At 69.8% G+C, this 51,878-nt stretch carries 44 protein-coding genes; 16 read left to right on the forward strand and 28 right to left on the reverse strand.

Going from position 1 to position 51,878, the window contains the following annotated elements; genetic code table 11:
• Positions 1-98 precede the first annotated feature (98 nt).
• From HMPREF3121_RS08720 to HMPREF3121_RS08730, 3 genes are all read left to right on the forward strand, one after another.
• Positions 99-665 (forward strand): TetR/AcrR family transcriptional regulator, encoded by a 567-nt coding sequence (locus tag HMPREF3121_RS08720; protein WP_070522300.1) that lies wholly within the window; start codon positions 99-101, stop codon positions 663-665.
• Positions 666-842: 177 nt separating this feature from the next.
• Positions 843-1,586 carry a glutamine amidotransferase gene (locus tag HMPREF3121_RS08725; RefSeq protein ID WP_070522302.1) on the forward strand — a complete coding sequence of 248 codons (744 nt, stop codon included), beginning with the start codon at positions 843-845 and terminating at the stop codon, positions 1,584-1,586.
• Between the two features lie 9 nt (positions 1,587-1,595).
• Entirely contained in the window at positions 1,596-2,348 is a 753-nt protein-coding gene (locus HMPREF3121_RS08730) for a glutamine amidotransferase (protein ID WP_083291533.1), read from the forward strand.
• 9 nt (positions 2,349-2,357) lie between these two features.
• Here HMPREF3121_RS08730 and HMPREF3121_RS08735 read toward each other — a convergent pair whose 3' ends face one another.
• The gene (locus tag HMPREF3121_RS08735; protein WP_070522304.1) at positions 2,358-2,843 is read right to left on the reverse strand and encodes an Lrp/AsnC family transcriptional regulator; all 486 of its coding nucleotides are present in this window, start codon (positions 2,841-2,843) and stop codon (positions 2,358-2,360) included.
• Positions 2,844-3,113: 270 nt separating this feature from the next.
• Here HMPREF3121_RS08735 and HMPREF3121_RS08740 point away from each other — a divergent pair, with 270 nt between their 5' ends.
• Positions 3,114-6,752 (forward strand): indolepyruvate ferredoxin oxidoreductase family protein, encoded by a 3,639-nt coding sequence (locus HMPREF3121_RS08740; RefSeq protein WP_246816120.1) that lies wholly within the window; start codon positions 3,114-3,116, stop codon positions 6,750-6,752.
• A 16-nt stretch (positions 6,753-6,768) separates the two neighbouring features.
• On the opposite strand, the gene HMPREF3121_RS08745 is transcribed toward HMPREF3121_RS08740, so the two are convergent.
• The gene (locus HMPREF3121_RS08745) at positions 6,769-8,400 is read right to left on the reverse strand and encodes an ABC-F family ATP-binding cassette domain-containing protein (RefSeq protein ID WP_070522307.1); all 1,632 of its coding nucleotides are present in this window, start codon (positions 8,398-8,400) and stop codon (positions 6,769-6,771) included.
• Between the two features lie 79 nt (positions 8,401-8,479).
• On the opposite strand from HMPREF3121_RS08745, the gene HMPREF3121_RS08750 reads away from it, so the two are divergent.
• On the forward strand, positions 8,480-10,000 hold the full coding sequence (locus HMPREF3121_RS08750; protein WP_141743045.1) for a lycopene cyclase family protein: 1,521 nt from the start codon (positions 8,480-8,482) through the stop codon (positions 9,998-10,000).
• 88 nt (positions 10,001-10,088) lie between these two features.
• Positions 10,089-11,555, forward strand: a complete 1,467-nt coding sequence (locus HMPREF3121_RS08755) for an amino acid permease (RefSeq protein ID WP_070522313.1) — start codon at positions 10,089-10,091, stop codon at positions 11,553-11,555.
• 113 nt (positions 11,556-11,668) lie between these two features.
• Here HMPREF3121_RS08755 and HMPREF3121_RS08760 read toward each other — a convergent pair whose 3' ends face one another.
• The 7 genes from HMPREF3121_RS08760 to HMPREF3121_RS08790 all read right to left on the reverse strand — a co-directional run bounded on the left by HMPREF3121_RS08760 (position 11,669) and on the right by HMPREF3121_RS08790 (position 18,076).
• A complete protein-coding gene (locus tag HMPREF3121_RS08760) occupies positions 11,669-12,112 on the reverse strand; it encodes a metal-sulfur cluster assembly factor (protein WP_070522316.1) in 444 nt (147 codons plus the stop codon).
• Positions 12,109-12,606, reverse strand: a complete 498-nt coding sequence (sufU, locus tag HMPREF3121_RS08765) for a Fe-S cluster assembly sulfur transfer protein SufU (protein ID WP_070522319.1) — start codon at positions 12,604-12,606, stop codon at positions 12,109-12,111. Before sufU ends, HMPREF3121_RS08760 begins: the two co-directional genes overlap by 4 nt.
• A gap of 72 nt (positions 12,607-12,678) precedes the next feature.
• Positions 12,679-13,911 (reverse strand): cysteine desulfurase, encoded by a 1,233-nt coding sequence (locus HMPREF3121_RS08770; RefSeq protein ID WP_070522322.1) that lies wholly within the window; start codon positions 13,909-13,911, stop codon positions 12,679-12,681.
• A complete protein-coding gene (gene sufC / locus HMPREF3121_RS08775; protein WP_070522325.1) occupies positions 13,904-14,665 on the reverse strand; it encodes a Fe-S cluster assembly ATPase SufC in 762 nt (253 codons plus the stop codon). The genes HMPREF3121_RS08770 and sufC overlap by 8 nt, the downstream gene beginning before the upstream one ends.
• A 78-nt stretch (positions 14,666-14,743) precedes the next feature.
• The gene (sufD, locus tag HMPREF3121_RS08780) at positions 14,744-15,934 is read right to left on the reverse strand and encodes a Fe-S cluster assembly protein SufD (protein ID WP_070522328.1); all 1,191 of its coding nucleotides are present in this window, start codon (positions 15,932-15,934) and stop codon (positions 14,744-14,746) included.
• 4 nt (positions 15,935-15,938) lie between these two features.
• On the reverse strand, positions 15,939-17,387 hold the full coding sequence (gene sufB, locus HMPREF3121_RS08785) for a Fe-S cluster assembly protein SufB (protein ID WP_070522331.1): 1,449 nt from the start codon (positions 17,385-17,387) through the stop codon (positions 15,939-15,941).
• Positions 17,384-18,076, reverse strand: a complete 693-nt coding sequence (locus HMPREF3121_RS08790; protein WP_070522335.1) for a helix-turn-helix transcriptional regulator — start codon at positions 18,074-18,076, stop codon at positions 17,384-17,386. Before HMPREF3121_RS08790 ends, sufB begins: the two co-directional genes overlap by 4 nt.
• 276 nt (positions 18,077-18,352) lie before the next feature.
• Here HMPREF3121_RS08790 and mptB point away from each other — a divergent pair, with 276 nt between their 5' ends.
• From mptB to HMPREF3121_RS08815, 5 genes are all read left to right on the forward strand, one after another.
• Positions 18,353-20,035 carry a polyprenol phosphomannose-dependent alpha 1,6 mannosyltransferase MptB gene (gene mptB / locus HMPREF3121_RS08795; RefSeq protein WP_070522456.1) on the forward strand — a complete coding sequence of 561 codons (1,683 nt, stop codon included), beginning with the start codon at positions 18,353-18,355 and terminating at the stop codon, positions 20,033-20,035.
• Between the two features lie 101 nt (positions 20,036-20,136).
• Entirely contained in the window at positions 20,137-21,093 is a 957-nt protein-coding gene (locus HMPREF3121_RS08800) for an ABC transporter ATP-binding protein (protein WP_070522338.1), read from the forward strand.
• Position 21,094: 1 nt separating this feature from the next.
• Positions 21,095-21,883: an ABC transporter permease gene (locus tag HMPREF3121_RS08805; protein ID WP_070522341.1), complete on the forward strand. Its 789-nt coding sequence runs from the start codon at positions 21,095-21,097 to the stop codon at positions 21,881-21,883.
• A gap of 28 nt (positions 21,884-21,911) precedes the next feature.
• Complete coding sequence (locus HMPREF3121_RS08810; RefSeq protein WP_070522458.1) at positions 21,912-22,913, forward strand: COX15/CtaA family protein; 1,002 nt, start codon at positions 21,912-21,914, stop codon at positions 22,911-22,913.
• A 26-nt stretch (positions 22,914-22,939) separates the two neighbouring features.
• Positions 22,940-23,926: a quinone oxidoreductase family protein gene (locus HMPREF3121_RS08815; protein ID WP_070522344.1), complete on the forward strand. Its 987-nt coding sequence runs from the start codon at positions 22,940-22,942 to the stop codon at positions 23,924-23,926.
• 83 nt (positions 23,927-24,009) lie between these two features.
• Here the strand turns inward: HMPREF3121_RS08815 and HMPREF3121_RS08820 are convergent, their stop codons facing one another.
• Complete coding sequence (locus tag HMPREF3121_RS08820) at positions 24,010-24,948, reverse strand: heme o synthase (RefSeq protein WP_256388241.1); 939 nt, start codon at positions 24,946-24,948, stop codon at positions 24,010-24,012.
• 296 nt (positions 24,949-25,244) lie between these two features.
• Here HMPREF3121_RS08820 and tkt point away from each other — a divergent pair, with 296 nt between their 5' ends.
• From tkt to pgl, 5 genes are all read left to right on the forward strand, one after another.
• Entirely contained in the window at positions 25,245-27,344 is a 2,100-nt protein-coding gene (tkt, locus tag HMPREF3121_RS08825) for a transketolase (protein WP_070522347.1), read from the forward strand.
• A 212-nt stretch (positions 27,345-27,556) separates the two neighbouring features.
• The gene (gene tal, locus HMPREF3121_RS08830) at positions 27,557-28,675 is read left to right on the forward strand and encodes a transaldolase (RefSeq protein ID WP_070522350.1); all 1,119 of its coding nucleotides are present in this window, start codon (positions 27,557-27,559) and stop codon (positions 28,673-28,675) included.
• A 33-nt stretch (positions 28,676-28,708) separates the two neighbouring features.
• Positions 28,709-30,262 (forward strand): glucose-6-phosphate dehydrogenase, encoded by a 1,554-nt coding sequence (gene zwf / locus HMPREF3121_RS08835; RefSeq protein WP_070522353.1) that lies wholly within the window; start codon positions 28,709-28,711, stop codon positions 30,260-30,262.
• Between the two features lie 47 nt (positions 30,263-30,309).
• A complete protein-coding gene (locus HMPREF3121_RS08840) occupies positions 30,310-31,386 on the forward strand; it encodes a glucose-6-phosphate dehydrogenase assembly protein OpcA (protein ID WP_070522356.1) in 1,077 nt (358 codons plus the stop codon).
• On the forward strand, positions 31,383-32,120 hold the full coding sequence (gene pgl / locus HMPREF3121_RS08845) for a 6-phosphogluconolactonase (protein WP_070522359.1): 738 nt from the start codon (positions 31,383-31,385) through the stop codon (positions 32,118-32,120). The genes HMPREF3121_RS08840 and pgl overlap by 4 nt, the downstream gene beginning before the upstream one ends.
• A gap of 132 nt (positions 32,121-32,252) precedes the next feature.
• On the opposite strand, the gene secG is transcribed toward pgl, so the two are convergent.
• The 18 genes from secG to def all read right to left on the reverse strand — a co-directional run bounded on the left by secG (position 32,253) and on the right by def (position 51,768).
• Entirely contained in the window at positions 32,253-32,489 is a 237-nt protein-coding gene (gene secG / locus HMPREF3121_RS08850) for a preprotein translocase subunit SecG (RefSeq protein ID WP_035124041.1), read from the reverse strand.
• Positions 32,490-32,648: 159 nt separating this feature from the next.
• Positions 32,649-35,426 carry a phosphoenolpyruvate carboxylase gene (gene ppc, locus HMPREF3121_RS08855; protein WP_070522364.1) on the reverse strand — a complete coding sequence of 926 codons (2,778 nt, stop codon included), beginning with the start codon at positions 35,424-35,426 and terminating at the stop codon, positions 32,649-32,651.
• A gap of 135 nt (positions 35,427-35,561) precedes the next feature.
• Positions 35,562-36,344, reverse strand: a complete 783-nt coding sequence (gene tpiA, locus HMPREF3121_RS08860; protein ID WP_070522367.1) for a triose-phosphate isomerase — start codon at positions 36,342-36,344, stop codon at positions 35,562-35,564.
• Positions 36,345-36,438: 94 nt separating this feature from the next.
• Positions 36,439-37,650, reverse strand: coding sequence for a phosphoglycerate kinase (gene pgk / locus HMPREF3121_RS08865; RefSeq protein WP_035124035.1), 1,212 nt, complete (start codon positions 37,648-37,650; stop codon positions 36,439-36,441).
• A 91-nt stretch (positions 37,651-37,741) separates the two neighbouring features.
• Positions 37,742-38,749, reverse strand: coding sequence for a type I glyceraldehyde-3-phosphate dehydrogenase (gene gap, locus HMPREF3121_RS08870; RefSeq protein ID WP_035124110.1), 1,008 nt, complete (start codon positions 38,747-38,749; stop codon positions 37,742-37,744).
• Between the two features lie 276 nt (positions 38,750-39,025).
• Positions 39,026-40,009, reverse strand: a complete 984-nt coding sequence (whiA, locus tag HMPREF3121_RS08875; protein ID WP_070522370.1) for a DNA-binding protein WhiA — start codon at positions 40,007-40,009, stop codon at positions 39,026-39,028.
• Between the two features lie 60 nt (positions 40,010-40,069).
• A complete protein-coding gene (gene yvcK, locus HMPREF3121_RS08880; protein WP_070522373.1) occupies positions 40,070-41,023 on the reverse strand; it encodes a gluconeogenesis factor YvcK family protein in 954 nt (317 codons plus the stop codon).
• A 62-nt stretch (positions 41,024-41,085) separates the two neighbouring features.
• Entirely contained in the window at positions 41,086-41,979 is an 894-nt protein-coding gene (gene rapZ, locus HMPREF3121_RS08885; RefSeq protein WP_070522376.1) for an RNase adapter RapZ, read from the reverse strand.
• Between the two features lie 9 nt (positions 41,980-41,988).
• Positions 41,989-44,022, reverse strand: coding sequence for an excinuclease ABC subunit UvrC (uvrC, locus tag HMPREF3121_RS08890; RefSeq protein WP_070522379.1), 2,034 nt, complete (start codon positions 44,020-44,022; stop codon positions 41,989-41,991).
• Positions 44,022-44,495 carry a PH domain-containing protein gene (locus HMPREF3121_RS08895; RefSeq protein WP_224369536.1) on the reverse strand — a complete coding sequence of 158 codons (474 nt, stop codon included), beginning with the start codon at positions 44,493-44,495 and terminating at the stop codon, positions 44,022-44,024. The genes uvrC and HMPREF3121_RS08895 overlap by 1 nt, the downstream gene beginning before the upstream one ends.
• Before the next feature lie 5 nt (positions 44,496-44,500).
• Entirely contained in the window at positions 44,501-44,974 is a 474-nt protein-coding gene (gene ribH / locus HMPREF3121_RS08900) for a 6,7-dimethyl-8-ribityllumazine synthase (RefSeq protein ID WP_070522382.1), read from the reverse strand.
• On the reverse strand, positions 44,971-46,230 hold the full coding sequence (locus HMPREF3121_RS08905; protein WP_371327338.1) for a bifunctional 3,4-dihydroxy-2-butanone-4-phosphate synthase/GTP cyclohydrolase II: 1,260 nt from the start codon (positions 46,228-46,230) through the stop codon (positions 44,971-44,973). Before HMPREF3121_RS08905 ends, ribH begins: the two co-directional genes overlap by 4 nt.
• Before the next feature lie 10 nt (positions 46,231-46,240).
• Positions 46,241-46,840: a riboflavin synthase gene (locus tag HMPREF3121_RS08910; RefSeq protein ID WP_070522388.1), complete on the reverse strand. Its 600-nt coding sequence runs from the start codon at positions 46,838-46,840 to the stop codon at positions 46,241-46,243.
• Positions 46,841-46,990: 150 nt separating this feature from the next.
• On the reverse strand, positions 46,991-48,076 hold the full coding sequence (gene ribD, locus HMPREF3121_RS08915; RefSeq protein ID WP_070522392.1) for a bifunctional diaminohydroxyphosphoribosylaminopyrimidine deaminase/5-amino-6-(5-phosphoribosylamino)uracil reductase RibD: 1,086 nt from the start codon (positions 48,074-48,076) through the stop codon (positions 46,991-46,993).
• 46 nt (positions 48,077-48,122) lie between these two features.
• Complete coding sequence (gene rpe / locus HMPREF3121_RS08920; RefSeq protein WP_070522395.1) at positions 48,123-48,803, reverse strand: ribulose-phosphate 3-epimerase; 681 nt, start codon at positions 48,801-48,803, stop codon at positions 48,123-48,125.
• A 32-nt stretch (positions 48,804-48,835) separates the two neighbouring features.
• The gene (locus HMPREF3121_RS08925; RefSeq protein WP_070522398.1) at positions 48,836-50,308 is read right to left on the reverse strand and encodes an RsmB/NOP family class I SAM-dependent RNA methyltransferase; all 1,473 of its coding nucleotides are present in this window, start codon (positions 50,306-50,308) and stop codon (positions 48,836-48,838) included.
• Entirely contained in the window at positions 50,309-51,259 is a 951-nt protein-coding gene (fmt, locus tag HMPREF3121_RS08930) for a methionyl-tRNA formyltransferase (RefSeq protein WP_070522401.1), read from the reverse strand.
• A gap of 5 nt (positions 51,260-51,264) precedes the next feature.
• Positions 51,265-51,768, reverse strand: coding sequence for a peptide deformylase (gene def / locus HMPREF3121_RS08935; RefSeq protein WP_070522404.1), 504 nt, complete (start codon positions 51,766-51,768; stop codon positions 51,265-51,267).
• Between the last annotated feature and the right edge of the window lie 110 nt (positions 51,769-51,878).

The following is a 51,878-nucleotide window of genomic DNA, read 5'->3' on the forward strand; positions in this document are numbered from 1 at the left end:
GGGGCGCCCCGCCGTGATCGGGCACCGGGGCCGGGCCGGTCGGTTCGCCGTCCGGCCCGGCCCCGGTGTTTGGTCGGAGAGGATTGCAGGTGGCCCCGATGCCGAGAGTCAGTGACGAGGCCCGTGCGTCGCGTAGGAGTGAAATCCTCGAGGGCGCGCGCGAGTGTTTCGCGAAGTTCGGTTATGACGGGGCGACCGTTTCCCGGTTGGAGGCCGCCACGGGCAAGTCCCGGGGCGCGATTTTCCACCATTTCGGTTCCAAGGAAGGCCTTTTCCTCGCTTTGGCGGAGGAGGATGCCGACCGGATGGCCGAGGTGACCGCCAGTTCCGGGTTGGTCGAGGTGATGCGTGACGTGGTCGCGCATCCGGATCAGCACAAGTGGTTGGGCACCCGGTTGGAGATCGTCGGGCGGTTGCGCACGGACGCCGAGTTTCGGCGTCAGTGGTTGGCCCATCAGGAGCATCTGGATGGTGCGCTGCAGTCGAGGTTGGCGGACAGCGCGAAGTCCGGGTCGCTGCGCGACGATTATTCCCCCGAGGCCCTGCGGCTGCTGTTGGAGCTCATGCTCGACGGCATCATCGCGCGGGTGGCCACGGGCCGGTCGACCGAGGGTATGGATGAGGTCCTCGATTTGATCGAGGAGTCGGTCCGCCGGCCGCGGTAGCCCGGTCGTAGGGCGCTTCGCTCTTCGGTTTTACGTGCGTTGCCCGTCCCCGCGTCGTGCGGGGGCGGGCTTTCGCGTGTCCGGGGGCGTGTGCTTGACGACGTCGCCGGGGTGCCGGAAATGGCCTCGGGGACCCGATTAACCTCCGCAAACGAGACTGAACTAAGCTGTCTATTCATGAACGCTGCGGGAGAAAATGGGCGCTTCCTGTTGGTGGCGCTGCGCGACGGTGATGATGTGGCCGTGGCGGAGTACGACGACTTTCTTCGGGGCACCGGGCTGCCGAAGGATCGGTTGGTGCATCACCCGATCACGTCGACTGCTGACGTGCTGCCCGACCTGTCGGATTTCGACGGGGTGTTCGTCGGCGGCAGTCCCTTCAACGTGACGGATCTGGTGCACTGCGAGCTCCAGAAGCACGTCCATGATCAGCTCTACGAGGTGCTGGTCTCCCCCATTCCGACGCTGATGCTGTGTTACGGCAACAGTTACGCGGCGTTCGCAGGCGGTGGCCGCGTCGATCGTTCGCACCCCGAGCGTGTGGGCGTCAGCGAAGTGAACCTCACGGCCGCCGCAGCCGAGGATCCGATCGTCGGCAAGCTGGCGAAGACCTTCACGGGCCTGACCGGCCACAAGGAGTCGGTGGCGGAGCTGCCGGAGGGGGCGGTGCTGCTGGCCACCGGCCCGACGTGCCCCGTGCAGGCCTACCGCGCCAACGATTCGACGTGGGTGACCCAGTTCCACCCGGAGATGGACGCCGAGGGCATCATCCGCCGCATGGGGTTCTACATGGACGCCGGGTACTTCAAGCCGGAGGAGGTCGAGGAGATCTCGGGCATCGTGCGGGCCACGGACCTCGGCCCGGCCGAGCTGATCCTCCACGAGTTCATCGATTACTGTTTGGCCCGGTCAGGGCGATAATCTGGGATCATGTCCGATTCCCCCGCCGCGAAGCCCTTCCTGCTGTTGTCGACGCGTTCGGAAGACGCCGCCGCCCATGCCGAGCAGCTGTCGTTCGCCCGCGCCGCCGGTCTGGCGCCGGCGATGCTGCACCAGATCCGCCTGGAGCGACAGCGGCCGCGTCCGCTGGACATGTCGCGGTACGCCGGCGTGATCGTCGGCGGTGGACCGTACAACGCGTCCGATGAGTCGAAGTCGGCGGTGCAGCTCGAGGTGGAGGCGTGGTTCGCCGATCACCTCGCCGAAGTGCTCGAGACCGGGTTTCCCTTCTTCGGCGCATGCTACGGCGTCGGCCTGTTGGGCACCGTGGGGCGTGGTCGGGTGTCGCGCAAGCACGGCGAGGAGGCCGCCGTCGTCGAAATCTCCGTCACCGTCGAAGGCGCCGAAGACCCGGTGCTGGCGGGGTTGCCGGAGCGTTTCCACGCGATGGTCGGGCACAAGGAGGCCATCGAGGAACTGCCGGCCGGGGCGACGCTGCTGGCCACCGGCGCCGCGTGCCCGGTGCAGATGTTCCGGCTGGGCCCCAACGCCTATGCCACGCAGTTCCACCCGGAGCTCGACGCCGACACGTTCGAGCAGCGCCTGCGCATCTACGCCGACCAGGGCTACTACCAGCCGGGCGGAAGCGTACGCGCGGTAGCGGATGCGCGGCGTTTCGACGTCGCCCGTTCGGCCCAGGTGCTGCGCAACTTCACGCGGCTGCATTCCGGCCACCGGGGTTGAGTTCTCGGGTCACACCCGTCGGCGCAGATCGCCGAGCAGCGGCAGGATGCGGTGCGGGATGCGGCGGCGCAGCACGATTTCCGACCGCATCCGCTCCACCCCGTCGATGGCGATGATCGACGAGAAGATCTCCTCCAGGTGCGCGTGGTCGCGGGCGGCGATGCGGCAGGCGAGGTCCTCGGTGCCCGCGACGGAATCGGCCCGGAGGATGAACGGGATCTCCGCGATGCGGGCGACGACGCCGTCGAGGTCCGCCTGACGCAGGGTGAGGTGCACGTCGGCGTTGAGCGGGTACCCCAGTTCCGCGGGGTCGAGCGCCGGGGCGAAGTCGGGGATGACGCCGGCGTCGATGAGCTTGTCCAACCGCGACTGGGCGGTCCCCCGCGCCACTCCGAGTCGCCGGGCGTATTCGCGCACGCCCGCACGGGGTTCGGTGACGACGAGGCGCAGCAGATCGACGTCGAGCTTGTCCAGGGGCTTGGTGCGCGCAGACATGGAAAAGACCTTTCGTTGTCGAGACCTTATGTCCGCATATCGGTTCAATTGCGGAAAAAGTGGGCCAAGTGCTCGGGTTTGAGCGGGCATTCATGCGCCGGTTGCCCACCTGGTACCGATTTGCGTGGACACCCGTGACTATGTCGTGAGTCACACCCTAGCGTGATGTGCACCACGAACCCCAGTGGTGTTCCCTCCCGCTTCGCTATCGCGCGGCGGGCACGACGACCCCGCGCCACCCACGCGGGCGAAGGACGACAGGTGATCCCCATGACCACGATGCTCCCTCCCCCGTTCCGTCCCGGCGACCCGAACGCCGACCCGAACGGCGGCCGACACGGCGCGCCCGCCCCGGCTCAGCCGGCCGAACGCACCGCCGAGCGCACCCCCGAGCGGTCCGGCGCCCCGAGCGACCTCGTCGGCGAGCGGCTCACCGCCGACACCGGCACCGTGCACCTGACCGGCATCCAGGCGCTGGTGCGCACCGTGCGCGACCGCGCGCTGGCGGACCGGGCCCGGGGTCTGAACACCGCGTCGTTCATCTCCGGCTACGAGGGCTCCCCGCTGGGCGGCTACGACCTCGAGTTGGCCCGCCGCAAGGACCTGCTGGAGCCCCTCGACGTCGTGCACCTGCCGGCGGTCAACGAGGAACTCGGCGCCACGTCGGTGCAGGGCTCCCAACTCGCGGCCGGGGCGGGCACGTTGCGCGACGGCGTCGACGGCGTGGTCGGCTACTGGTACGGCAAGGCCCCGGGCCTCGACCGGTCCGTCGACGCCCTGCGCCACGCCAACCTGGCGGGCACCTCGCCCACCGGCGGTGCGGTCGCCATCGTCGGCGACGACCCCTTCGCCAAGTCCTCGACGGTCCCGTCGTCGTCGGAGCGCCTGCTGGCGGACATGGGCATGCCGGTGCTCGTGCCGGCCGACTCCGCCGAGGTGGTCAAGCTCGGCATCCACGCCGCGTGGATGTCCCGCGAGTCCGGGCTGTGGACGTCGCTGCGCGTCACCGCCGCGGTCGCCGACGGCTCCTCCACCGTCACCCTCGACGGCCCGCCCGTCGCCCCGGCCCCGCCGACCGACGGGCACACCCCGAACGCCCGCACCCTCGGTGCCACCCTCCACGAATTGGAGGCCTCCCGCGTCGGCGTCCGGTTGGATCGCGCGCTGGCCTACGCCCGCGACCGCGGCCTCAACCGCGTCCTCCACGAAGGTGCCGCCGATCGGCTGGGCATCGTCTGCGCCGGCGCGCCGGCCCTGGCCGTCGAGGAGACCCTGCGCAACCTCGGCTCCCCGGATGGCGTGCGCGTGCTGCGCCTGGGCATGACGTGGCCGCTGGACCCCGAGCAGATCTGCGACTTCGCCGACGGGCTCGACGAAATCATCGTCGTCGAGGACAAGGGGACCTTCCTGCTCGAATCGGTGCAGGCGGTGCTCTACGACTTCGACCATCGCCCCCGCCTCGAACCGGCGCGCGACATCGCCAACGCGCTGTCTCCGGCCCTGCGCCGCCTCGGCATCGACCACGACGCTCCGGCGCCCGCGCCGATCCGTCGTAAAGCACTGCCCCTGTCCGTGCCGGCCCGCACCCCCCACTTCTGCTCGGGCTGCCCGCACAACGCGTCGACCCGCGTGACCGGCGACAGCCTCGTCGGCGCCGGCATCGGCTGCCACGCGATGGTGCTGCTCATGGACGAAGCCCGCGTCGGCGACGTCACCGGCACCACGCAGATGGGCGGCGAGGGCGCGCACTGGATCGGCATGAGCCCCTTCGTCCGGGAGCGCCACCTGGTGCAGAATCTCGGCGACGGCACGTTCTTCCACTCCGGGTCGCTGGCGGTGCGGGCTTTGGTGGCCTCCGGCGTCGACGTGACGCTGAAACTGCTGCACAACGGCACCGTCGCCATGACCGGCGGCCAGGATCCGGTCGGCCAGATGCCGCTGTCGGGGATCCTCGACCTGCTGCGCGCCGAGGGCGTCGGCCGCATCGTCGTGACCACCGACGACGTCGCACGCACCCGCAAGGAGCTCGGCGGTGGCCTGCGCACCCGCGTCGGCGGTCGTGCGGTGGAGATCCGCGACCGGGCCGACCTGGCCGACGTGCAGCGCGAACTCGCCGCCGAGTCCGGTGTGACGGTGCTGGTCCACGACCAGTCCTGCGCCACCGAGCTGCGCCGGGCCCGCAAGCGCGGAAAGGCGCCGACGCCGACGAAGCGCATCGTCATCAACGAGCGCATCTGCGAGGGCTGCGGCGACTGCGGCGAAAAGTCCGGTTGCCTGTCGGTCCAGCCCGTCGACACCGAATTCGGGCGCAAGACCCGCATCGATCAGACGACCTGCAACCTAGATTACTCCTGCATCCAGGGCGATTGCCCCGCGTTCACCGAGGTCGACGTCGATCCGGACGCGCGCTCCGAGGCCGCGGCGGTCGCGGGTGCCCCGGCCCCGGTGCTTGACGACGCCGACCTGCCCGATCCCCCGGCCGTGCACCTGGGTGCCGGCCGCGGCTGGAACGTCCGCGTCACCGGCGTCGGCGGCACCGGCGTGGTCATGCTCGCCGCCGTCATCGCCGCTGCGGCGCGCGAAGACGGCCGCCACGTCCGAGGCGTCGACATGACCGGTTTGGCCCAGAAGGGCGGTGCGGTGGTCTCCGACGTGCGCATCACCGACGGCGCCCTGGAACAGTCGGGGCTGGTGCCCGCCGGCTCCGCCGACCTGCTGCTCGCCCTCGACGGGCTGACGACGGCCGATCCCGCCAACCTCGGCGTCATCGACGCGACGCGCACCATCGCGGTGGTGTCATCGACGTCGAGCCCGACCGGCGTGATGTGCACCGACGTTCGCGCCGAACGCCCCGACGGGGTGGCCCTGGCCGGCGCCATCGGCCGCAACGCCGCCCGCGCCATCACCACCGACGCCGCCGCCGTCGCCCGCGGACTCTTCGGCGACGCGACCGTCCAGACCACCCTGCTGCTCGGCGCCGCCGTCCAGGGCGGTGCACTGCCGATTTCGCCGGCGGCGGTGGAGAACGCGCTGCGCGCCAACGGCATCGCCGTCGACGCCAACATCCAGGCGTTCCGCCGCGGCCGCCAGCTCATCGCCGCCCCCGAGGCCATTGCCGCGACGCTGGCGAAGTCCAGCCCGCAGGGCGCCGATGCGACCACCGGACGCACCTCCGCCACGGCCTCGCCCGCGGTTCCCGCCTGGGCCCGACGCGCCGTCGACGAGGCGCTGGGCACCCGGATCGACGGCGGCCTGCCGGTCGAACTGCCGACCGACCTGCGCGAATCCATCGCCCTGCGGGTCGCCGAATTGCGGGAGTGGGGAGACGACTCCGACTCCCGGAGCTACCTCGCCGACCTGTCGACGCTCGCCCGCGCCGAACGCGCCGTCGCCCCGCGTAGCACCGCCCTGCTGCGCGCCGCCTCCTTCGGCCTGCACAAGCTCTCCGCCTACAAGGACGAGTACGAAGTCGCCCGCCTCGCCCTGGACACCGGGTTCCTCGACGACGTCGCCGCCGAATACGGCGACACCGCCGACGTGAAGTTCCTGCTGCACCCGCCCGTCCTGCGCGCGCTGGGCTGGGACCGCAAGATCAGGATGGGCAAGATGGCCCGCCCCGCCCTGCGGGCCCTGACCAAGGCCAAGCGCCTGCGCGGCACCGCGCTCGATCCCTTCGGGCGCACCGCCGCCCGCAGGTTCGAGCGCGATCTGCGCGACGCCTACCGCGCCAGGTTGCTCGAGCTCGCCGGGGCGATGACCGCGGAGACCGACGACGTCGCAAAGCAGAAGCTGCTCGCCGACGCCACCGCCCTGGCCTCCCTCGCCGATGTGGTGCGCGGCTACGAGGACGTCAAGGAACGGTCCGCCGCACCCCTCCTGGAGGCGCTGGGCATGACCGACGAGGCGTAGACGCCCCGTCGTCCGGTCAGGCGAGTTCGACGATCTCCATGTAGTCGTCGTTCCACAGATCCTCGGTGCCGTCGGGCAACACGATGACCCGCTCGGGCTCCAACGCCTCGACGGCACCCGGATCGTGGGTGACCAGGACGACCGCGCCGGAGTAGGTGCGCAGGGCGTCCAGCACCTGTTCGCGGGACTGCGGGTCGAGGTTGTTGGTCGGCTCGTCGAGAAGCAGGACGTTGGCACGGGAGGACACCAGGGCCGCCAACGCCAGGCGCGTCTTCTCGCCGCCGGACAGCGTGCCCGCCGGCTGATCGAGCTGCTCGCCGGAGAACATGAACGCGCCGAGCAGGCCGCGCAACTCCTGCTCGTCGACGTCGGGACACGCGTCGACGGTGTTCTGCCACACGGACTTGTCCGGGTCGATGGTGTCGTGCTCCTGGGCGAAGTAACCCACCTTCAGACCGTGGCCGGTGACGATGCCGCCCTCGCCGTCGGTGCGCTCCACCCCCGCCAACAGCTTGAGCAGGGTCGTCTTGCCCGCGCCGTTGAAACCGAGGACGACCACGCGGGAGCCCTTGTCGATGGCCAGGTCGACGCCGGCGAACACCTCCAGCGAGCCGTACATCTTGGTCAGGCCCTTGGCGTGCATGGGGGTCTTGCCGCAGGCCGCGGGCTCCGGGAAGGAAATGTGGGCGACCTTGTCGGCGACGCGGACCTCGTCGAGGTTGCCCATCATCCGCTCCGCGCGGGCGACCATCTGCTTGGCGGCGCGGGCCTTGGTGGCCTTCGCGCCGAGCTTGTCGGCCTGCTTGCGCAGCTGGGAGGCCTTCTTTTCCGCGTTGGCGCGCTCGCGGCGGCGGCGGGCCTCGTCGGTGGCGCGGGCGTCGAGGTACTTGGACCAGCCCATGTTGTACACGTCGGCCTCGGCGCGCACGGCGTCGAGGAACCAGACCTTGTTGCACACGTCGTCGAGCAGTTCGACGTCGTGGCTGATCATGATCAGGCCGCCCTCGTGCTTGGACAGGAAGCCGCGCAGCCAGGTGATGGAGTCGGCGTCGAGGTGGTTGGTCGGCTCGTCGAGGAGCAGGGTCGTCTCGGACTTGCCGGCGCCGGCGGAGGCGGCGAAGAGGATCTGCGCCAGTTCGACGCGGCGGCGCTGGCCACCGGACAGGGTCTTGAGCTGCTGGTCGAGGATGCGTTCCTCCAGGCCCAGCGCGTCGCAGATGCGGGCGGCTTCGGCATCGGCCTCGTAGCCGCCGAGGTCGTGGTAGCGCTCCTCCAGCCGCGAGTACTTCCGGATCGCGGCGTCGCGCTTGCCGTCGTTGTCGGTGGTCTCCATGATTTCCTGCTGGCGCTCCATGTTGCGGCGGATGGAGTCCAGCCCGCGGGCGGACAGCACGCGGTCGCGGGCGGTCTGCTCGATGTTGCCTTCGCGGCTGTCCTGCGGCAGGTAGCCGATGTCGCCGGTGCGGGTGACCTTGCCGCCGTAGGGTTCGCCTTCGCCCGCGAGAATGCGCATCGTGGTGGTCTTGCCGGCGCCGTTGCGGCCGACGAGGCCGATGCGGTCGCCCGGTTGGACGCGCAGCATCTCGCCCGGGGCATCCAGGAGGGTGCGGGCTCCGACGCGGACTTCGAGGTCATGGGTGACGATCACGTCGCGCCACCCTACCAGCCGCTATGCCGCGAATCGGCATCAGCCGCGGCGGGCTCGGCGGGGGCGTTATGGTGGACGCATGAACGAGCCTTTCCGGGTGGTGGTCCTCGGTGCGGGGCCGGCCGGTCGCATCGCGGCGCACCGGGCGGCGGCCCGCGGGTGGGACGTCGTCGCCCTCGATCCCGCCGGCGGGTCGATGCCGACGACGGTCGGCGCGTGGGCGCATCAGTTGCCCGACTGGTTGCCCGACGACGCCGTCGCGTCGCGGTTCCGGCCGACGGTGATCACGTCCGGGGGTCGGCGGCGGTTGCTTGACGACGATTACGTGGTGTTGGACACGGCCGTGTTGTCGGGACTCGGCGGTTTCGCGGTCCGGGAGGAACCGGGCAACGGTGGTTCGACCATGCGGTTTACCTGGACGGGTGATGACGAAGAAGGCGCTGGCGACGGTCACGCCGCCGGCGGTGCCGTCGCCCGGTTCGCTCGAATCGGGGAACGGGTCACCTCGGCGTTGGTGCGCGCCCGGGAGCTGCTGCGTCCCGATCCTGCCGAGGGGCCGGGTGCGACGGTGCACCACGAGTACTACGACGCCGACGATGATGACGTCCCCGCCGATTTCGTCGACCCCAACGGCCCCGACGGCGACTTCTACGAGTGGACCTCCCCCGACGTGGTCATCGACGCCATCGGGGCGACCCCGTTCAGCGCGGTGTTGGACGCCCGGCAGATCGCCCGCGGACACCTGTTCCGCGAGGAGGACATCCCGGAGCGTCACCGCGTGCCGGTGCTGATGGACTTCCGGGTACCCGGCGGCGCCGGCGACGAAATGGCCGACGAACTGGCCGACGACGCCTCGACCGGGGCGCCCGCCACCTTTTCCTACCGGCTGCCGCTGGGCGACGGAACGTGGCTGATCGAGGAGACGATCCTCGCCGCCCGCGCCTCATCCGACCCCGGGGATCCGCGCAGCGCGGAACTCCACCGGCACGTGCGCCGCCGCCAGGCCGCCCGCGTGGCGGACCTCGGCATCGATCCGGCCGCCGCGATCGCCGTGGAAATCGTCGATTTTCCGCTCGGTCCCTGGCGACTGCCCGACAACCGACCCCGCGTCGCCCTGGCCAACCGGCTCACGTTCATCCCCCTGGGGCGCGGCGGATCGGTCCTCGACCTGAGTTTCCTGACCCGCCCCTTCGGCGGCGACGGCGTCCCCGGCTACGGGCATTTCGGCGCGATGGGCGGGTGGATGCACCCCGCGACCGGTTATTCCGTCGGCGCCGTCCTCTCCGACGTCGACCGGTTCCTCGACCGCGTCGGGTCCCGCTCCGACGCCTCACCGCCCGGCGGACGCCCCCTGGCCTGGCTGCGCAGACGCGGTCTCCACGTCCTCCTCGCCTTCGACGATGTCCGGACCAGGCAATTCTTCGACGCCTTCTTCACCCTGCCCGACGCCGCCATCCGCGAATCCCTCACCGGCACCTCCGCCCCGAGAACCCTCGCGGTCATGGCGCGGCTGCTCATCCCCCTCGCCCGCCGCTCGCCCGCCATGCTGGCGAAGCTCCTGCTCACCTTCGCCGACGGCAAACCCGTGGCAGAGCCCTGACCCGGCACGCCACCCCGCAACCCGGGACACCGTCGCAAAGCCAACCCAAAGCGCCGGAGCGGCACGACCCGGGGCATATGATCGGGTAATGACCGCTTCCCTCGACGCCAAGGGGCCCCTGGGCTCCAGTGGACGGCTGCAGCGCAGCCTGCGCGCCAGACACCTGAACATGATCGCCATCGGCGGCGCCATCGGCACCGGCCTCTTCGTCGCCTCCGGCGCCACCATCTCCGAAGCCGGGCCGGGTGGCGCCCTCGTGGCCTACGCCCTCATCGGATTCATGGTCTGGCTGGTCATGCAATCCCTCGGCGAAATGGCCGCCTACCTGCCGGTCGCGGGCTCCTTCCAGGAATACGGCACCCGCTACGTCTCCCCCAGCTTCGGCTTCGCCCTCGGCTGGAACTACTGGTTCAACTGGGCCATCACCGTCGCCGCCGAACTCGTCGCCGCCGCCCTGGTCATGCGCTACTGGTTCCCCGACGTACCCGCCATCGTCTGGTCCGCCGGCTTCCTGCTGCTGCTGTTCCTGCTCAACGCACTGTCCGCCCGCGCTTTCGGCGAAGGCGAGTTCTGGTTCGCGGCGATCAAGGTCATCACCGTCATCGTCTTCCTCATTATCGGCGTCGCCATGATCCTCGGCATCATGGGCGGCACCTCCCCCGGCGTGGAGAACTGGACCACCGGCGAAGCGCCCTTCGTCGGCGGCGGCATGGGCATCCTCGCGGTGTTCATCGTCGCCGGATACTCCTTTCAGGGCACCGAACTCGTCGGCGTCGCGGCGGGCGAGGCCGAAGACCCGGAGAAGACCATCCCCAAGGCGATCCGCACCATCTTCTGGCGCATCCTGCTGTTCTACATCGGCGCCATCGCCGTCATCGGCTTCCTCATCCCCTACACCGACCCGAACCTGCTCAACTCGGCCGAGGACAACATCGCCGTGTCGCCGTTCACCCTCGTTTTCGACCGCGCCGGCATCGCCATCGCCGCAGGCCTGATGAACGCCGTCATCCTCACCTCGGTGCTCTCCGCCGGCAACTCCGGCCTCTACGCCTCCACCCGCATGCTGTACTCGCTGGCGCGCATGGGCCAGGCGCCGCGGTTCTTCGGCAAGCTGTCCGACCACGACGTGCCCATGCGGGCGCTGGTGGCCACCGCCTCGATCGGCATGTTCGGCTTCCTGACGTCCATCGTCGGCGACGGCGCCGCCTACACCTTCCTGCTGACCCTGTCCGCGCTCGCCGGGTTCCTGACGTGGATCGGCATCTCCTACAGCCACTACCACTTCCGCAAGGCCCTCAAGGCCCAGGGAGTGCCGCTGTCGGCGCTGCCCTACAAGGCGCCGTTCTTCCCCGCCGGCGCGGTCGTCGCCCTGGTCATGTGCTTCGGCGTCGTGCTCGGCCAGGCCTACGGGCCCATCACCACCGGCGAGGACCTGTTCGCCATCCTCTCGCCCTACCTGGGTATCCCGGTGTTCCTGGCCCTGTGGTACATCCACAAGCGCGTCACCGGTTCGGAGGCGGTCACTCCGGAAACCGCCGACCTGTCGCGCGACTGACGCACGCGCGAAGACCCCGAATGCTTCGACCCACCCGCGGTACACGGGTGGGTCGAATCATTCGGGGTGTTCACCGATGGTCCGGGGCAACCGCCCCGGCGCGGGTTCGGCGGTTACACCGAGAACCCGAGGGCGCGCATCTGCTCGCGGCCGTCCTCGGTGATCATGTGCGGCCCCCACGGCGGGGACCACACCCAGTTGAGCTGCATCTCGGTGACCTGCGGATGATCCAGGACGAGCGCCTCGGCCTGGTCGTAGAGCATGTCGGTCAGCGGGCAGGCCGGCGACGTCAACGTCATGTTGATGACGGCCTTCGAGTCGCCCTCGATCCAGATGTCGTAGACCAGGCCCAGGTCGACGACGTTGACGCCGAGTTCCGGGTCGACGACGTCGTACATGCGGTCCTCGACCTCGATGGCGAGCTTCTCCTGCTCGGGGGTCTGCTCGGGACGCGGCGGGACCTCGTAGGTGCCGCCGTCCAGGCCCGGTGCGGGGCTGTCGCCGGTGGCGGGCGCCTCAGGGTTCTCCGGGGTGCCGGTGGTGTTCGGCTCGGTCATGGGTTCACTTCCTTGTCTCCGGTGTTGTCGGATCCGGTGCCGTCGGAGCCCTCGTCGGACAGGGCGTCGGCGGTGGCCGCCTGGAACGCCTTCCAGCCCAGCAGGGCGCACTTGACGCGGGCGGGGTACTTGGACACGCCGGAGAAGGCGATGCCGTCCCCGATGAGATCCTCGTCGCCCTCTTCCCTGCCGCGAGAGGTGATCATGCGCTCGAACTCGGCGAGTTTCGCCATGGCCTCCTCGACGGGCCTGCCGATGATTTCCTCGGCCATGACCGACGTCGAGGCCTGGGAAATCGAGCAGCCGACGGCGTCGTAGGACACGTCGTCGACGGTGGTTCCGTCGTCGGAAAGTCGGACGCGCAGGGTCAGCTCGTCGCCGCACGACGGGTTGACGTGATGGACTTCGGCGTCGAACGGGTCGCGCAGACCGCTGTGCTGGGGGTGCTTGTAGTGGTCCAGGATCACTTCCTGGTACATCGACTCCAGCTTCACTCCCGGTTCCTTTCCTTTGCGGCCGAGCGGCGCCCGGCCCTTCGTGCTGTGCGGCGCGTCATTCTTCGGCGATCAGGCGCCGAAGAACGTCTTCGCGTCGCGGATGGCGTCGGCGAGGGCGTCGACTTCATCCAAGGTGTTGTACAGGTAGAACGATGCGCGTGCGGTGGACTGCACGCCCATGGCCCGGTGCACCGGCCATGCGCAATGATGCCCCACGCGGATGCACACGCCGCGGTCGTCGAGGACCTGGCCCAGATCATGCGGGTGGATGCCGTCGACCTGGAACGAGATCGCCGCACCGCGGTCCTCGGCGGACTCCGGACCGATGATGGTGACGCCGTCGATCGACTTCAGCGCCTCCAACGCGGCGGCCGTCAACTCGTGCTCGTGGGCGGCGACGGCGTCCATGCCGATGTTCGACAGGTACTTCACCGCCGCACCGAGACCGACGACCTGGCTGGTCATCATCGTGCCGGCCTCGAACCGCTGTGGCGGCGCCGCGAAAGTCGTGTCCTCCATGGTCACGACCTCGATCATCGACCCGCCGGTCAAGAACGGCGGCAGCGCCTCGAGCAGCTCGGGACGGCCCCACAGGGCGCCGACCCCGGTGGGGCCGAGCATCTTGTGGCCGGAGAAGGCGAGGAAATCCACGCCGAGCTCCGTGACGTCGATGGGCATGTGCGGCACCGACTGGCACGCGTCGAGCACGGTGAGGGCGCCGACCGCCTTGGCGCGGCGGACGATCTCGGCGACGTCGGCCACCGCACCAGTCACGTTCGACTGGTGGGTGAAGGCCACGACCTTGACGGAGTCGTCGAGCTCGAGGGAATCGAGGTCGATCCGACCGTCCGGCGTCACCCCGTACCACTTCAACGTGGCGCCCGTGCGCCGCGCCAGCTCCTGCCACGGCACGAGGTTCGCGTGGTGCTCCAGCTCCGTGACGACGATGACGTCGCCCTCGCCGACGCGGTGGACGCCCGCGCGCTCGTCGCCAAGCGAAAACGCGACGAGATTCAACGCCTCCGTGGCGTTCTTGGTGAACACCAACTCGTCGTAGCCGGCGCCGATGAACGACGCGATCGCCTCACGCGCATCCTCGTAGGCGTCGGTGGCCTCCTCCGCCAGCTGGTACGCGCCGCGGTGCACGGGCGCGTTGCGCTTGGTGATGAAGTCGACCTCGGCCTCGATGACCTGGCGCGGGCGCTGCGACGTCGCACCGGAATCCAGGTACACCAGACGGCGCCCGTCGCGCACCGTGCGCGACAGGATCGGGAAATCGCCGCGCAGTGACCGATCAAGCATTGACGAACCGCTCGTAGCCGTGCTCCTCCAGCTCGTCGGCCAGCTCCGGGCCACCGGACTGCACGATGCGGCCGTCGGCGAAGACGTGCACGTAGTCCGGACGCACGTAGTTCAGGATGCGCTTGTAGTGGGTGATGATGAGGATGCCGCCGTCGTTTTCGTCCTGGTAGCGGTTGATGCCGTCGGACACCACGCGCAGGGCGTCGACGTCCAGGCCGGAGTCGGTCTCGTCGAGGATGGCGAACTTCGGCTTCAGCAGGTCCAGCTGCAGGATCTCGTGGCGCTTCTTCTCGCCGCCCGAGAAGCCCTCGTTGACGGAGCGCTCCGAGAACGACGGGTCGATCTCCAGGTCCGTCATCGCCTCGCGGACCTCCTTGACCCAGTGACGCAGCTTCGGGGCCTCGCCGCGCACGGCGGTGGCGGCGGTGCGCAGGAAGTTCGACATGGACACGCCGGTGACCTCGGTCGGGTACTGCATGGCCAGGAACAGGCCGGCGCGGGCGCGCTCGTCGACGCTCATCTCCAGGACGTTCTCGCCGTCCAGGAGGATCTCGCCCTCGGTGACCTCGTAGCGCGGGTGGCCCGCGATGGTGTAGCTCAGGGTCGACTTGCCGGAGCCGTTCGGGCCCATGACGGCGTGGGTCTCGCCCGACTTGATGGTCAGGTCCACGCCCTTCAGGATCTGCTTCGGCTCGCCGGCCTCGTCGTTCGGCAGAACCTGCGCGTGGAGATTGCGGATTTCCAGGGTGCTCATTGGATGGGCTGTCCTTTTCGTGTCGTCGTGATCGCTGTTCGCGTTCGTTATTGGTGGCTTCCGGGGAGCCCCCGGCGGCTAGAAACCGCCGATTTCGAGTTCGTGGTCGATGAGCGAGGTCAGTCGCTCGCGGATCGACTCCACCGGAATCAGGTTGATGACCTCGTTGAAGAATCCGCGGACCACGAGGCGGCGCGCCACGTCCTCCGGGATGCCCCGCGACAGCAGGTAGAACAGCTGGTCATCGTCGAAACGGCCCACCGTGGCGGCGTGGCCGGCGCCGGCGATCTCGCCGGTTTCGATCTCCAGGTTGGGCACCGCGTCGGCGCGGGCGCCCTCGGTGAGGAGAAGGTTGCGGTTGAGCTCGTAGGTGTCCGTGCCCGTCGCCTCGGCGCGGATGAGCACGTCGCCCACCCAGGCGGTGCGGGCGTCGGGCTTGCCGGAGCCCGGCTCGCCCTGCAGCGCGCCCTTGTACATGACGTTGGAGCGGCAGTTGGGCACTCCGTGGTCGACGAGCAGACGCTGCTCGAAGTACTGGCCGGCGTCGGCGAAGTAGACGCCCAGCAGCTCGGCGTCGCCGCCCGGGGCGGTGAACTTCACGCGCGGCACGACGCGGACGACGTCGCCGCCGAACGTGGCCACCGAGTGGCGCAGCACGGAATCGCGGCCCAGCGAGGCGTGGTGCCCGGACAGGTGCACGGCGCCCTCGTCCCAGTTCGTCAGGCTGACGACGGCCAGGCGGGCGGCGTCGCCGACGATGAACTCGACGTTGTCGGCGTAGGCGCCGGTGCCCCGGTGATCGAGGATGACCACGGCCTCGGCCTGCTCGCGGACGTCGATGACGATGTGTCCGTAGGCGACGTTGTCCGCGCCCGGGCCGTCGACGGTGACGGTGACCGGGGCGTCGGCGACGACTCCCTTGCCGAAGGTGACGACGGTGGCCTCGTCGAAGGACGAGAAGGCCTGCGCGGCGACTCGGTCGGTGGGCGTGCCGGCCCGGCCGAGGCGCTCGTCGCCGCGGGCCACGGACTCGACGGTGATGCCCTCGGCGTCGGCGCCCTCCACGGTGACGGTCGCGGCGACCGGGTCGCCGGCGGTGCCGTCGTGGAGGCCCTTGAGGCGGCGCAGCGGAGTGAAGCGCCACTCCTCGTCGCGGCCCTTGGGCACGTCGAAGTCGTCGACGTCGAAGGAGGCGAAGACGTCTCCCTTGTTGGCCAGCACCCGGCGCTTGTGCTCGGACTGGCCCTCGTTGGTGATAACGCTGGTCATGTGATTAACCGACCGACCCTTCCATCTGCAGTTCAATGAGGCGGTTGAGCTCGAGGGCGTATTCCATCGGGAGCTCCTTGGCGATGGGCTCGACGAACCCGCGGACGACCATGGCCATGGCCTCCTCTTCCTCGATGCCGCGGCTCATCAGGTAGAAGAGCTGGTCATCGGAGACCTTGGAGACGGTGGCCTCGTGGCCGAGGGTGACGTCGTCCTCGCGGACGTCGACGTACGGGTACGTGTCGGAGCGGGAGATCGTGTCGACGAGCAGGGCGTCGCACTCGACGTTGGAGTGGGAGTGCTTGGCGCCCTTGTTGACCTGCACCAGGCCTCGGTAGGCGGCGCGGCCGCCGCCGCGGGCGACGGACTTGGACACGATGTTCGACGACGTGTGCGGCGCCATGTGCACCATCTTCGCGCCGGTGTCCTGGAACTGGCCCTCGCCGGCCATGGCGACGGACAGCACCTCGCCGCGGGCGTGGGGGCCGGTCATCCACACGGCCGGGTACTTCATGGTGACCTTCGAGCCGATGTTGCCGTCGATCCACTCCATGGTCGCGCCCTCTTCGGCCTTCGCGCGCTTGGTGACCAGGTTGTAGACGTTGTTCGACCAGTTCTGGATGGTCGTGTAGCGGCAGCGGCCGCCCTTCTTCACGATGATCTCGACGACGGCCGAGTGCAGCGAGTCCGACTTGTAGATCGGGGCGGTGCAGCCCTCGACGTAGTGGACGTAGGCGTCCTCGTCGACGATGATCAGCGTGCGCTCGAACTGGCCCATGTTCTCCGTGTTGATGCGGAAGTAGGCCTGCAGCGGGATGTCCACGTGGACGCCCTTGGGCACGTAGATGAACGAACCGCCGGACCACACGGCCGTGTTGAGGGCGGAGAACTTGTTGTCGCCGGCCGGGATGACGGACCCGAAGTACTCGTGGAAGAGCTCCGGGTGCTCCTTCAGCGCGGTGTCGGTGTCCAGGAAGATGACGCCCTGTGCCTCCAGGTCCTCGCGGATCTGGTGGTAGACGACCTCGGACTCGTACTGGGCGGCGACGCCGGCGACGAGGCGCTGCTTCTCGGCCTCGGGGATGCCCAGCTTGTCGTAGGTGTCCTTGATGTCCTGCGGGAGGTCCTCCCACGTCTGCGCCTGCTTTTCGGTGGAGCGGACGAAGTACTTGATGTTGTCGAAGTCGATGGTCGACAGGTCCGCGCCCCACGTGGGCATGGGCTTCTTGTAGAAGATGTCGAGGGCCTTCAGGCGGTTCTCGAGCATCCACTCGTCTTCGTTCTTCTTCGCGGAGATGTCGCGGACGACGGCCTCCGACAGTCCGCGCTCGGCGGCGGCGCCGGCGGCATCGGAGTCGTGCCAACCGTACTGGTAGGCGCCGATCGAGTCGATGATCTCCTCGTCGGTCTGCGGCGTGCGCACCTTCGCGGAATCGTCCTGGGCGAGGGTCATTGTCCGCTCCTTTCTGCTGGTGCGTGAGTTACTGGGGTCAGGGGGATGTTCGTCGTGCAGATCCCGTTTCCGTCGGCGATGGTGGCCAACGGAACGGTGTGCTGCCCCAGCAGGTTACTGACCGCCTCATGTTCGGCGGCGCACAGCTGGGGGAAGTCCTGCGCGACATGGCTGATCGGGCAATGGTGGTGGCAGATCTGCACGCTTCCGGTGGTCTCGTTGACCGTCGCCGCGTAGCCGTGGCGCCGGAAAGCCGTGACGACCGACTCGACGACGTCGTCGAGGTCGGTTGCTCCGCCGACCGGCTCGATGCCGGCGAGGATCTCGTTGACGCGGTGCCGCGCGAACGCGGTGACCGCGGCGTCTCCCCCGGCGTCGCGCAGCGCGTCGAGCGCGGCGGCGGCGAGGGAGTCGTAGGCGTGCCCGAACGTGGCTCGTCCGTCGTCGGTGAGACGGAAGGACTTCGCCGGGCGTCCGCGGCCGCGGGGGCCGGTGGACGGGGCGGGGGCCGTTTCGGCGAGGCCCTCGTCGACGAGGATGTCGAGGTGCCTTCGCACCCCGGCCGCCGAGAGTCCGAGTTCCTCGGCGATGGTTCCCGCCGTGGCCGGATTGTGTTCGAGCAATGCGAGCAGGATCCTGCGGCGCGTGTCCCCGTCGCCGCCCTTGCCGGGCGTTTCGGCGTTGGCCATGCCGCTGGTTCACCTCCCGTGGTTCGCGGGGCCGATGGTGGTTGGTCGCCGGTCCCCTTCATTGGGTCCGCACCCGGTGGCTGCCGGGTATTAGACAACACGAGTGTTCCGTAAATGGTGTGAGATGTCCAACGTCGCGCCGCGGCGTGTCGCGTGCCTGCGGCGATGCCCGAGGCGATCGGCGAAATAACGTTCGACTCGGTCGTTTCGGCGTCGGCGCGAGGTCGTGTCGTCGCGGTGCTCCGCGCCATCCGCGCCGCCGGTTACACTCGATCCGTGTCCGAGACTCAACGACGCGGCGGCGCCGCCCACTGGATCATCGACGCGTTGCCGCGCATCGGCCGCGCCGGTTCGCGGTCGGCGTCGCTGCACCATGGCGTCGAGTCTCCCCTGGCGTTCCGGGTCGATCACCGGGAGTTGCGTCGTTTCACGTGGCTGCGGTGGCTCGGCACGCTCGGCGCCCTTCTCATTCTCGTCGGCGGCGTCGGCGCGGGTGCGACGCCGGTGGTGGGCAACGTGCTCTGGGAGACCCCGATCGGCTCGATGCTGGGCCGGATGCTCATTTCCACGACGATCGTGACGTTCACGGGCATCGGGATGCTCATCACGGCGTGGTTGGGCGTCGGCGCGTTCGTGGCCTCGGGTGCCCGCACGCGGGTGTCGTCGGTGGATACGGGCATGTTGGTGCGCACGTTCGCGGGCTGGGTGCTCCCCCTCATCTTCACCGCGCCGTTGTTCACGCAGGACATTTATTCCTATTTGGCGCAGGGGGCGGTGGTCGATCGGGGCATGGACCCGTATGCGGCCGGTCCGGTCGAGTTGCTCGGCGCGGAGGATCCGCTGGCCCGTTCGGTGCCGTTGATCTGGTCGAATTCGCCGAGCCCCTATGGGCCGACGGCGATGGTGGTCGCGTGGGGCATTTCCGCGCTCACGTCGGATGCGGTGTTGCCGTCGGTGTTCCTGCATCGGGCCGTGGCGGTGGCGTCGCTGTACGTGGTGGCGTGGGCGTTGGTTCGCCTGGCGTTGCGCTGCGGCGTCAGCCCCCAGTTCGCGTTGTGGCTGGGCGTGCTCAATCCGTTGACGCTGCTTCATCTCGTCGGCGGCGTGCACAACGAGGCCCTGCTGCTCGCGTTGTTGCTCGGGGGCATGGAGGTGTGTCTGGTCGCGTTGCACGGCAAGCCGGTGCCCGGTGTTCCGGATGCGGCGGTGGAGCCGGGGTCCCCGGCATTGTCCCGCCGCGGTTGGCTGCTGTTCGCGGGCGGCGTCGCCCTGATCTCGTTGGCGGGCATGGTCAAGGTGACGGGCTTCGTCGCGCTCGGCTTCGTCGGCATGGCCCTGGCGCGCAGGTTCGGCTTTACGACGATGTCCGTCGTGCGCGCAGGGGTCGCGACCGCGGTCATGGCGGGGGCGACGGTCGTGGCGGTGTCGGCGGGGTCGGGGCTCGGTTTCGGGTGGATCACCAGCCAGGGCGGTGCCGCGACGGTGCGGTCGTGGATGTCGTTGTCGACGCTGTTGGGCATCACCGCCGGTTTCGCCGGCCGGGTGCTGGGCATCGGCGACGTGTCCGATGCGGCGCTCGAACTGACGCGGGGCCTGGGCATTCTGCTGGCCGCCGCGTGGCTGCTGCGCATGTTGTGGGCGACGTTCCGCGGCCGCATCCACCCGTTGGGCGGATACGGGTTGTCGATGTTCGCCCTCGTGCTGCTCTTCCCGGTGGTCCACCCCTGGTATCTGCTGTGGGCGCTGGTTCCCCTGTCGGGCTGGGCCAACCGCCCGCAGTTCCGCTGGGCCGTCGTGGCGTACTCCGCGATCTTCAGCCTCACGGTGCTGCCGCGCGGACTCGGTCTGCCGCCCGGCACGGTGCTGCAGATATACCTCGGCTCCATCGCCGCCTTCGTCATCGTGATGGCCCTCATAGTCGAGGTGTCGCGTCGCACGAAGGTGTTCCGGCTGCGCTGACGCCGCCCGTCCCCGGCCATCGGGCGGTCGGGATCCCGGGTGGCCGTCGTCACGCACCCGACCGGGCCCGGGCCACCACCGCTGGCCTAGGATGTCCTGTCGTGACCAGGAACACCGACTCCCCGGCTTTGCGATTGACCGGCGTGACCAAGCGTTTCGGCGACGTGACGGCCGTCGACGGGTTGGATCTCACCCTCGCCCGCGGCCGCGTCCTCGCCCTGCTGGGCCCGAACGGGGCCGGCAAGACCACCACCGTCGAGATGTGCGAGGGCTTCGTGCGCCCCGACGGCGGCGAGGTCCGCGTCCTCGGCCTCGACCCGATGGACGACACCGACGAACTGCGCTCGCGCATCGGCATCATGCTGCAGGGCGGCGGCGCCTACCCCGGCGTCCGCGTCGGCGAGATGCTCGAACTCGTGGCGTCCTACTCGGCAGATCCTCTCGACGTGGATTGGCTCCTGGAGGTCGTCGGGCTGTCCCGCCACCGCCGGACGTCCTACCGCAGGCTGTCCGGGGGGCAGCAGCAGCGACTGTCGCTGGCCTGCGCCCTCGTCGGCCGGCCGGAGCTCGTGTTCCTGGACGAGCCGACGGCCGGCCTGGACGCCCAGTCGCGGTTGGCGGTGTGGGATCTGGTGTCCTCGCTGCGTCGCGACGGCGTCACCGTCGTGCTGACCACCCACCTCATGGACGAGGCCGAGGCGCTGGCCGACGACGTGCTCATCATCGACCGGGGCCGCGCCGTGGCGTCGGGCACCACCGCCGACATCACCGCCGGCACGTCCACGCAGGCCGCGGTGCTGGAAGTCGACCGCGCCATCGACGTCGACTCCCTCGCCCGGCATCTCGGCACCGTCGGCGTCGACGCGGCCGGCGACGTCACCGTCGAAGCCACCGGCCCCAACCGCTACCGCATCACCGGTGCGGCGACCCCGCGCGGCATCGCCGCCATGACGGCCTGGTGCGCCGACCACGACGTCCTCGTCTCCGAGCTGCGCGTGGCGCGACGGAGCCTGGAGGACGTCTTCCTCGACATCACCGGCCGAGAAATGAGGAGCTGACATGGAGCCCACGACCCGTTTCCCGGAGGGCACCTTCGCCCCCGCCCCGAAGCGCGCGCCGATGGGCCGCGTGCTGGCGGCGCAGACGAAGCTGGAATCGACGCTGATCTGGCGCCACGGCGAGCAGATGCTGCTGACCATGATCATCCCGCTGGCGATGCTCATCGGCTTCACCCTCGTTCCGGTCCTCGATCGCGAGGACCCCATCGTCACCGTCTTCCCCATGGTGCTGGCCGTGGCCACGATGTCCGCCGGGTTCACCGGCCAGGCCATCGCCGTCGGCTTCGACCGCCGGTACGGGGCCCTGAAGCGCATCGGCGCCTCGGCGTTGCCGAAGTGGGGCATCATCGCCGGCAAGGCCGGTGCGGTGGCGATCATGGTCACCGCGCAGTTCGTCATCTTCTCCGCCGTGGCCGTGGCGCTGGGCTACCGGGCGCCTGCGGCGGCGTTCCTGCTCGCCTACGTGGTGACCATGGTGGGCACCACCGCCTTCACCGCGATGGGCCTGCTCATGGGCGGTACTCTGGGCGCGGAACTCATCCTCGGCTTGGCCAACCTCATCTGGTTCGTCCTCCTCGGCGCGGCGACGTTCGTGGCCGTGGGCCCCGAGCTCGGCGACGGCGCCCGCGCGGCGTTGACCGTGCTGCCCTCGGTTGCTCTGACGGAGTCGCTCATCGCCGCGTTCGACGGGCGTTTGGCCTGGTACCCGCTGGCCGTCCTGATCCTGTGGGGCGCCGTGTGCGCCGTCGCCGCGACACGCCTGTTCAGGTTCGAGGCGAAGGGGGATTGAGCAGGCCCGGAAGGTAGGCTTGGAAGGCGTGAGCGACGCCGACCGTAATCTTCCCTTGTCCTTCCTGCCTTTGCCGACGATCGCCCAGCAGCGGATCATCGCCCTGCTGGTGGTCATCGCCCAAGCCGGCATCGCGGTCACCGGTTCCGTGGTCCGCGTGACCGGTTCGGGCCTCGGCTGCGATTCGTGGCCGCAGTGCCACCCGGGCAGCTTCACCCCGGTTCCGGGGGCGGCGCCCGCCCTGCACCAGGCGATCGAGTTCGGCAACCGACTTCTGACCTTCGTTCTCGTCGCGCTGACGCTGGCGCTGTTCCTCGCGGTCATTCGCGCCGGCCGGCGCAAGGCGATCGTCGTGTTGGCGTTCCTCAACGGCCTCGGCGTCATCGTTCAGGCGATCATCGGCGGCATTTCGGTGATCGTCGACCTGAAGTGGTACGCCGTCGCGCTGCACTTCCTGCCCTCGATGCTGCTGGTGTGGCTGGCGGGCATGGTCTACGTCAAGGTCCAGGAACCCGACGACGGCCATGAGGTGCGCACCTACGCCAAGCCGCTGCGCATGCTCGCCGCGGGCACCGGCATCGCCCTGGCCGGCACGCTGGTCACCGGCACCATGGTCACCGGTGCGGGTCCGCACGCGGGCGACGCCGACGTGCTGCCGGAGGATCGCCTGCAGCTGCCCATCATCGAGCTGTCGCACGTCCACGCCGGTTTCATGTACCTGTACCTCGGCCTGGCCATCGGCCTGGTCTTCGGGCTCATCGCGCTCAACGCCGAGCCGGCGCTGCGCAAGCTCGGCTGGTGGCTGGTGGGACTCATCGTCGCGCAGGCCGCCGTCGGCATGGTCCAGTACTGGGCCGGGGTGCCCGAGGCCCTCGTGCCGGTCCACGTCGCCGGTTCCGGTGCCCTGACCGCCGTCACCGCCATCGTGTGGCAGTTGGGGTGGCGCCACGCCGGCGGCACCGCCACGGCGACCGGCTCCCCCGCCGGCGACGCCGAGCACAATTCCGCCACCGCGAAGGTGGCCGCCTAGTTTTCGCGGATCGGTAGGCTGGCCGCATGCGCGGAATCCTCATCGAATCCTTCGGCGGCCCCGACCATCTGCTCTTTCGCGAGGACCTCCCCGACCCCGTCCCGGGCGACGGGGAGGTCCTCGTGTCCGTTGATGCGGTCGGCGTCAATTTCACCGACGTGTACCAGCGGGAGGGCATCTATCCCCGGCCCCTGCCGTTTACTCCGGGGGCGGAGGGCGTCGGCCGCATCGTCGCGCTCGGCCCCGGGGTCGCGGATGGTTCCGGTGACGGCGGTTGGCGCGTCGGCGACCGGGTCGCGTGGTGCAACGCCCCGGATTCCTACGCGGAGCTCGTCGCGGTTCCGGTCGACTCCCTCGTCGCGGTGCCCGACGGCATCGACGATGACGTGGCCGCCTCGATTCTCCTGCAGGGCCTGACGGCCCATTTCCTCGTCCACGACGTCGGGCGCTTGTCGGCCGACTACACGGTGCTGCTCACCGCCGGTGCCGGCGGGGTGGGGCTGTTGCTGACCCAGTTGGCCGTCGCCGCAGGTGCGCGCGTGGCCACCATCGTGTCCACCGACGCCAAGGAAGTCCTGTCGCGCGAGGCGGGCGCCGACCTGGTGCTGCGTTACGACGACGACGTGCCGGCTCGAGTCGCCGAATGGACCGGAGGCGTCGGCGTCGACGTGGTCTTCGACGGCGTGGGCCGGGCGACGTTCGACACGTCGCTGCGGTGCGCCCGCGTCCGGGGCCTGGTGGCGCTGTTCGGGGCGGCGTCGGGCGCGGTGCCGCCGATGGATCCGCAGAAGCTCAACGACCACGGCTCCCTCTTCCTCACCCGCCCGCACCTGCGCCACTTCATCCGCGGCCATGCCGAGCTCGCCGCCCGCGCCGACGACGTCATGTCGGCGATCGAGGACGGCACCCTGAGCGTGCGCGTCGGCGACCGTTTCCCGCTTTCCGACGCCGCCGAGGCACACCGTGCGCTCCAGGCGCGGTCCACGACCGGGTCGGTGGTCCTCATCCCGTAGGCGTCGTCACGCAACCGACGCCGCAGACGGGAAAACCCTCCCGCGACCGGAAAGGTCCGGGAGGGTTCGACCGTGCGGGGTCGCTAGAAACCGACCATCTCCGCGACGGTGCGCAGCCCCAGCACCGCATCGACCGACAGACCGACGCACACGAGCGCCAGGTAGTTGTTCGACAGCAGGAACAGCTTCATCGGCTTGATCTCGCCGCCGGCCTTCACCGACTTGTGCAGGGCGACGGCACCCCACGTGAACCACGCGCCGGCCACCACGGACACCACCAGGTACACCCAACCGGCCGCCGGGATGAGCAGGAACGTGGTAGCCACCGTCGCCAGCGTGTAGGCGATGATGCGCACCGTGACGTACAGCGGCGGACGGACCACCGGCATCATCGGCACGCCCGCGGCCTCGTAATCCTCGCGGTACTTCAGGCCCAGCGCCCACGTGTGCGGCGGCGTCCAGAAGAAGATGACCAGGAACAGGACGATCGCCTGCCACCAGTGCAACCAGCCGGTGACCTCCGGAGCGTTGTCCGTGATCACCGCCCAGCCGACCAGCACCGGCATGCACCCGGCGGCGCCGCCCCACACCACGTTCTGATCCGTGCGGCGCTTGAGCCACAGCGTGTAGACGAACACGTAAAACGCGATGGTCAGCAGAATGAACACCGCCGCGAGCAGCGAATCGCACAGCAGCCACAGCCACAGGAAACTCGCCACCGTCAGCACGGAACCGAAGATCATCGCGTTGCGGTTGCTCACCGACTGCCGGGCCAGCGGACGCTTGCGCGTGCGGTTCATGACCTTGTCGATGTCCGAATCCGCGACCATGTTGAACGTGTTCGCGGCCGCGGCGCCCATCCAACCGCCCACCAGCGTGAGAAGGATCAGACCGACGTGAACGTTGCCCCGGTCGGCCTGCAGCATCGCCGGGATCGCGGCGACGAGAAGCAGCTCGATGACGCGCGGCTTGGTCAACGCCACATACGCCTTGACGGTGTCCAGCAAAGGGTTTCCTCTCACATGAGTTGACGCTCCAACTCAAACGGTCGGGCGGAGCGGGCGAAAAGTTCCCGATCCTTCAGCGACGGCACGGAAATGACCGGGACGGGCGCGGGCGCCGACGAACCGGACCCGGCCATGGTAGCGCCTGCCGGATGCCCCGGTGGGCACCGGGGCGGCGTGCCGCCGGGGGAAGTGCGCCACGTCACCCGCGCCGAATGCCGACGCTTCCCCCGCGAGTGGCCCCGGAAACCGCGTTGTTTGCGCCTACAATGGGCGCCGAACTCATTCGCGAGCGAGAACCAGGAGCATTCACAGTGACCCTCTCCCCCGAGCTGCAGGCCCGCGTCGTGCGGAATTACCCCTCGGACTGGACCGACCTGGACACCCGGGCCGTCGACACCGTCCGAGTTCTGGCCGCCGACGCCGTGCAGAATTGCGGGTCCGGCCACCCCGGCACCGCCATGAGCCTCGCCCCGCTGGCGTACTCCCTGTACCAGCGCGTCATGCGCCTCGACCCGAAGGACCCGAAGTGGGTCGGCCGCGACCGCTTCATCCTCTCCTGCGGCCACTCCTCGCTGACGCAGTACATCCAGCTGTACATGGCGGGCTTCGGGCTGGAGCTCGACGACCTCAAGGCCCTGCGCACCTGGGACTCCCTGACTCCGGGCCACCCGGAGTACGGCCACACCGACGGCGTGGAGATCACCACCGGCCCCCTCGGCCAGGGCCTCGCCTCCGCCGTCGGCATGGCGATGGCCGCCCGCCGCGAGCGTGGCCTGTTCGACCCGGACGCCCCCGCCGGCCAGTCGCCGTTCGACCATTACATCTACGTCATCGCCTCCGACGGTGACGTCCAGGAGGGCGTCACCGCCGAGGCGGGGTCCATCGCCGGCACCCAGCAGCTGGGCAACCTCATCGTCTTCTGGGACGACAACGGCATCTCCATCGAAGACGACACCACCATCGCCTTCACCGAAAACGTCGCCGACCGCTACCGCTCCTACGGCTGGCAGGTCATCGAGGTCGACGGCGGCGAGGACGTCGAGGCCATCGAGCGCGCCGTCGAGGAGGCCAAGGCCGACACGCAGCGTCCGACCTTCATCCGCGTGCGCACCGTCATCGCGTACCCGGCCCCCAACGCCATGAACACCGGCGCCTCCCACGGCGCCGCGCTCGGCGACGACGAGGTCGCGCTGATCAAGAAGGAGCTCGGCTTCGATCCGGAGCAGACCTTCGAGGTTTCCGACGAGGTCATCGAGCACACCCGCGCCGTCGCGAAGCGTTCGGGCGACGCCCGCGCCGAGTGGCAGAAGTCGTTCGACGAGTGGGCCGCCGCCAACCCGGAGCGCAAGGCCCTGTTCGACCGTCTCGAGGCCGGCGAGTTGCCCGAGGGCTTCGCCGACGAGGTGCCGTCGTGGGAGCCCGACGCCGCCGGCGTGGCCACCCGCAAGGCCTCCGAAGCCGCGTTGCAGGCGCTGGGCAAGACCCTGCCGGAGCTGTGGGGAGGCTCCGCCGACTTGGCCGGCTCGAACAACACCGTGATCAAGGGCGAGCCGTCGTTCGGCCCGAAGGAGATCACCACCGATACGTGGACGACCCACCCGTACGGCCGCAACCTGCACTTCGGCATCCGCGAGCACGCCATGGGCGCGATCCTCAACGGCATCGCCCTGCACGGCGGCACCCGGCCGTATGGCGGCACGTTCCTCATCTTCTCCGATTACATGCGCCCGGCGGTCCGCCTGGCGGCGCTGATGGACATCTCCCCGCTGTACGTGTGGACGCACGACTCCATCGGTCTGGGCGAGGACGGTCCGACGCACCAGCCGATCGAGCAGCTGGCCACCCTGCGCGCCATGCCGGGCATGACGACCCTTCGTCCGGCCGACGCCAACGAGACCGCCGCCGCGTGGGTCGCCGCGCTCGAGGGTCCGTCCGGCCCGAAGGCGCTGGCCCTGACCCGCCAGAACGTGCCGGTGCTGGAGGGCACGAAGGAGAAGGCCGCCGAAGGCGTGCGCCGCGGCGCTTACGTCCTGGTCGAGGCCGAGGGCGGCGAGCCGGACATCGTCCTGATGGCCACCGGTTCCGAGGTTCAGATCGCCGTCGAGGCCGCCGGCGTGCTGGCCGGCGAGGGCGTCAAGGCCCGCGTCGTGTCGGCTCCCTCGCTGGACTGGTTCGATCGGCAGGACGACGAGTACCGCGAGTCGGTGCTGCCGGCGTCCGTCCGCGCCCGCGTGTCGGTCGAGGCCGGCATCGCGATGCCGTGGCACAAGTACCTCGGCGACGCCGGCCGTGCGGTGTCCATCGAGCACTTCGGTGCCTCGGCTCCGTACCAGCGCCTGTTCGACGAGTTCGGCATCACCACCGAGGCCGTCGTCGCCGCCGCCCGCGAGTCGCTGGCCGCCGCCGAGTAGAGCCGCCGACGCCGCGGAACAATCCCCGGCAGCACGTCCCCGCCGCCCCGGTCGTCCTTCGCGAACCGGGGCGGCGCACGCTTGTCGACGCTAACGTGGGATCCGCATGGGCCGTCGCATTCGGGATCAGCCGGATGCCGATGCGCGCGCCTTACCGAACGCGACAATTGAAGCGAACGAGACAGAAGACCAGCACTCCAGGAAGGGCACCGATGACCAACCCCAATCTCGCCGCACTCGCCACCGCCGGCACGTCGGCCTGGCTCGACGATCTTTCCCGTCAGCGACTCGAGGGAGGAGAGCTGACGGCGCTCGTCGACGAGTACGCCGTGGTGGGCGTGACCACCAACCCGGCCATCTTCTCCTCGGGGATGACCACCGGCGACGCCTACGACGGGCAGCTGCGTGAGCTCGCCGGCTCCGGCGCCGACGCCGCCGAGACCGTCTTCACCATGGCCATCGACGACGTCCGCCGCGCCTGCGACGAGCTCGCCGACGTCTCCGCCCGCACCGGCGGCGCCGACGGGCGGGTGTCCATCGAGGTGGACCCGCGGTACGCCGACGATTACGACGCGACCATCGCCCAGGCCCGCCGCCTGTGGGAGCGCGTGGGCAAGGCCAACGCGATGATCAAGATCCCCGCCACCGACGCGTCCCTGCCGGCGGTGTCGGATGCGTTGGCCGAGGGCATCAGCGTCAACGTCACCCTCATCTTCTCGGTGGAGCGCTACCGCCAGGTCGTCGACGCGTTCATCGCCGGCATCGAGCGCGCCCGCGACAACGGCCTCGACCTGTCCACCATCCACTCGGTGGCGTCCTTCTTCGTCTCGCGCGTCGACACCGAGGTCGACAAGCGCCTGGAGGCCATCGGCGGCGACGCGCTGGAGCTGCGCGGCAAGGCCGGCGTGGCCAACGCGCGGCTGGCCTACACCGAGTTCGAGCGCGCCTTCGCGGCCGACGCCGAGCGTTGGGCCCCGCTGGCCGAGGCCGGCGCCCACGTCCAGCGTCCCCTGTGGGCGTCGACCGGCGTGAAGAACCCGGAGTACCCCGACACCCTGTACGTCACCGAGCTGGCCGGCCCGCACACCGTCAACACCATGCCGGAGAAGACCCTGCGCGCCACCGCCGACGCCGACCTCGACGGCATCTCCGACACCCTGACCGGTCGCGGCGAGCAGGCGCGCGAGACCATGGCCGCCATCGCCGCCGCCGGAGTCGACCTCGACGACGTTTTCGCCGTCCTCGAGCGCGAGGGCGTGGAGAAGTTCGTCGATTCGTGGCAGGAGCTGCTCGACTCCATCGACGGCCGTCTGCGCGAGATCCGCGGCTAGCCCATCCTCCCCTCTTTTCCGAAAGAACCTTCCGTGACCTCTGACATCTCCGGCACGATCGCCGACGATTGGACCAATCCCCTGCGTGACCCGCAGGACAAGCGCCTTCCCCGCATCGCGGGGCCGGGCGGCATGGTCATCTTCGGCGTCACGGGCGACCTGGCCCGCAAGAAGCTCCTCCCGGCCATCTACGACCTGGCCAACCGCGGTCTGCTGCCCGCGTCCTTCGCCCTCGTCGGCTACGGCCGTCGCGAGTGGTCGAAGGAGTACTTCGAAAACTACGTCCGCGAGGCCGTCGAGGCCGGGGCCCGCACGCCGTTCCGTGAAAACGTGTGGCGGCGCCTGGCCGAGGGCATCCACTTCGTGCAGGGCACATTCGTCGACGACGAGGCGTTCGACCGGCTGGCCGCCAAGCTCGCCGAGCTCGACGACTCCCGTGGCACCGCGGGCAACTGGGCGTACTACCTGTCCATCCCGCCGGACAATTTCCCGGACGTGTGCCATCAGCTCGATCGTGCGGGCCTGGCGCAGGCCGGCGAGGAGAACTGGCGGCGCGTGATCATCGAGAAGCCCTTCGGCCACGACCTCGAATCGGCCCAGGAGCTCAACCGGATCGTCAACTCCGTATTCCCGGAGACGTCGGTGTTCCGCATCGACCACTACCTGGGCAAGGAGACGGTGCAGAACATCCTGGCCATGCGGTTTGCCAACCAGCTGTTCGATCCGCTGTGGAACTCGCACTACGTCGACCACGTGCAGATCACCATGGCCGAGGACATCGGCTTGGGCGGCCGCGCCGGCTACTACGACGGCATCGGCGCCGCCCGCGACGTGATCCAGAATCACCTGCTGCAGCTGCTGGCCCTGGTGGCCATGGAGGAGCCGGTGGCGTTCACGCCGGAGGAGCTGCAGGCGGAGAAGATCAAGGTGCTGCGCGCGACCGAGCCGGTGCGTCCGCTGTCGAGGACGACGGCGCGCGGCCAGTACTCGGCGGGGTGGCAGGGCAGCCACTACGTCAAGGGGCTGCGCGAGGAGGAGGGCTTCGACCCGGAGTCGACGACGGAGACGTATGCGGCGTGCACGCTGCAGATCAATTCCCGTCGCTGGGCGGGCGTGCCGTTCTACCTGCGCTCGGGCAAGCGTCTGGGCCGGCGCGTCACGGAGATCGCGTTGGTGTTCAAGTCCGCCCCGCACCTGCCCTTCGCGGACACCATGACCACGGCCCTCGGCCAGAACGCCATGGTCATCCGCGTGCAGCCGGACGAGGGCGTGCTCATGCGCTTCGGTTCCAAGGTCCCGGGCTCGACGATGGAGGTCCGCGACGTCAACATGGACTTCTCCTACTCGGAGTCGTTCACGGAGCAGTCGCCGGAGGCGTACGAGCGTCTCATCCTCGATGCGCTTCTCGACGAGGCCAGCCTCTTCCCCACCAACGAGGAGGTCGAGTTGTCCTGGAAGATCCTCGATCCGGTGATCGAGTACTGGGGCAAGCGGGGCCAGCCGGACGAGTATTCCGCGGGCACGTGGGGGCCGGCGTCGGCCGATCGGATGCTCGAGCGTGAAGGCCGCACCTGGCGCCGTCCCTGACGGGCGGGACAGGCGAAACAGGTACTTGGGAAAGGATTACCGTGCCAATGATCATCAATTTGCCCGACACCGACACCCGCGTCATCGCCCGCCAGCTGGTGACGCTGCGCGAGACGGGCGGCATCGTCACCACCGGTCGCGTGCTCACGCTCATCGTGCTGGCGCAGGGAGACGATGACCTGGAGACCATCATCAAGACGGTCAACAGCGTCTCCCGGGAGCACCCGGCCCGCGTGCTGGTGCTCGTCGCCGGCGAGCCGCGGGGGGCGAGCCGCCTCGACGCGGAATTGCGCCTGGGCGGTGACGCGGGTGCCGCGGAGGTCGTCGTCATGCACATGGAAGGCGAGGTCGGGGCGCACCCGGAGGCGATCGTCACTCCCCTGCTGCTGCCGGACACGCCGGTGGTGGCGTGGTGGCCGTCGACGCCGCCGCAGGTGCCGGCGGCGACGCCGATCGGTCAAATCGCGCAGCGTCGCATCACCGATTCGCTGGCGGACCCCGACGCCAACGCGGTGTACACCCGTCGCACGGGGTACACGCCGGGCGATTCGGATTTGGCGTGGTCGCGTTTGACTGCGTGGCGTGGGGTGCTGGCCTCGGCGCTGGATTCCCCGCCGCATGGCCCGATCACCGCGGCGCGGATCGAGGGCCCGGGCGAGGATCCGTCGGTCGACGTCGCCGCAGGTTGGCTGGCCGACCGTCTGGCCGTGCCGGTGCTGCGGGTGGTCACCGATGAGCCGGAGGTTCCCGTCGACGCCGATGGCGTGGCGAAGCCGCCGGTGACGAAGGTGACGTTGTCGCGCCCCGGTGAGGACGGCACGCCGACCGACGTCATCGTCGAGGTGGAAAACGCGACGACGGCGTGCGTGACCATCATGGGCAGCCCGCCGTTCAAGGTGGCCCTGTCGCGTCGAACCACCGTCGATTGCCTGGCCGAGGAACTGCGCCACCTCGATCCCGACACCGCCTACGCGCGCGCCTTGCGCGGTTTGGGCCGCATTCGTCGCCTCACGGCGCAGCAGGCCCGGGAGGCGGAGGACGGTTCGCTTGACGACGGTTCGTCCGCATCCGGTTCCCCGTCCGTTTCCGCTTTCGCCCACGACCCCGAGGAGTCTTCCCGATGACCGACACCGCCCCCGCGCCCGAGTTTTCCCGCCACGCCGACCCGGACGCCCTGGTGGAGGCCGCCCGTGCCCGTTTCGTCGACGTCGTCACCGCCGCGCAGGCCGACGACGGCATGGCCCGCGTCGCCGTGACCGGCGGCGGCGCCGGCATCGGCCTGTTGGCCGCCCTGGCCGCCGACTCCGGCGACGTCGACTGGGGGCGGATCATGATCTTCTTTGGCGACGAGCGTTTCGTGCCCGAGGAGTCCCCGGACCGCAACGTCGGCCAGGCCCGCGAGGCCCTGCTCGACCACGTGGGCATCCCGGAGTCGCACGTGTTCCCCATCGCCCCGTCCGGCGGCGCCTACCTGAACGACCCGGTGTGCGCGGCCGACGCCTACGCCGACATCCTGGCGATGCACGCCCCCGACGGCTTCGACCTGCACCTGCTGGGCATGGGCCCGGAGGGTCACGTCAACTCGCTGTTCCCGCACACCCCGGCGATCGTCGAGACCGAGCGCACCGTCGTCGAGGTCCGCGACTGCCCGAAGCCGCCGCCGACCCGCGTGTCTCTGACGCTGCCGGCGGTCAATGCCAGCCGACGGGTGTGGCTGCTGGTCTCCGGCGAAGCCAAGGCCGAGGCGGTCAAGGCCATCGCCGACGGCGCGGACCCGGCCGACTGGCCCGCCGCCGGAGTCCACGGCACGCAGGAGACGATCGTGTTCGTCGACGACGCCGCCGCGTCCATGCTGTAGCGGGGACGACCCTCCCGCCGTTTTCTCGCCGGCGGGCGGAGAAAGCGCGAAAAAAGGGGCCCGGGCGATGATTCGCCCGGGCCCCTCGTCGTCACGCAAGGCCGCGCAACCACGCGCGGCCGACGGCGTCGCCTACCAACCGAAGGCCTGGAACAGGCCGAGGAGCACGATCGACGCCAGCCACAGGATGGCCGTGATGATGGTGATGTAGTCGAGGTTCTTCTCCACCACCGTCGAACCCGACAGGTTCGACTGCATGCCGCCGCCGAACAGGCTGGACAGGCCGCCGCCCTTGCCCTTGTGGAGCAGGACGAACAGGGACATCAGCACGGAGGTGATGACCAGGACGATCTGGATGGCGAGGTACACGCGCACTTCCCTACGGTTGTCGACGAATCATGGTGCCGTTTGTCGGCGGCGGACCCGGTGCGACCGGATCCGCGATCAACTGACCAGGGTACCGCACCGGCGCCGCGCCGCGCAGTTCGCGGGTGCGGCGCGTCGGCGCGCGGCGGCGGAAGTCGCCGACTAACCCGAGTTGCGCAGCGCCGTGGCCAAACCGTTCATGGTCAGCTGGATGCCCGCCCGGACCTTGTCACGGGCGTCGCCGGCACGGTAGCGGCGCAGCATCTCCAGCTGAATCGCGTTGAGCGGCATGAGGTACGGGAACCGCATGTCCACCGAACGCGCCAGCAGCGGGTTGTCCTCCAACAGCGACGAGTAGCCGGTGACCTTCATGAACATCTCGAGGGTCAGCTCGTACTCCTCGCGGATGCGGTTGAAGATGCGGTCGGCGACCTCGCGGTCGGACACCAGATCCGCGTACAGCCTGGCCAGCTCCAGATCCGACTTCGACATGACCTGCGCCATGTTCGACAGCACCGAATCGAAGAAGGGCCACGAACGCTTGAGCTCGCGCAGCTCCTCCAGGCGGGAACCGTCCTCGTCGTCGCCGATCCACTCCCGCAGGGCCGTGCCGACGCCGAACCAGCCCGGCACCATCGACCGCTGCTGCGACCACGCCAGCACCCACGGGATGGCGCGCAAATCGGAGATCGACGTCGTCTGCTTGCGCGACGACGGACGCGAACCGATGTTCAGGCTGCCGATCTCGCCGACGGGCGTGGAGGTTTCGAAGAACTCGATGAAGCCCGGGTCGTCGTGCATGAGCGCCGCGTAGGCGTCGCGGGAACGCTCCGAGATCTCCGACATCACCTGGTAGGCCCGCTCCTGGTCGTTGAGGTCCTCCAGGTCGAGCAGCGTCGACTCGATGGTCGCCGACACCAGGGCCTCCAGGTTGCGGCGGGCCGCCACCGGGTGGCCGTACTTCGCCGAGATGATCTCGCCCTGCTCGGTGATGCGCACCGAACCCTGCACCGCACCCTTCGGCTGGGCCAGGATCGCGTCGTAGGACGGGCCGCCGCCGCGACCGACGGTGCCGCCGCGACCGTGGAACAGGCGCAGCCGGATGCCCTCGTCGCGCGACACCTTCGCGATCGCGGTCTCCGCGTCGTACAGCGCCCAGTTCGCGGCGAAGTAGCCGCCGTCCTTGTTCGAGTCGGAGTAGCCGAGCATGACCTCCTGCACGTCGCCGCGGGAGGCGACGTAGCGGCGGTACAGCGGAACGTCCCACGCCGACCGCAGCACCGACGCGCCGGCCTGCAGGTCCTCGATGGTCTCGAACAGCGGCACGACGTCGACGGTGCCGCCGAGCACGCCGTCGTCGACGGAGATCAACCCGACCTCCTTGAGCAGGATCATCGGCTCCAGCAGGTCGGACACCGACGCGCACATCGAGATGATGCACTGCGGCACGACCTCCGGCCCGTAGGCGGCCACGGCGTCGGCCGCCGCGCGCATGATGCCCAGTTCCCGCTCGGTGGCCTCCGACAACGTCACGCCGCGCGGGACCAGCGGGCGGGCCGAGGCGAGCTCCTTCGTGAGGATCTCGACGCGGCGGCGCTCCGGCAGCGACCGGTAATCCTCCGCGACGCCGGCCTGGCGGAACAACTCGGTGAGGATGTCCTCGTGGCTCTCGGAGTTCTGCCTCAGATCCAGCGAGTACAGGTGGAAACCGAAGACGTCGGTGGCGGCCTGGATGTCGGCGAGACGGTGATCGGCGATGAGGTCATCGTTGCTGCGGCGCAGCGACGCTTCGACGACGTCGAGATCGGCGCGCATCTCCGCGACATCCGCATACGGCTCGTGGGCCGACCAGTCCCCCTCCACGACCGAGTGGCCGACGCGGGACACGGCGGTGGCGGCGACGCGACCCCGGATTCCGTGGACGGCGCGGCGGTACGGCTCGTCGATCCGGTTGGGCACGTCGTTCTGGCCCCGGTTGGCCAATTCCACCAGGTCGACGGAAACCTGGGTGAGGCGGTCGGAGAAGCTCAGCTCACGTTCCAGGGCATGCAGCTGCTTGACGTAGTGGCGCAGGATCGTCGCCGCGGCGCGGTCGGTGGCGTAGCGGACGACCTCCTCCGTCACGTACGGGTTGCCGTCATGGTCGCCGCCGATCCACGAACCCATCCGCACCACCGGGGTCTCCGGCACGTCCGGACCGCCGATCTCGCGCATGGCCTCCACGACGTCGCGGTTGAGCCCGGGCACCGTCTCCAGCAGCGACAACTGGTAGTAGCGCAGGCCGACCTCGACCTCGTCGCGGATGTCCGGGCGATTCATGCGGATCAGCGCGGTCTGCCACAGCGTCATGATGCGCCGGCGGATCTCCAGGTCCAGCGCCGCGATCTTCGCGTCCGTGCGGGCGGTGCGCGGGGCGTTTTCGACCTGGTGGCGGGCCCGCATCGCGGCGCCGATGTGCTTCTGCACGTCGAACACCGTGCGGCGTCGCGTCTCCGTCGGGTGCGCGGTGAGCACCGGCACGACCTGCGCGACGTTCATCATCGCCGCCAGCTCGGAACCCGGCACCCGCGCCTCGCGCAGTTTTTCCCACGTCGCGTCGAGGGTCGAATCGCGCGGCGCCTCGCCGGCGTCGAGCTGCTCTTCCAGCAGACGCTCCTCGTGGAGATCCTCCGCCAGATTCGCCAACAGGGCGAAGTGAGTGAACGCCCGGATGATCGGCGTCGCCTCCTCCGGGTCGATGTCCCGGAACAACCCGGTCAGTTCCCCGATCTCCGCCTCTCCCCGGTGAAGGCGGAACGCGGTGCGACGCGCGTTCTCCACGAGATCGAAGACGTCGTCGCCCTCCTGCTCACGGATCACCTCGCCGAGGATCCGCCCCAGATGGCGGATGTCGTCGTGCAACGTTTCGTCGCTGGTCTTCCCCGTGCTCTGATCCTGCATGCTGGCTTCTCCTGTCATGTCGGGTGCACGTCCGGCGCGGCCGGACCGTCGTAAAGCCACGCGCCGCGCGAAACGCCCCGGATCAACGCGAAAACGTTGCCGGGGCGTGACGACGACGGCACGGAGCCGATGAAACTACTTGACCGCGTCGGCGGCGAGGGCGGACAGCTTGGCGAAGGCCTCGCCGTCCAGCGACGCACCGCCGACCAGGCCACCGTCGACGTCGGGCTGTCCGACGATGTCGGCGACGTTCTCCGCCTTCACCGAACCGCCGTAGAGGATGCGCATCTCCTTGGCCAGCTGCTCGCCGCCCAGCTCGGCGACGGTCTCGCGGATGGCCTTGCAGACCTCCTGCGCATCCGCCGACGAGGCGACCTTGCCGGTGCCGATGGCCCACACCGGCTCGTAGGCGATGACGACCTTCGCCAGATCCGCCTCGGTCAGGCCTTCCAGGGAGCCCTTGACCTGCTCGACGACGTACTCGACGTGCTTCTGCTCCTCGCGGACCTCCAGCGGCTCGCCGACGCAGACGATCGGAGACATCGACGCCTTCAGCGCGGCCTTCGCCTTCTTGGCGACGAGCTCATTGTCCTCGTCGTGCATCTCGCGGCGCTCGGAGTGGCCGACGACGACCCAGCGGCAGCCGAGCTTGGCCAGCATCGACGCGGAAATCTCGCCGGTGTAGGCGCCCGACTCGTGGACGGAGACGTCCTGCGCGCCGTAGGTCACGGCCAGCTTGTCGCCCTCCACCAGGGTCTGCACGGAACGGATGTCGGTGAACGGCGGGATGACCGCGACGTCGACCTTGTCGTAGTACTCCTTCGGCAGGGCGAAGGCGAGCTTCTGCACGACGCCGATGGCCTCCAGGTGGTTGAGGTTCATCTTCCAGTTGCCGGCGATGAGGGGCTTGCGAGCCATTGTGGGTGTCACTTCCTGAGGTGGTCGAAAAACATGGGGTGCGGGCGGCGCGGCGGTGACGCGCGCGCCACCCGCTTAAAAACGAGGGGCGGTGCTAGGACTCGAGCACCTGGACGCCGGGGAGGTCCTTGCCCTCGAGGTACTCGAGGGAGGCGCCGCCGCCGGTGGAGATGTGGCTGAAGCCGTCCTCGTCCAGGCCGAGGGTGCGCACGGCCGCGGCCGAGTCGCCGCCGCCGACGACGGAGAAGCAGCCGTTGTCGCGGGTCGCGTCGATGATCGCCTGGGCGACGAAGCGGGTGCCGTTGGCGAACGCGTCCATCTCGAACACGCCCATCGGGCCGTTCCAGAACACGGTCTTGGTGCCGGCCAGCTTCTCGGCGAAGGTCTTGGCGGATTCGGGGCCGATGTCCAGGCCCATCCAACCCTCCGGGATGGCGTCGGCGGCGACGACCTTGTGGTCGGCGTCGGCGGCGAACGCGGAGGCGGCGACGACGTCGGTCGGCAGCACCAGCTGGTCGCCGTACTTCTCCATCAGCTCCTTGCAGGTGTCGATCATCTCCTCCTGCAGCAGCGAGCCGCCCACGGAGTGGCCCTGCGCGGCGAGGAAGGTGAAGCACATGCCGCCGCCGATGATCAGGTAGTCGACCTTCGGGGCCAGGGCCTCGATGACGCCCAGCTTGTCGGAGACCTTCGATCCGCCCAGCACCACGGCGTAGGGCTTCTCGGGGGTCTCGGCGACCTTGCGCAGCACCTCCAGCTCGGACTGGACCAGGCCGCCGGCGTAGTGCGGCAGCTTCTTGGCCACGTCGTACACCGAGGCCTGGGCGCGGTGGACCACGCCGAAACCGTCGGACACGAAGGCGCCCTCCGGCACCAGGGCGGCGAGCTCGGCGGCGAAGGCCTCGCGCTCGGACTCGTCCTTGGAGGTCTCGCGCGCGTCGAAGCGGATGTTCTCCAGCAGCAGCACGTCACCGTCGGTGAGGCCGTTGGCGCGCTCGTGGGCGTCCTCGCCGGTGACGTCGCCAGCGACGGCCACGTAGCGGTCCAGGCGCTCGGACAGCGCCTCGGCGACCGGGGCGAGGGACAGCTCGGGGTTGACCTCGCCCTTCGGGCGGCCCAGGTGGGCGGTGACGACGACCTTGGCGCCGGCGTCGGACAGGGCCTTCAGGGTCGGCACGGACGCGTCGATGCGGCCCGGGTCGGTGATGGAGCCGTCCTTGAGCGGGACGTTGAGGTCCGAGCGGACCAGCACGTAGCGGCCTTCGACGCCTTCGTCGAGAAGATCCTGCAGGGTCTTGACGGTCATGTCTGTTTCTTCCTTCGTTGTGGGAAACCCCAGGGCCGGGGTGCGCCCGCGGGCACACCCCGGCCCTGGGGTCGTGGGTGAAACGGTGAGCTTAGAGGCGCTCGCCGACGTAGACGGAGAGGTCGACGAGGCGGCAGGAGTAGCCCCACTCGTTGTCGTACCAGGAGACGACCTTGACCTGGTCGCCGATGACCTTGGTCAGCGGCGCGTCGAAGATGGAGGAACGCGGGTCGCCCTCGATGTCCTTGGACACGATCGGCTCCTCGTTGTAGCCGAGGATGCCCTTGAGCTCGTCGGACTCGGCGGCCTTCTTCACGGCGGCGTTGACGGCCTCGACGGAGACCTCCTTCTTGGCGGTGAAGGTCAGGTCGGTGACGGAGCCGGTCGGGGTGGGCACGCGCAGCGCGTAGCCGTCCAGCACGCCCTTGAGCTGCGGCAGGACCAGGGCGACGGCCTTGGCGGCGCCGGTGGAGGTCGGGACGATGTTCAGGGCGGCGGCGCGGGCGCGGCGCAGGTCCTTGTGCGGGGCGTCGTGCAGGCGCTGGTCGCCGGTGTAGGCGTGGATGGTGGTCATCAGACCACGCTCGATGCCGAACTCCTCGTCCAGCACCTTGGCCATCGGGGCCAGGCAGTTGGTGGTGCAGGAGGCGTTCGAGATGATGTTGTGCTTCTCGGCGTCGTAGTCGGTGTGGTTCACGCCGACGACGAAGGTGGCGTCCTCGTTCTTCGCCGGGGCGGAGATGATGACCTTCTTGGCGCCGCCGTCGATGTGGGCCTTGGCGGCCTCGGCGTCGGTGAAGAAGCCGGTCGACTCGATGACGATGTCGACGTTGTTCTCGCCCCACGGGAGGTTCTTCGGGTCGCGCTCGGCCCAGGCTATGATGCGCTTGCCGTCGACGGTGATGGACTCGTCGTCGTAGGTGACCTCGGCGTCGAGCTTGCCCATGATCGAGTCGTACTTGAGCAGGTGGGCCAGGGTCTTGTTGTCGGTCAGGTCATTGACCGCCACGATCTCCAGGTCGGCGCCCTGCGCGATCACGGCGCGGAAGAAGTTGCGTCCGATGCGACCGAAGCCGTTGATGCCTACACGAACCGTCACGATGATCTCCTCCAAAGGAATCGGCTAAGAATTGCCCAACGGCCCGGGAACCGGGCCAACTGGTTCAATTTCGAATTGTACGTGGGGTTCCGCCGATGCGCAGGGGTGGAACGCCCGCATTCCAGTGAGACGCCTCACCAACGGACATCCGGCGCGGGGTGCATGCCCGTTCGGCTCGAATGTGCTTTACGACGATGCTTTTGGAGCCCACCGCCGCGGCGTGGAAAAGGCGTGAAGAAGGGGCGGAGAGGAGGTCGACGGGGGTGATCTCCCGGATCAGTCTTCGTCGAAAAGCTCGTCGGTGACCACGGAATTCGTGTCCGGCACGCCCGTTTCCGCGGCGCGACGATCCGCCATCGACAGCAGACGGCGGATGCGGCCGGCCACGGCGTCCTTCGTCATCGGCGGATTGGCCAGCTGGCCGAGCTCCTCCAACGACGCCTGCCGGTGCGCCACGCGCAGCTCGCCGGCGGTGACCAGATGCTCCGGGACGTCGTCGCCGAGGATCTCCAGCGCACGCTCCACCCGGGCGGCGGCCACGACGGCCGCACGGGCCGACCGGCGCAGGTTCGCGTCGTCGAAGTTCGCCAGGCGATTGGCCGTCGCCCGCACCTCGCGGCGCATGCGTTGCTCCTCCCACTCCAGGCGGGTGGTCTGCGCCCCCATGCGGGTGAGCAGGGCGCCGATGGCCTCTCCGTCGCGGATGACCACGCGGTCTCCCCCGCGCGTCTCCTTGCTCTTCGCGGCGATGCCCAGACGACGCGCACACCCCACCAGGGCCAGCGCCGCTTCCGGGCACGGGCACGTGACCTCCAGCGCCGAGGACCGCCCCGGCTCGGTGAGCGAACCGTGGGCGAGGAAGGCACCGCGCCACGCCGCCTCGGCGTCGAGGACGGTGCCGCCGATGACCTTCGGCGGCAGACCGCGCACGGGCCGACCCGCGCGGTCGATCAGGCCGGTGCGGCGGGCGAGCTCCTCCCCGCCCTCCGACACGCGCACGATGTAGCGCGCGGTTTTGCGCAGCCCGCCCGGGCTGAGCACCTGAAGCTCCGGCTCTATGCCGAACAGCGAATCGATCATGCCGCGCAGCCGACGCGCCACCGCGCCCGAGTCGACCTCGGCCTCGATGACGATGCGCCCGGCGACCAGGTGGAGCCCGCCGGCGAACCGCAGCAGCGCGGCGACCTCGGCCGACTTCGCGCTGTCCTGGTTGACCGGCACGCGCGCCAGCTCATCCTTCACCTTCGGCGTCAACGCCATGTGGGCACTCTCCTCACGTCGGCGACCCGTTCGCCGTGCAGCGCAGTCTAGCGACCCCGCCTACCGGGCCAGCAATTCCCCCAGTGCGGAGGCGACCTTCACGGGGTCGTGCCGCTCCGTCCACCCGCCGTCGTCGTCAAGCTCGCGCACGTCGGCGTACACCACCTCCGCCGACAGCGTCGCCGCCGCCCGCTCCAGGTACCCGCGCTCGGACCGGCCGCCCATCGTCGACTCGTCGACGAGGATGGTGTCCAGCGTCAGATCCGGCGCATGCTGGGCCAGCATGTGCAGGTGACGTTCCGACGAAAAGCCCGCGGTCTCCCCCGGCTCCGACGACAGGTTGAGAACGACCACCCGATGCGCCGTCGTGTCCCGCAACGCCTGCACCAACTCCGGCACCTGCAGATGCGGCAGCACCGACGTGAACCACGAACCCGGGCCGAGCGTGACCATGTCCGCGGCGAGGATCGCGTCCACCGCGTCCGGCGTGGCCGGCGGCTGCTCCGGGATCAACCGGATGCGCCGCACCTGACCCGGCGTCGTGGCGACGGCGACCTGACCGCGCACGGGGCGCACCACGCGGGCGTCGTCCTCCAGGCCCACGACCTCCGCCTCGATGTCCAACGGCAGCGGCGACATCGGCAGCACCCGGCCGTAGATGCCCAACAGAGAACCGACCTCGTCGAGCGCGGCGACCTCGCTGCCGAGCACGCTGGTCAACCCCGCGATGATGAGATTGCCCACCGCATGCCCGGCCAGCGCGCCCGTGCCGCCGAACCGGTGCTGCAGGACCTCCTCCCACAGCTTCCCGCGCTCGTCCTCCGCAGACAGCGCCGCCAACGCCATGCGCAGATCGCCCGGCGGGATCTGGCCCAGCTCGCGACGCAGGCGTCCGGACGAGCCGCCGTCGTCGGCGACCGTGACCACGGCGGTGACGTCCTCGGCGATGCGGCGGACGGCGCGCAGCGTCGCGAACAGCCCGTGGCCTCCGCCGAGGCTCGTGATGGCGGTCATGGGGTAAGGCTCCTCTGGGGTCGAGTCGAATCGGGATCCGGCGGCGAAAACGGCGCTCCCGGTCAACCCCGCTCGATGTCGCGGTGGATGACGTTGACGTCGATGCCGTTGAACTCGCCGAGCCTGCGGCCCAGCGCCTCCGACATGGCAACGCTGCGGTGGTGGCCGCCGGTGCAGCCGATGGCGATGGACATGTGGTTCTTTCCCTCGCGGCGGTACCCGGGCAGGATCACCGAAACGAGCTGCTCGACGGTGTCCAGCCAGCGCGGGGCGTCCTCCTGCTCGAGCACGTAGGCGGCCACCTCCCGGTCCGTGCCGCGACCCGACCGCAGGCCCGGCACCCAGTACGGGTTGGGCAGGAAACGGACGTCGAGCAGCAGGTCGGCGTCGCGCGGGGCGCCGTGCTTGAAACCGAAGGATTGGATGGTCACCCGCTGTCCGCGCGACGCCGGGTCCGAGAAGTGGACCTCCAGCGCGCGGCGCAGGTCGTGGACGGACATCCGCGACGTGTCCAGCACAAGGTCCGACATGGCCTTGATGCCGGCGAGCATCTGCCGCTCCCGCTCGATGCCCTGGGTCAGCGTCCCGGATTCCTGCAGCGGGTGCGTGCGGCGGACCGAGTCGTAGCGGGCGATGAGCGTGTCGTCGTCGGCGTCGAGGAAGATCACCATCGGCCGGCGGCCGCTTTCGTGCAGCCGGTCCAGGACGTCGCCGAGCGAACCGGCGAAGGCGCGGGACCGCACGTCGGTGACGATGGCGAGGCGCTCCACGGGCGAATCCGCCTCGAAGGAGAGCTCCACCATGCGCATGATCAACTCGGGCGGCAGGTTGTCGGCGACGTACCAGCCCATTTCCTCGAGGACGGCTGCGGCGGTGTTGCGGCCGGACCCGGACATGCCCGTGATGAGGACCAGTGACGTGTCGGGTTCTGCTGCACCGGCGTTGACTGTGGTCATGCGTCCACCCTACGTGCGATCGCCGTGCAGCGCTTCGTGCACGGACTGCGCCAGGGCGGGGCCGAATCCGGGCACTTCGCGGATCTCGTCGACGGTGGCGCGCTTGAGCTTGGCCACCGAGCCGAAGTGCTTGACCAGTTCCGACCTGCGCTGCGGCCCCAGGCCCTTGATGTCGTCGAGGACCGAGGCCCGCATGCGCTTGGACCGCTGCTGCCGGTGGTAGCCGATGGCGAAGCGGTGGGCTTCGTCGCGGATGCGCTGCATGAGGTACATCGCCTCGGAGTTGCGCGGCAGGATCACCGGTTCGTCGTCGCCGGGCACCCAGATTTCCTCGAGTCGCTTGGCCAGTCCGACGAGGGTGACGTCGGTGACGCCGAGGTCGTCGAGGACCTCCTGCGCGGCGGCGACTTGGGGCGCACCGCCGTCGACGATGAACAGGTTCGGCGGGTAGGCGAACTTGCGCCCGCTGACCGACTCCTCCACGACGCTTTGCGACGACCCGTCGGACTCTCCCGCAGCCTCTTCCTCGAACATGACCGATTCGTCGTCGGGCACGGCGAGCTTGTCTTCGGCGTGGCGGCGGAAGCGGCGGCGAACGACCTCCGCGATGGAGGCGACGTCGTCGGAGCGGCCATCGCCGGCGGCGTCCTTGATGCGGTAGCGGCGGTAGTCGACCTTGCGGGGCAGACCGTCTTCGAAGACGACGAGTGAGGCCACGACGTCTGTGCCCTGGATGTGCGAGATGTCCGTGCATTCGATGCGCAGCGGGGCCTCGTCCATGAACAGCGCGTCGCGAATGCCCTCCAATGCCTGGGAGCGGGCAGTGAGGTCGCCGCTGCGCTTGATCTTGTGCTGGGCCAGGGCCTCGACCGCGTTTCGGTGGACGGTCTCCAACAGGGCCTTCTTGTCGCCGCGTTGGGGAACGTGGACGTCGACGGCGGTGCCGCGGATGTCGCGCAGGAAGCTTTCGACCTCATCCGCGTTTTCCGGCGAGACCTGGACGAGAATCTGCCGCGGCACGGCGTCGGCGGCTCCGTTGGAGTCGTCTCCGTCGACCTTCGCGTGCTCGGCGGCATCGCCGTAGAACTGCGTGAGGAACGTGGACAGCAACTTCGGCAACGCGGGATCCGGCGCGTCGTCCGGCAACGGACCGGTCTCCGAGTCGCCGGACTTTTCGACGACCCAGCCGCGCTGGCCGTGGATGCGGCCCCGGCGGACGTGGAAGATCTGCACCGCCGCCTCCAACTCGTCGGTGGCGAAGGCGATGAAGTCCGCGTCGGTGGCGTCGCCGAGGACGACGGCCTGCTTTTCCATGACCTTCTCCACCGCGGCGAGATCGTCGCGGATCTTCGCGGCCTTTTCGAAGTCGAGCTCCTCGGCGGCGGCGTTCATGTCCCGGCGCAGCTGCGCGGTCAGCGGCCCGGTGTTGCCGGCCATGAAGGAGATGAAGCCGTCGACGATCTCGCGGTGCTCCGCGGCCGACACCCGACCGACGCAGGGCGCCGAGCACTTGTCGATGTACCCGAGCAGGCAGGGCCGGCCCAGCTGCTGATGACGGTTGAAGACGCCCTTCGAACACGTGCGGGCCGGGAACACCCGGATGAGCAGGTCGAGCGTCTCCCGGATGGCCCAGGCGTGGGAATAAGGGCCGAAGTACCGGACGCCCTTGCGGCGCGGGCCGCGGTAGAGGAACATCCTCGGGAACTGCTCGCCGACGCTGACGGCCAGCATCGGATAGCTCTTGTCGTCGCGGTACATGACGTTGAACCGCGGGTCGTAGCGCTTGATCCAGGTGTACTCCAGCTGGAGCGCCTCGACCTCGGTGCGCACGACGGTCCAGATCACCTTCGACGCCGACAGCACCATTTGCCGCGTGCGCGGGTGCAGATTCGCGACGTCCTGGAAATAATTCGACAGCCGGGCGCGCAGGTTCTTCGCCTTGCCGACGTAGAGGACGCGGCCGCCGTCGTCGAGGAAACGGTAAACGCCCGGCTCGACCGGGATGGTCCCCGGCGCCGGGCGGTACGTGGAGGGATCCGCCATCAGTCTTCCGGCATGTAGCGGTCCTCGAGTTCGCGGAAGCGGCGCACGGCCTCCACGACTGCGGCGCCGTCGCGGGCCTGCAGCGCCCACATGGGCACGAACTCGAACTCGGGCAGCTCCAGGCGGGCCCACCGGGAATCGGCCGGGAAGCTCAGGCCGTGGACGACGTCCCACGGGTAGAACCGGGCGCCCAGGAAGTTGCGGACCTCGACGCCGCGGGAGTTGACGCGCACGCGGGGACGCAGCATCAGCAGGCATGCGGCGGAGATGACCAGGCCCAGAATCGGAAACGCCAGCACGTCGATCGGCGTGACCTGGGCGCCGGTGTCGCCGACGTCGACGACGAAGCCCATGAAGATGTGCACCGCCATGACCACCGCCACCGAGCCCCAGGCCCACAGCTTCATGGTCCTGGAGGTGACCTCCAGCTCCCAGCCCGAATCCGTGCGGTCGGCCGTCTTGTTGTCGCTCACGTCGTTCACTCCTCGCCCAGGGCGCGCAGCAATGCCGCGGTGTGCAGCGCGGCGATGGTGGCCTCTCGGCCCTTGTCCTCGACCGAACCCGGCGCACCCGACCGGGCCACCGCCTGCTCGTGCGTGTCGCAGGTCAGCACGCCGTTGCCGACGGGGGTGCGATGGTCGAGCGAAACCCGCGTCAAGCCCTCGGTCACCGAATCGCAGACGTAATCGAAGTGGGGCGTGCCACCGCGGATGACGCATCCCAGCGCGACCACCGCGTCGTGATCGTCGGCAAGCGCCTGAACGACCACCGGAAGCTCCAGGGCGCCGACGACCGTGTAGTCGTGGACCAGCGCGCCGGCCCCGGATGCCGCCTCGATCGCGTTGGCCCGAAGCTGGCCCGTGATGTCGGCGTTCCAGTGGGCGGTGACGATGGCGACGCTCATCCCCTCCGCGTCGGGAATCTCGATGTCGGGCAGTCCGGCTCCGCTCACTTCTTCTCCTCCTGATCGCCTTCGCCACCAATGTAGTCGGACAGCCACGGCAGGTCATGCCCCATCCGCTGCTGCTTGGTGGTCAGGTACCGCACGTTGTCCGCGTTGACCTCCACGGGCACCGGCACGCGGCGGCTCATCTCCATGCCGTAGCCGCCCAGGCCCGCCCGCTTGGTCGGGTTGTTGGTCAGCAGCGCCATCGACCGCACGCCGAGATCCCGGAGGATCTGCGCGCCCGTGCCGTACTCGCGGGCGTCGGCGGGCAGGCCCAGCTTCAGGTTGGCGTCGACGGTGTCGGCGCCCTCGTCCTGCAGGTGGTACGCCTCGAGTTTGTGCATGAGACCGATGCCCCGGCCCTCGTGGCCCCGCATGTACAGGATGACGCCCCGGCCCGCGGCCTGGACGATCTCCATCGACTTGTGCAGCTGCTGGCCGCAGTCGCAGCGCCGCGAACCGAAGACGTCTCCGGTCAGGCACTCGGAATGCACGCGCACCAGGACATCCGAGCCCTCGTCGGAGGCGGGATCGCCGACGACCAGGGCGACGTGCTCCACGCCGTCGACGAGACTGCGGTAGCCCACCGCCCGGAACTCCCCGAACTCGGTGGGCATCCGGGTCTCCACGACCCGCTCCACCAAGTGCTCGTGGCGGCGGCGGTACTCGATGAGCTGCTCGATGGAGATCAACGCCAGACCATGCTCGTCGCAGAACCTGCGCAGCTCCGGAGTGCGGGCCATGCCGGTCGGATTCTCTTCGGACACGACCTCGCACAGCACGCCGGCCGGGCGCAGACCCGCGAGGCGAGCCAGGTCCACCGCGGCTTCGGTGTGGCCGGCCCGGGTGAGCACGCCGCCCTCCTTCGCGCGCAGCGGCACGACGTGGCCGGGGCGCGTGAACTCCGTCGCCGTCGAGTTTGCGGCGGCGAGCCGTTGGATGGTGTACGCGCGGTCGGCGGCCGAAATGCCGGTCGACCCGGTCGCCGCGTCGACGGTGACCGTGTACGCGGTGCCGCGGACGTCCTCGTTGCGGGCCACCATGGGCGGCAGCCCCAACCGGTCGCAATCCGCGCCGGTCAGGGGCGCGCAAATATATCCCGAGGAGTACCGCACCGTGAAGGCGACCAGCTCCGGCGTCGCCTTCTCGGCGGCGAAGATGATGTCGCCTTCATTTTCGCGGTGCTCGTCATCGACGACCACCACGGCCTTGCCGGCGGCGATGTCGGCGATGGCCCGTTCCACGCTGTCCAGTTCAATCACGGCCATGAGCTTATCGGGGCAGCAATTTCTCGATGTACTTGGCCACCGCGTCGACCTCCAGATTCACCGTCGCGCCGGCGTCGAGCGTGCCCAGGACGGTGTCGGCCAGCGTCGTCGGGATGAGGCTGACCTCGAACCACCGCGCACCGGCGTCGCCGCCGAGGGCCGAGACGGTCAGCGACGTGCCGTCCACGGCGATCGATCCCTTTTCGACGACGTAGCGGTCGAGGTCGTCGGGAAGCGAGATGCGAACGACCTCCCAGTGCTCGCCGGGCGTGCGCGACACGATCGCGCCGGTGCCGTCGACGTGGCCCTGGACGATGTGGCCGCCGAGGCGTGCGCCGGCGGCGACGGCGCGTTCGAGGTTGACGGGCGAGCCCACGGCGAGACCGCCCAGGCTGGTGCGGTCCAGGGATTCCTGCATGACGTCGGCGGTGAAGCCGGTCTCGTCGAACTCGGCGACGGTCAAGCACACTCCGTTGACTGCGATGGAGTCGCCGAGCTTGGCGTCGGAGACCGCGGTCGTGCAGCCGATGGTGAGGCGAATGGCGTCGCCCTGGTCCTCGATCGCGGCCACGCGGCCGAGCTCCTCGACGATTCCGGTGAACACGGGTGGTCGTTCCTCTCTGGTGTTCGGTGCCGGCGTCTCCGGCGTGGGTTTCTTCGATTGGTGTGTGTTCGGTTGTGAACGGTATTGATCGGTTCGGCTCGGGCCCGTCCGGCACGCGGGGTCATGCGGCGATCGGCCGAGCCTCGACAATCAATTGCGGCGCACGGACCTGACGAGCACGTCGTCGCCGAGCAGTTCGACGCCGACGGTGCGGAACCGGACGATGTCGTCGACGGTCGTCGCCGCTCCGGTGTCCACCACCGCGGTGCCCGCCCCGAGCAGCCCCGGCGCGATGTAGGACTCGACGGCGTCGACCAGGCCGGCCTCCAGGAACGCGCCGGCCAGTCGGGGGCCGCCCTCGACGAGGACGTCGATCATGCCGAGGTCGGCGAGGACGTCGACGACCTGGGACATGTCGCGGGTTTGGATGTGCCGGAACATGTCGGTCGACGCGATCGCCGGATCGACGCGCTCGCCCGGCAGGAACCCCCCGCGGATGGCGGCGTCCTCCGGGATTTCCTTGCGGCCCACTGCCACGCGCAGCGGCTGGTTGGGGTACGGAACTCCCTGCGGGTCGCGGGCGGTCAGTCGCGGGTCGTCGGCGAGGACGGTGCCGGTGCCGACGATGATGGCGTCGCGGCGCGAACGGTCGACGTGGACTCGCGCCCGGGCCGCTTCACCGGTGATCCACTGCGAGGAGCCGTCCGTGGCGGCGGCGAGTCCGTCGACGGTGCCGGCGGTCTTCAAGGTGATGTGCGGGCGGCGGGTGGCCTGCCAGTGCAGCCACGGGCGCAGGACGCCGTCGGCGATCTCGCCGCGCAGGGTCCCGCCGATGACGGTGACTCCCCTGGCGTCGAGCCAGTCCGCCCCGCCGGCGGCGACGGGGTTGGGATCCGCGACGCCGTAGATGACCTTCGCCACTCCGGCGTCGAGCAGTTCCCCGGTGCACGGGCCGGTGCGCCCGTGGTGGTGGCAGGGCTCGAGCGTGACGACGGCCGTGCCTCCCCGGGCCCGCTCCCCGGCCGCTTCCAGGGCCTGGGCCTCGGCGTGGGGTCCGCCGACCGGATCGGTGCCGGCGACGGCGACCGGAATGCCGGAGGCGTCGAGGATGACGCAACCGACGGGCGGGTTCGGCGACGTGGTGCCGCGCACGCGCTCGGCTGCGGCGATGGCGGTGCGCATCGCCTGGTCCGGCGACAGCGCCGACGCGGCGACGAGGTCGGTGAACAGGGGCATGGCGGCCTCGACTTTCCTGGTTGACGTTTCCGGGCGGCGATCCCGGCTAGTTGTCGCCGTCGCGCTGGCGGCCCTCGACGGCCAGCGCGCGAAGTTCGTTGACGGCGTCGTTGGGCACCTCCGCGCCGTAGACGGCGGAGCCCGCGACGAAGGCGTCGCAACCGGCCTCGGCCGCGTCGGCGATGGTCCCGGCGCCGATGCCGCCGTCGATTTCGATGATGGTGCCCAGCCCGCGAAGGTCGATCTGGTTGCGCAGGATGCGGACCTTCTCGAGCTGCTCCGGCATGAACGATTGCCCGCCGAAGCCGGGCTCGACGCTCATGACCAGCACCAGGTCGAATTCGTTGAGGTGCTCCAGCCACGGCTCGATCGGCGTGCCGGGGCGGACGGAAATGCCCGCGCGGACGCCGGCCTCGCGCAATTTGCGGGCCAGGGCGACGGGGTCGGGCGAGGCTTCGACGTGGAAGGTCACCCCGGCGGCGCCGGCGTCGACGTAGCCGTCGACCCACTTTTCGGGCTCCTCGATCATGAGATGCACGTCGAGGGGCTTGTCGGTCACCTTCGCCACGGCGGCCATGACGGGCACGCCGAAGGAGAGGTTGGGCACGAAGTGGCCGTCCATGACGTCGATGTGGATCCAGTCGGCGTCGGAGACCGCGTCGATTTCCCGGTCGAGTCGGGCGAAGTCGGCGGCGAGGATCGAGGGCGCGATGATCGGGGTGCTCATACCCCCACAGCCTACCGCGCCCCCGAACCGGGCTACGCGGGCTTGCGCAGCACGGCGAAGAACATCGCGTCGGTACCGTGGCGGTGCGGCCACATCTGCACCGACGGGCCGTCGCCGACGTCGCCCATCGGTTCGACGAGCGCGCGGCCGTCGAGTTCCTCCAGTCCCAGTCGGCGGACGGCCCGGTCGATGGCGCCGCGGGTTTCGCGTAGGTGCGGCGAGCACGTCGAGTAGACGATGATGCCGCCCGGGCGGGCGAGTTTCGCCGCCGATTCCAGCAGCTCGCCCTGAAGTTTCGTCAGGGCGGGCAGGTCGTCGGTGGATTTGCGCCAGCGCGCCTCGGGGCGTCGGCGCAGCGATCCGAGGCCGGAGCACGGCGCGTCGACGAGGATGCGGTCGTATCCGGGTTCGAGTCCGGGGTCGCGCCCGTCGGCGACGTGCACGGTGACGGGCAGTCCCCGCACGGAGTTTTCGACGAGGCCGGCGCGCTTCTTCACCGGTTCGACGGCGTCGACGGTCGCGCCTTCGATTGCGGCGATGCCGCCGAGGAAGGCCGCCTTGCCGCCGGGGCCCGCGCACAGGTCGAGCCAGCGGCCGCCGTCGTCGCCGTCCAGGGGGGCCATGGTGACGGCACGGGCGATGAGCTGCGAGCCCTCGTCCTGCACGGCGGCCAGCCGCTCCTTGACGGGCGCCAGGTCGCCGGGGTCGCCGGATTCCAGGCGCACGCAGTACGGGGACCACGGGCCTTCTTCGCCGCCGGTGATGAGGGCCAGCTCTTCCGCGGAGATCTCTCCGGGCTTTGCGACGAGATGGACGATGGGTCGTGCATCATCGGCCGCCAAGGCGTCTGCGAGTTCTCCGGCGCGGGATCCCAGCGCCTGGGCGAAGGCGTCGGCGATCCAGCGGGGATGTCCGTGCTTGAGCGCCAGGTGCCCCACCGGATCGCGGCCGGCGTCGGGGGCGACCTCGGCCGCCCATTCCTCCTCGGTCTTGCGGGAGACCGTGCGCAGGATGGCGTTGACGAAGCCCTTCGCCCCGACCTTGCCCGCGCCGATGACCGCGCGCACCGACGTGTCGACGGCGGCGTGGGCGCCGACGCGGGTGCGTAGCAGCTGGTAAGCGCCGAGGCGCAGCACGTCGAGGACCTCGGGGTCGATCTGGTCGAGCGGACGCGTCGACGCCTCCGCCAGCACGGCGTCGAGCAGGCCCTGCGCGCGCAGGGTGCCGTAGGTCAGTTCCGTGGCGAAGGCCGCGTCCCGGCCGGTGATGTTCCGGGCGCGCAGTTCCTTCGGCAGCGTGAGGTTGGCGTAGGCGCCGTCGGTTCGGACGGCTCCGAGGACGTCGAGCGCGACCTGGCGCGGGGCGTCGATGGCGCTGGCCTTGCGACGCTGGCCGCCCTGATTCCCATGGTTGCTCTGGTTGCCCCGTTGGTCCCGTCCGCGCTGTCCGCGTCGCTGTCCGGCGGCGTTGCGGCGGCGGGTGTTCTTCGAGCGCCGTTCGGGCATTTAGACCATCGTCCCCTCGTCCGGTCGGGCGCCGCGCGCCCAGTCCACCGCGTTCATCATCCGCTTGCCCGGGGGCTGCACCTGGCCCAACGCCACGGCGGTGCCGCCGCCCGCGCCGACGAGGACGCGCTTCTTCTCCACGCGGATGCGGCCCTCGCCGAGTTCCGCGGTGCCGTCACCGCTGACGTCGTCGGCGTCGAGCGGGGTGACCGGCCCGACCTTGATGCGGTCGTCGCCGAGCATCGTCCACGCACCCGGCGCCGGGGTGTGGGCGCGGATGCGGCGATCGATGAGGTGCGCCGGCATCGACCAGTCGATGCGGGCATCGTCCGGCGTGATCTTCGACGCGTGGCTGACCCCGTCGTCGGACTGCGGCTCGGGGCGCAGGCGACCGGCCTCCAGGCCGTCCATCGTGGCCGCCAACAGCGTCGCGCCGGAATCGGCGAGACGGGTGAGCAGATCATCGGCGGTGTCGGTGGGCTTGATCGTCTCCGTGACCGTGCCGAACACCGGCCCGGTGTCCAGGCCCTCCTCGATCAGGAACGTCGAGGCCCCCGTGATCTCGTCGCCGGCGGCGATGGCCGCCTGCACCGGCGCGGCGCCACGCCACGCGGGCAACACCGAGAAGTGCAGGTTCACCCAGCCGTGGCGGGGCAGGTCCAGCAGATCGTTCGGCACGAGGTTTCCGTACGCCACCACGGGAATGCAGTCCGGGGCGAGTTCGGCCAAACGGGCCCGCGCGTCGTCGTCGGCAAGCGACGTCGGCTCGATGACCTCGATGCCGTGCTCCACCGCAACGGCCTTGACCGGCGACGGCTTGAGGGAACGGCCCCGCCCGACGCGGGCGTCGGGACGGGTGAGCACGGCGACGACCTCGTGGCCGGGATGCTCGATGAGCGCACGCAGCGCGGCAACGGCGGGCTCCGGGGTACCGGCGAAAATCAGGCGCATGTCCCCTACTTCCCGGCCAGGAACCAGTCGGTGGAGCGCAGCTCCCGCATCGCCGCCTTGCGTACGTCGGGGGTCAGGCGCTTGAGGAAGAGCACGCCGTCGAGGTGATCGGTCTCGTGCTGGATGCACCGCGCCAGCAGGCCCTCCGCCTCGATGGTCACCGGGGTGCCCGTGCGATCCTGGCCGGTGGCTCGGACGCGCAGGTACCGCTCGGTCGGGGCGTCGATGCCCGGGATGGACAGGCACCCCTCGTCGGAGACCTCGGTCTCCTCTCCGATCGGCTCCCACACCGGGTTGACCAGCTCGCCGCGGCGATCGTCGCAGTCGTAGACGAAAATGCGCTGCAGCACGCCGACCTGATTGGCGGCCAGGCCGACGCCGCCGGCGGAATCCATCGTCTCGAGCATGTCGTCGGCGAGGTGGGCCAGCTTCGCGTCGAAGGCCGTGACCTCGTCGGCGCGGGACACCAGGACGGGGTCCCCGAACAAGCGGATTTCTCGGACGGACATGCTTCGCATCAGCTCCTGCGGATGATCGGTGTGGGCCGGGCGGTCGGCGATTGCGCCCGGAATCGAAGCACGATGCTACCCCACCGGCGGGTTTCGCCCGCTACCCGAAG

Origin of the sequence: Corynebacterium sp. HMSC11E11 (genome assembly GCF_001807025.1) — a bacterium.
In the GTDB taxonomy this organism is placed as follows: domain Bacteria; phylum Actinomycetota; class Actinomycetes; order Mycobacteriales; family Mycobacteriaceae; genus Corynebacterium; species Corynebacterium freneyi.

Excerpts from the sequence above, each read along its gene's own strand:
- rpe (WP_070522395.1), bottom strand. The coding sequence starts at position 48,803 with ATGAGCACCCCGATCATCGCGCCCTCGATCCTCGCCGCCGACTTCGCC.
- sufB (WP_070522331.1), bottom strand. The coding sequence starts at position 17,387 with ATGACCCTCGCCCAGGACGATTCCGCGAAGGTGCGCACGCCGCAGACC.
- def (WP_070522404.1), bottom strand. The coding sequence starts at position 51,768 with ATGTCCGTCCGAGAAATCCGCTTGTTCGGGGACCCCGTCCTGGTGTCC.
- ppc (WP_070522364.1), bottom strand. The coding sequence starts at position 35,426 with ATGCAGGATCAGAGCACGGGGAAGACCAGCGACGAAACGTTGCACGAC.
- fmt (WP_070522401.1), bottom strand. The coding sequence starts at position 51,259 with ATGCGCCTGATTTTCGCCGGTACCCCGGAGCCCGCCGTTGCCGCGCTG.
- HMPREF3121_RS08725 (WP_070522302.1), top strand. The coding sequence starts at position 843 with ATGAACGCTGCGGGAGAAAATGGGCGCTTCCTGTTGGTGGCGCTGCGC.
- uvrC (WP_070522379.1), bottom strand. The coding sequence starts at position 44,022 with ATGGCGGATCCCTCCACGTACCGCCCGGCGCCGGGGACCATCCCGGTC.
- ribD (WP_070522392.1), bottom strand. The coding sequence starts at position 48,076 with ATGCCCCTGTTCACCGACCTCGTCGCCGCGTCGGCGCTGTCGCCGGAC.
- pgl (WP_070522359.1), top strand. The coding sequence starts at position 31,383 with ATGACCGACACCGCCCCCGCGCCCGAGTTTTCCCGCCACGCCGACCCG.
- yvcK (WP_070522373.1), bottom strand. The coding sequence starts at position 41,023 with ATGACCGCCATCACGAGCCTCGGCGGAGGCCACGGGCTGTTCGCGACG.
- HMPREF3121_RS08750 (WP_141743045.1), top strand. The coding sequence starts at position 8,480 with ATGAACGAGCCTTTCCGGGTGGTGGTCCTCGGTGCGGGGCCGGCCGGT.
- whiA (WP_070522370.1), bottom strand. The coding sequence starts at position 40,009 with ATGGCGTTGACGCCGAAGGTGAAGGATGAGCTGGCGCGCGTGCCGGTC.
- HMPREF3121_RS08730 (WP_083291533.1), top strand. The coding sequence starts at position 1,596 with ATGTCCGATTCCCCCGCCGCGAAGCCCTTCCTGCTGTTGTCGACGCGT.
- HMPREF3121_RS08805 (WP_070522341.1), top strand. The coding sequence starts at position 21,095 with ATGGAGCCCACGACCCGTTTCCCGGAGGGCACCTTCGCCCCCGCCCCG.
- HMPREF3121_RS08815 (WP_070522344.1), top strand. The coding sequence starts at position 22,940 with ATGCGCGGAATCCTCATCGAATCCTTCGGCGGCCCCGACCATCTGCTC.
- HMPREF3121_RS08925 (WP_070522398.1), bottom strand. The coding sequence starts at position 50,308 with ATGCCCGAACGGCGCTCGAAGAACACCCGCCGCCGCAACGCCGCCGGA.
- tpiA (WP_070522367.1), bottom strand. The coding sequence starts at position 36,344 with ATGGCTCGCAAGCCCCTCATCGCCGGCAACTGGAAGATGAACCTCAAC.
- sufC (WP_070522325.1), bottom strand. The coding sequence starts at position 14,665 with ATGAGCACCCTGGAAATCCGCAATCTCCACGCGCAGGTTCTGCCGAAC.
- HMPREF3121_RS08755 (WP_070522313.1), top strand. The coding sequence starts at position 10,089 with ATGACCGCTTCCCTCGACGCCAAGGGGCCCCTGGGCTCCAGTGGACGG.
- rapZ (WP_070522376.1), bottom strand. The coding sequence starts at position 41,979 with ATGACCACAGTCAACGCCGGTGCAGCAGAACCCGACACGTCACTGGTC.
- sufD (WP_070522328.1), bottom strand. The coding sequence starts at position 15,934 with ATGACCAGCGTTATCACCAACGAGGGCCAGTCCGAGCACAAGCGCCGG.
- HMPREF3121_RS08840 (WP_070522356.1), top strand. The coding sequence starts at position 30,310 with ATGATCATCAATTTGCCCGACACCGACACCCGCGTCATCGCCCGCCAG.
- HMPREF3121_RS08720 (WP_070522300.1), top strand. The coding sequence starts at position 99 with ATGCCGAGAGTCAGTGACGAGGCCCGTGCGTCGCGTAGGAGTGAAATC.
- HMPREF3121_RS08790 (WP_070522335.1), bottom strand. The coding sequence starts at position 18,076 with ATGGCCAACGCCGAAACGCCCGGCAAGGGCGGCGACGGGGACACGCGC.
- HMPREF3121_RS08760 (WP_070522316.1), bottom strand. The coding sequence starts at position 12,112 with ATGACCGAGCCGAACACCACCGGCACCCCGGAGAACCCTGAGGCGCCC.
- tal (WP_070522350.1), top strand. The coding sequence starts at position 27,557 with ATGACCAACCCCAATCTCGCCGCACTCGCCACCGCCGGCACGTCGGCC.
- HMPREF3121_RS08735 (WP_070522304.1), bottom strand. The coding sequence starts at position 2,843 with ATGTCTGCGCGCACCAAGCCCCTGGACAAGCTCGACGTCGATCTGCTG.
- pgk (WP_035124035.1), bottom strand. The coding sequence starts at position 37,650 with ATGACCGTCAAGACCCTGCAGGATCTTCTCGACGAAGGCGTCGAAGGC.
- HMPREF3121_RS08740 (WP_246816120.1), top strand. The coding sequence starts at position 3,114 with ATGACCACGATGCTCCCTCCCCCGTTCCGTCCCGGCGACCCGAACGCC.
- HMPREF3121_RS08770 (WP_070522322.1), bottom strand. The coding sequence starts at position 13,911 with ATGCTTGATCGGTCACTGCGCGGCGATTTCCCGATCCTGTCGCGCACG.